This window comes from Paenibacillus sp. J22P51, assembly GCF_059692215.1.
The window spans coordinates 288,357-346,027 of the sequence record NZ_JCAUAZ010000002.1 but is presented as its reverse complement, the minus strand read 5'-3'; the positions used below and the strand labels follow the sequence as shown (position 1 = coordinate 346,027).

Annotated in this window: 41 protein-coding genes and 2 pseudogenes (2 of these 43 cut by a window edge); all 43 read right to left on the bottom strand. The window is 46.7% G+C overall.

Annotated elements, in window-relative coordinates:
* Positions 1-1,906, bottom strand: partial view of an alpha-glucuronidase family glycosyl hydrolase gene (locus tag AC58QC_RS06265; RefSeq protein WP_497414334.1) — the 5' portion only. It extends 521 nt beyond the left edge of the window; 1,906 of the gene's 2,427 nt are visible here — the first part of the coding sequence; its start codon is at positions 1,904-1,906; its stop codon lies off the left edge, out of view.
* A gap of 33 nt (positions 1,907-1,939) precedes the next feature.
* Positions 1,940-2,752 carry an HpcH/HpaI aldolase family protein gene (locus AC58QC_RS06260; RefSeq protein ID WP_497414333.1) on the bottom strand — a complete coding sequence of 271 codons (813 nt, stop codon included), beginning with the start codon at positions 2,750-2,752 and terminating at the stop codon, positions 1,940-1,942.
* 11 nt (positions 2,753-2,763) lie between these two features.
* Positions 2,764-3,216 (bottom strand): NanQ anomerase/TabA/YiaL family protein, encoded by a 453-nt coding sequence (locus tag AC58QC_RS06255; RefSeq protein WP_497414332.1) that lies wholly within the window; start codon positions 3,214-3,216, stop codon positions 2,764-2,766.
* Positions 3,217-3,235: 19 nt separating this feature from the next.
* A complete protein-coding gene (locus AC58QC_RS06250; protein WP_497414331.1) occupies positions 3,236-4,849 on the bottom strand; it encodes an extracellular solute-binding protein in 1,614 nt (537 codons plus the stop codon).
* 40 nt (positions 4,850-4,889) lie between these two features.
* Positions 4,890-5,774 (bottom strand): carbohydrate ABC transporter permease, encoded by an 885-nt coding sequence (locus tag AC58QC_RS06245; RefSeq protein WP_497414330.1) that lies wholly within the window; start codon positions 5,772-5,774, stop codon positions 4,890-4,892.
* A 17-nt stretch (positions 5,775-5,791) separates the two neighbouring features.
* Positions 5,792-6,769: an ABC transporter permease gene (locus tag AC58QC_RS06240; protein WP_497414329.1), complete on the bottom strand. Its 978-nt coding sequence runs from the start codon at positions 6,767-6,769 to the stop codon at positions 5,792-5,794.
* Between the two features lie 64 nt (positions 6,770-6,833).
* Positions 6,834-8,843: a helix-turn-helix domain-containing protein gene (locus AC58QC_RS06235; protein ID WP_497414328.1), complete on the bottom strand. Its 2,010-nt coding sequence runs from the start codon at positions 8,841-8,843 to the stop codon at positions 6,834-6,836.
* Positions 8,844-9,331: 488 nt separating this feature from the next.
* Positions 9,332-9,559 (bottom strand): annotated as a pseudogene (locus AC58QC_RS06230) (macrolide ABC transporter ATP-binding protein); the annotation flags it as partial.
* Positions 9,560-9,586: 27 nt separating this feature from the next.
* Positions 9,587-10,600, bottom strand: a complete 1,014-nt coding sequence (locus tag AC58QC_RS06225) for an alpha/beta hydrolase (protein ID WP_497414327.1) — start codon at positions 10,598-10,600, stop codon at positions 9,587-9,589.
* Between the two features lie 14 nt (positions 10,601-10,614).
* Positions 10,615-11,334 (bottom strand): metallophosphoesterase family protein, encoded by a 720-nt coding sequence (locus AC58QC_RS06220; protein ID WP_497414326.1) that lies wholly within the window; start codon positions 11,332-11,334, stop codon positions 10,615-10,617.
* 12 nt (positions 11,335-11,346) lie between these two features.
* The gene (locus AC58QC_RS06215; RefSeq protein WP_497414325.1) at positions 11,347-12,180 is read right to left on the bottom strand and encodes a metallophosphoesterase family protein; all 834 of its coding nucleotides are present in this window, start codon (positions 12,178-12,180) and stop codon (positions 11,347-11,349) included.
* A 40-nt stretch (positions 12,181-12,220) separates the two neighbouring features.
* Entirely contained in the window at positions 12,221-13,150 is a 930-nt protein-coding gene (locus tag AC58QC_RS06210; RefSeq protein ID WP_497414324.1) for a metallophosphoesterase, read from the bottom strand.
* A gap of 19 nt (positions 13,151-13,169) precedes the next feature.
* A complete protein-coding gene (locus AC58QC_RS06205) occupies positions 13,170-13,340 on the bottom strand; it encodes an HAD hydrolase-like protein (RefSeq protein ID WP_497414323.1) in 171 nt (56 codons plus the stop codon).
* A gap of 279 nt (positions 13,341-13,619) precedes the next feature.
* Positions 13,620-14,290 (bottom strand): annotated as a pseudogene (locus AC58QC_RS06200) (ABC transporter ATP-binding protein).
* 78 nt (positions 14,291-14,368) lie between these two features.
* Positions 14,369-14,899, bottom strand: a complete 531-nt coding sequence (gene sigK, locus AC58QC_RS06195; protein ID WP_497414677.1) for an RNA polymerase sporulation sigma factor SigK — start codon at positions 14,897-14,899, stop codon at positions 14,369-14,371.
* 129 nt (positions 14,900-15,028) lie between these two features.
* Positions 15,029-17,590 (bottom strand): glycoside hydrolase family 2 protein, encoded by a 2,562-nt coding sequence (locus AC58QC_RS06190; RefSeq protein ID WP_497414322.1) that lies wholly within the window; start codon positions 17,588-17,590, stop codon positions 15,029-15,031.
* Positions 17,591-17,619: 29 nt separating this feature from the next.
* Complete coding sequence (gene gtfA, locus AC58QC_RS06185) at positions 17,620-19,089, bottom strand: sucrose phosphorylase (protein ID WP_497414321.1); 1,470 nt, start codon at positions 19,087-19,089, stop codon at positions 17,620-17,622.
* A gap of 39 nt (positions 19,090-19,128) precedes the next feature.
* Positions 19,129-20,646 (bottom strand): FGGY-family carbohydrate kinase, encoded by a 1,518-nt coding sequence (locus AC58QC_RS06180; protein ID WP_497414320.1) that lies wholly within the window; start codon positions 20,644-20,646, stop codon positions 19,129-19,131.
* A 25-nt stretch (positions 20,647-20,671) separates the two neighbouring features.
* Positions 20,672-23,722, bottom strand: coding sequence for an FAD-dependent oxidoreductase (locus AC58QC_RS06175; protein WP_497414319.1), 3,051 nt, complete (start codon positions 23,720-23,722; stop codon positions 20,672-20,674).
* Positions 23,723-23,753: 31 nt separating this feature from the next.
* A complete protein-coding gene (locus tag AC58QC_RS06170) occupies positions 23,754-25,892 on the bottom strand; it encodes a Sip1-related alpha-galactosidase (RefSeq protein WP_497414318.1) in 2,139 nt (712 codons plus the stop codon).
* Between the two features lie 14 nt (positions 25,893-25,906).
* On the bottom strand, positions 25,907-26,878 hold the full coding sequence (locus AC58QC_RS06165; protein ID WP_497414317.1) for an ROK family protein: 972 nt from the start codon (positions 26,876-26,878) through the stop codon (positions 25,907-25,909).
* Entirely contained in the window at positions 26,875-27,507 is a 633-nt protein-coding gene (locus AC58QC_RS06160) for a D-sedoheptulose-7-phosphate isomerase (RefSeq protein WP_497414316.1), read from the bottom strand. Before AC58QC_RS06160 ends, AC58QC_RS06165 begins: the two co-directional genes overlap by 4 nt.
* Before the next feature lie 24 nt (positions 27,508-27,531).
* On the bottom strand, positions 27,532-28,818 hold the full coding sequence (locus tag AC58QC_RS06155) for a four-carbon acid sugar kinase family protein (protein WP_497414315.1): 1,287 nt from the start codon (positions 28,816-28,818) through the stop codon (positions 27,532-27,534).
* Positions 28,815-29,474 carry a class II aldolase/adducin family protein gene (locus AC58QC_RS06150; protein WP_497414314.1) on the bottom strand — a complete coding sequence of 220 codons (660 nt, stop codon included), beginning with the start codon at positions 29,472-29,474 and terminating at the stop codon, positions 28,815-28,817. The genes AC58QC_RS06155 and AC58QC_RS06150 overlap by 4 nt, the downstream gene beginning before the upstream one ends.
* Complete coding sequence (locus AC58QC_RS06145) at positions 29,475-31,907, bottom strand: alpha-mannosidase (RefSeq protein WP_497414313.1); 2,433 nt, start codon at positions 31,905-31,907, stop codon at positions 29,475-29,477.
* Between the two features lie 16 nt (positions 31,908-31,923).
* Positions 31,924-32,844, bottom strand: coding sequence for a class II fructose-bisphosphate aldolase (locus tag AC58QC_RS06140; protein WP_497414312.1), 921 nt, complete (start codon positions 32,842-32,844; stop codon positions 31,924-31,926).
* Positions 32,845-32,884: 40 nt separating this feature from the next.
* Positions 32,885-33,547 (bottom strand): aspartate/glutamate racemase family protein, encoded by a 663-nt coding sequence (locus AC58QC_RS06135; protein WP_497414311.1) that lies wholly within the window; start codon positions 33,545-33,547, stop codon positions 32,885-32,887.
* Positions 33,537-34,916 (bottom strand): sedoheptulokinase, encoded by a 1,380-nt coding sequence (locus tag AC58QC_RS06130; RefSeq protein WP_497414310.1) that lies wholly within the window; start codon positions 34,914-34,916, stop codon positions 33,537-33,539. The genes AC58QC_RS06135 and AC58QC_RS06130 overlap by 11 nt, the downstream gene beginning before the upstream one ends.
* Positions 34,917-34,929: 13 nt before the next feature.
* Complete coding sequence (locus AC58QC_RS06125) at positions 34,930-36,963, bottom strand: hypothetical protein (RefSeq protein WP_497414309.1); 2,034 nt, start codon at positions 36,961-36,963, stop codon at positions 34,930-34,932.
* The gene (locus tag AC58QC_RS06120; protein ID WP_497414308.1) at positions 36,963-38,231 is read right to left on the bottom strand and encodes an amidohydrolase family protein; all 1,269 of its coding nucleotides are present in this window, start codon (positions 38,229-38,231) and stop codon (positions 36,963-36,965) included. The genes AC58QC_RS06125 and AC58QC_RS06120 overlap by 1 nt, the downstream gene beginning before the upstream one ends.
* Positions 38,232-38,298: 67 nt before the next feature.
* Entirely contained in the window at positions 38,299-39,606 is a 1,308-nt protein-coding gene (locus AC58QC_RS06115) for an ABC transporter substrate-binding protein (protein ID WP_497414307.1), read from the bottom strand.
* A gap of 259 nt (positions 39,607-39,865) precedes the next feature.
* Positions 39,866-40,717 (bottom strand): carbohydrate ABC transporter permease, encoded by an 852-nt coding sequence (locus AC58QC_RS06110; protein ID WP_497414306.1) that lies wholly within the window; start codon positions 40,715-40,717, stop codon positions 39,866-39,868.
* Between the two features lie 14 nt (positions 40,718-40,731).
* The gene (locus AC58QC_RS06105; protein WP_497414305.1) at positions 40,732-41,604 is read right to left on the bottom strand and encodes a carbohydrate ABC transporter permease; all 873 of its coding nucleotides are present in this window, start codon (positions 41,602-41,604) and stop codon (positions 40,732-40,734) included.
* A gap of 16 nt (positions 41,605-41,620) precedes the next feature.
* Entirely contained in the window at positions 41,621-42,619 is a 999-nt protein-coding gene (locus AC58QC_RS06100; RefSeq protein WP_497414304.1) for a LacI family DNA-binding transcriptional regulator, read from the bottom strand.
* A 347-nt stretch (positions 42,620-42,966) separates the two neighbouring features.
* A complete protein-coding gene (locus AC58QC_RS06095; RefSeq protein WP_497414303.1) occupies positions 42,967-43,773 on the bottom strand; it encodes a DeoR/GlpR family DNA-binding transcription regulator in 807 nt (268 codons plus the stop codon).
* 260 nt (positions 43,774-44,033) lie between these two features.
* Complete coding sequence (locus tag AC58QC_RS06090; protein ID WP_497414302.1) at positions 44,034-46,469, bottom strand: alpha-mannosidase; 2,436 nt, start codon at positions 46,467-46,469, stop codon at positions 44,034-44,036.
* 50 nt (positions 46,470-46,519) lie between these two features.
* A complete protein-coding gene (locus AC58QC_RS06085; RefSeq protein WP_497414301.1) occupies positions 46,520-47,245 on the bottom strand; it encodes an MBL fold metallo-hydrolase in 726 nt (241 codons plus the stop codon).
* Between the two features lie 14 nt (positions 47,246-47,259).
* Positions 47,260-50,757 (bottom strand): glycoside hydrolase family 38 N-terminal domain-containing protein, encoded by a 3,498-nt coding sequence (locus AC58QC_RS06080; RefSeq protein ID WP_497414300.1) that lies wholly within the window; start codon positions 50,755-50,757, stop codon positions 47,260-47,262.
* 39 nt (positions 50,758-50,796) lie between these two features.
* Complete coding sequence (locus tag AC58QC_RS06075) at positions 50,797-51,714, bottom strand: class II fructose-bisphosphate aldolase (RefSeq protein WP_497414299.1); 918 nt, start codon at positions 51,712-51,714, stop codon at positions 50,797-50,799.
* The gene (locus AC58QC_RS06070; protein WP_497414298.1) at positions 51,711-54,434 is read right to left on the bottom strand and encodes an alpha-mannosidase; all 2,724 of its coding nucleotides are present in this window, start codon (positions 54,432-54,434) and stop codon (positions 51,711-51,713) included. Before AC58QC_RS06070 ends, AC58QC_RS06075 begins: the two co-directional genes overlap by 4 nt.
* Before the next feature lie 11 nt (positions 54,435-54,445).
* Entirely contained in the window at positions 54,446-55,327 is an 882-nt protein-coding gene (locus AC58QC_RS06065; RefSeq protein WP_497414297.1) for a carbohydrate ABC transporter permease, read from the bottom strand.
* A complete protein-coding gene (locus tag AC58QC_RS06060) occupies positions 55,324-56,277 on the bottom strand; it encodes a carbohydrate ABC transporter permease (RefSeq protein ID WP_497414296.1) in 954 nt (317 codons plus the stop codon). The genes AC58QC_RS06065 and AC58QC_RS06060 overlap by 4 nt, the downstream gene beginning before the upstream one ends.
* A 68-nt stretch (positions 56,278-56,345) precedes the next feature.
* Positions 56,346-57,671, bottom strand: partial view of an ABC transporter substrate-binding protein gene (locus AC58QC_RS06055; protein WP_497414295.1) — the 3' portion only. It continues 27 nt past the right edge of the window; 1,326 of the gene's 1,353 nt are visible here — the last part of the coding sequence; its start codon lies beyond the right edge, outside the window; the stop codon is at positions 56,346-56,348.

Sequence of the window (57,671 nt, the reverse complement as noted above, 5' to 3'; positions counted from 1 at the left end):
TGGTACGGTGGATCAGTTGATGAACTGCTTCCAGACGCTCCGCTTCACTATCTAATTTCAAAATAGTGGAAAACTGCGATGTCAGCCACATCGCATCGTTCAGCGGGAAATCGATGGCGTCCATAAACGCCCCCCGGCCTAAAGCGATCGCATGATGCTTTATCACCGAGAGCTGTGCACCGATATTCTTGAACAGCTCGTCGGCCAATTCCCAGCAGCGTGAACGGTATTGTGCAGCCACCGGTGCATCGGTCGCCTTTCGCAAGACGGCCTTCGCAAGTTCTATCGTTGCCACAGTTCCCATAGTCGAGGCAGCTTTCAGCCAATCCATGGCTTCTTTCTCCAGCTCCGTTTCATAAATCAACCGCCTTCTAATATACGCGTCGTAGTAGGCGCGAAGCAGCCCCATTTGGAAACGGTAATTGTTAGCTACCTCTGGAGGTGCAGACTGCTCCATCTGCTGCCATTGACGCAGAGTATCATCGACCGTTTCGTTAGCAATCAGAGGGCCTTCCCAGTTCCGTTCCAAAGCCAACAGCCCTTGAGCAACGCCCTCCGTATAATCGTCTCCGATAAATAGCCGGGCAAAATCGCGCAGCGTTTCAATTACCGGGGTCCGCGAGTCCCAGTCCTGGTCGCTCCAGATAAATTTATTGACGTCGTCATTGATGCCCTCGGAATACGATATATTACCGACAGCATAGGACTCCAGCAGGTTGTGAATATGCTTTTGGGCAAGCGGTCTCGGGTTAATACTTTCACGGCCTAGCGTCAAGGCATAGGCAAGGTCCCATTCCTGCGCAGGATACTGGCAATGGAAATTATGCGTAATGTCTTCATAACGGCGGATCGGATACTGGTCGGGTACGATTCGGCGTAGATCCGGCAGGGTAATATCTACGTGCGGACCGAACACAATTCCGCCAAGCCACTCAGGTTCCAACAGAACATTAGCGAGAAATCCTTCCAGCCATCGCTTCGATTCGTGAGACATCACCTGCGGGGAAAGCCATAGCTTAGCCTGTGGGTGATATTTCCGCAGCAGTCCAGCGACTTGCTCTGACCAATCAAACAATAGGTCGGGCTCGAGATCCCCGGGATCGCTCCCCGGAATGAACACCGCATCAATATGCGGTACTTTGCTGAAAATCTCTTCTCGCTCCGCAAGCTCGGCTTGAACCGTTTCTGGATTAGCATAATTGTCCGCCATATTCGGGTACCAAACCCAGGTGTCCAGACCGTACGAATGAATGATTTCTGATAAACGGATCATCATCTCCGTCGGATCGACTTTCATCAGCGGACCGGTCGGGTCATCGTCCGTGCGCGGAGGCATAATTTCGATGCTGTTGGCACCGAATAAAGCAAGTTCGCGAATGTACTGCTCGAACTGCTCAACCGACCACGCGTCGTATGCGTTCGTCTTAGGCCTGTAGCCCAGCTGGTGTCCTCTGCATAATTGCTGAGGCGTACTCGAGATCGATAGATTGGCATCTACCAAGATCGATTGACGCTTCAGTTTTGCTTTTCTAAGAAATTTGCCGATGCCGTACAATAATCCCCGCTCATCCTCGCCAACGATCAGTACAACCGGCTTATCCTCTTGCTGCCCCAGCAAACGGTAGCCCTCTTTGCCGGGAGCTTCCAATTGCTGCAGAGCAGCAGCAAACTCCTGGATGTGTTCGTTAAGCGACTGACGGGTTCCCGCGACAATGACCGGGTTGCTTCCTTCCGGCCGCTTATTTGTAACCGACAGCGTAATGCCCGTCCGTTTCTCCACTTCTTCAACCAAAACAGTAATCGCTTTCGCTTCAACTGCACTTGACCCATTGGGAATCAGCACCATAGCGTCCGATAAGTTCCAGACAGCGGTATTCTGAATAACAGATTGTTGATTGCGGCTCATTTGGTCCCTCCTGTTTCGTTTTCACATGAATGACTAAATATGAATTCTGTTTTGGGCACTGTGTGCCGCATCGCCTAGCGCCTGTTTAATTTCATGAAGCTCGCGCGTCATATTGTCCACAAATGCTGTCATATCGGAGGCCTGGATAAACATGTTCATGCCCAGTTTCCCCCACTCGATCTCCTGATCCACACCGAAAAAGTAATGGATTCCAGCTGTGACGCCTGCGGCTCTCGCTTTGCGGATGATCGTCTCGATAGCCTGCACGAATAGCGGGTGCCGATACTGCTCGGGAACACCTAAGCTGCAGGACAGATCGTGCGGCCCGATCAGCACGCCGTCCAGTCCCGGTACGGCTAATATATCGTCCAATGCATCTAACGCGGGCTTGCTTTCGATGTTCACAATCAATATATTTTCCCGGTTAAATTCCTGTAAATATTCAGCGAGCTCCGGCTCCGGTGTCTCACTGCCTTCCATAATTCGCTGCAGCTTCTGCCCCTTAAGCGGCCTCAGTTTAACAGCACCTCTCAGCGCTTGAACCTGCTCCACGGTTTCCACATAAGGCGCGACGATACCAGCTGCGCCGGCATCCATGGCAATGCTTGCCTGATGCGGATCGGGGTAAGGGATGCGAACGATCGGAGCGATCTGGAGTGCTGCGTACGTCCGGCACATCCATGAAAGCTGATCACGGTCCATGGACATGTGCTCCGTATCCAAAAAAACGAAATCCAGACCGAGTTTCTTTACTTCCGCTGGCCAGCGGGGAGACGTTGAAATAATCAACGTCCCGTAAATGCGGCCTCCTTCATTCATCTGAGTTAAAAGTTCCCGACTGTTCATAGTTCACCTCGTCAAATTTTTACTTTGAATACCGCTTTTTTCACCGTCTGAGAGCCTTCGGCTGGAGAGAGGCAAGGCATGTGGGCATCGTCGGGATAAAAAATCGTGAAACAGCCCGCCTTTACATCCACAAAATCCCCATCTCCGACCAACACCTTATAGTCCTTTTCATCCAGGTGATCTTCCGTTACCGTTAAGTGGCCAGCATACGCCACTCCCATTCGTTCTGTCCCCTGAAGCATAACCTGGATGTCGATATGGCTTCGATGCGCTTCCCAGAAGCCCTGATCGTTCGCTCTTGTCTCATAGCTTTGAAGAAGTAGAAACAACTCAGAGCCCTGAATTTCGTATTTGCCAGGCTCCATCTCGAGTACGTTATTGCTGCTCAAATAATCGAAGGCAGCAGCAAATTTCTCATTTAAACCGGTGTATAGTGCAGCATTTCGAATATGATCGTAGATCATGGACACAAGCCTCCAAACATTATTTTTTCAACCGGGCATTCGCCTCGTTATAAATTTTTTCTATTTCCAGTGCACCTTTGCTGACTAACTGCTTGGCAAAGTCTTCATATTCGTTCAATGAGCGCGTACCCATAATAAATTTATCCATTTCCTGCTCAACCGACGTATCCACTTGCGTTCTCAACTGTTTTAATTTATCCGTTTCTTCCTTTGTAAATGGCGGATCCAATAATGGATTTTGGAAATAGCCTTTGCTATCCTGATCCATCAGCTTGCTCCATTTTTCCAACTCAGGAGGGGAAATAGCAACAAGAGGTTTTTCGTCGACATACGTAGCGAAGGCCAGTAATCCAGTACCCACTGCGGACTGCATGGCATGGAACGGATCCGCTTTGGATAAATGGGCTTTCAGGACACTGTCCTGCACGACAGGATTCCCGTTCTCCAGCTTGTATTGCTCTCCTTCAATGCCGTAGTTGGTTACCTTCACGCCATCATCGCTGTACATCCAATCCATAAACTTGATGACTTCCTTCGGATCCTTCACCTTGGAGCTCACCGCATACAGGTGCCACCAGTCTTTTGCGTACTCGTAATTGCGGGTTTGACCTTTCGAGTTTTTCATAATGCGAAGCTGCTCGAATTTTGCCTGCGGATCTTTGGCCTGAAGCGTCTTGGTAAACCCAAGCGCGAACGTATTGTTGTCGTAATAAAAGAGCGATTTGCCGGTACTCAGCTTCTCCTGCCATGTCTGCTGGGTATTGATGGCATAATCCGGATCTAGCAACTTCTCCTTATATAGCTTGTTGAAATAAGTGAGCACCGGCTTGAAGTCCTCCGAATGCGCCGGGCCATACACATATTGGCCGCCGTTGATATCCGGGTCGAAGTAAATCGTATAACCGGAGCCCAGCGCATAAGCCATATACGGAAGGAAATTCTTAATACCGTTACGGAAAGTTAGCGGATACGAATCCGGATAGGCTTCCTTGAATTTCTTCAAAACCTGGTACAGCTCGTCAAATGTAGTCGGTGCCTGCAAATTTAGTTTTTTCATAATATCGTCCCGTACCAGCGGGAGCTGCCCGTAACGAACCTTCCATTGCCCCATTACCGGGAACCCGTACAGCTTTCCATCTACCATCAATTTCTTGATTTCTGGGTTTTGGTCCATCACCTTCTTGAAATTGGGAGCACTGTCCAGATAGTCGGTTACGGCAAGGAACATTCCAGCCTTCTGCATCGGAACGGCGTCCGGCAAGTTAGCTTTAGCGATTCTTACAATGTCCGGGATATTGTTGGTGGCCAGCATCGTTTTCAATTTCTCCGAATAGTTCGTGTCGGGCGTACCTTGCAGTTCAATCTTGACATTGGTCTTTTTGTTAATTTCCTGAATAGCTGGCGAATCTAGGACAAGGGGCTGACTTGCGGCGTCCGGCAGCGCAACCTTCAACGTCATCGGTTTGTCCAGGAGTTTGCCGCCTGTGCTCTTCGAATCTGCAGTCGACTGGCTTGTAGCATCCGGTTGTTTCGTCTCAGCTGCGGGCTGTGAAGTACTGCAGCCGAGCAATGCTGCGGAGGTCAATGCCAAGGTGGAAATCAAAGAAATAACCTGTTTCTTTTTATTTGCCATTTCATTCGCTCCATTCATTAGTTTAATTAATTTGCTGCCTTTAACCCTTTAAAGCCCCCACCATAACTCCCTTGACAAAATACTTCTGAATGAACGGATAAATGGCCAAAATCGGCGTAATTGTGATGATGATGACAGCGTACTTAATCGTTTCCGCAGTGACCATTCCCCCAACCTCTGAGCCGCTGGCCGCCATACTCTGGTTCCCCATCTGCCCGGCGACAACGATTTTACGCATGATGATTTGTATGGGAAACAGCTTCTGATCATCCAAATAAATCATAGAAGGGAAAAAACTGTTCCAATGCCAAACCGCATAAAACATCGTCATAGTTGCCAAGACTGGAACAGAAAGCGGAAGTACAATGCGTAAAAATATAGTCAAATCGTTCGCGCCATCCATGAGAGCGGATTCATTAATTTCCTTGGGAATTCCCGAAAAAAAGGTCCGCATCATAATCATATACCATACGTTAATGGCCGGAGGCAGCAGAATGGCCCAGATCGAGTTCAGCAGTCCCAAATTATGGACTACCAAATAATTTGGGATAATCCCACCGTGAAAAAACATAGTCAACACGATAAGCACGGTAAACAATGTTTTTCCGGGAACATTACTCCGGGATAACGGATAGGCGCATAAAGCCGTCATTGCAAGATTGATAGCTGTACCTAATGTGGTATACAAGAAGGTATTGGCATACGAGCGGACGATCGTCGGGTCATCCAAAATGGTTTTATAGGCTTCCCAGTTGAAGCCGGACGGAAAAAACTTCACCTCCCCCCTAGCCACACTAAACCCGTCGCTTACCGAGATGATCGCCATGTAATAAATGGGATACAACGTCACCAGCATGAGTATGAGCATAAAGAACATATTGAATCCGTCAAATACCAAGGGTGCGATCCCTTTGTTTCTCCTCATAGGGGTCACTCTCATTTCTACCATAGGCTGGTTTCGCTTACTTTTCTCGATATATAATTCGCTGTAACTACAAAACACAATACAATGATGGACTGAAAAAATTCGACTGCCGTCGCGAAGCTGAAATCGCTTCCAAGAAGACCTCTGCGATAAACAAATGTAGAGATGACATCCGCCGTCTCATACGTCGGTCCGGTATAAAGCAGCAATATTTTTTCATAACCGATGCTCATTATGTTGCCTAGATTAAGCAGAAACATGATCGTAATGACCGGCGCTATTCCCGGAATCGTCACATGGAATACTTGCTTCCAGCGGTTGGCTCCATCCATCGTAGCAGCCTCGTATAACTGAGGGTCTATAGCAGTCAGCGCCGCCAAGTAGATGATGGCTCCCCAACCGAGTCCCTGCCAAATTTCCGAGCTGACATAGATCGTTCTAAACCACTCAGGCCTGAGCAGGAATTGAATCTTCTCAAATCCGAGTCCCCCCAGAATACGGTTGATCAACCCGTCGTTGGTCAGAAAGTTGACGAGCATTCCGCAAATTACGACGGTGGAAAGAAAGTGTGGCAAATAACTAACCGTTTGTACAATTTTTTTGAATTTCTGTAGTTTGAGTTCATTTAATAGAAGTGCTAAAACAATTGGAGCCGGAAAAAAGAAAATAATTAAATATAAATTCATCAAAAGGGTATTGCGCACTAGCTTCCAGAAATAAGGGTCCGACAAAAACTCCTGGAAGTATTTTGTTCCCACCCAATCGCTTTTCCAGACGCCTTGAAACACGTTGTAATCCTTAAAGGCGATCAAGAGTCCGAATAGAGGACCATATTTAAAAAGCGCAAAGTACAGCATGGGCAGGATCATCATTAGATAAAGATATTTGTTTTGACGGATCAGCCTGATACGAATACCTCCTTTCGTTTTGAGTTGATCTAGTTGTATCACGATTTCAGTCGAATCAAAACATCCAATCCTCGCCACTTGTTTCATTTAGCCATCTAACACACCATGTACCACTACGCCAACACACTGTATCAGTTTTCCGCATGGCTCCTTACGTTCTTCTTGCTTTTCTGAACTCATTGGGAGTAATACCTTCATACTTCTTGAACAAACGGATGAAGGTCGTCCTGCTGTAGATTCCGACCCGCTCCGAAATTTCACTGATGTTCATATTCGTGCTCCCGAGTATCTCTTTCGCCTTATTGATGCGCGTAATGCTGATGTAATCCGTAAGGTTCGTGTCCGTCTTATCCTTAAACACCTTGGAAATGTATTTCGAAGAAACCCCCATATGTTCGGCAATTTTCTCAAGATAGAGATCTTGATGATAATGGCTTTGGATATACTGAACGATCGTACTAACCAGCTGTTCGGATTTATTCGAAGTACTGCTCTTTACTTTGGCGGGGTCAGGAAGCTCGGCGATTAGAAAATCCGGCTTTCGATCAGCGGCTTCCAGCACAGCTGCCGAATCGGCATATGATTTAGGAATGCCTTCAAGACCAAAGTAACCATTGCCAAGGCCGATATGAATGCTGCAATACCTGGAATCATGCTGGAATGCTCCGATAATGCCGCGCAGCGCTCTCCTGAAATCATTCATTCCTTCCGTCTCATCCGCATTGACCAGACACACATAAACGTTTTGTTTCGATTCGAACACATAAACCGGCAAATACTTCCCAACTAGACTTTCAATTATTTTTTTCATCTTGTTCATGATCATCAGCCGCTCGACGTCTTGAATTTCATTATAAAATTCGGTCTTATAGGAGAAGTTGATCGTACAGCAAATGAAGTAATCCTTCTTGAAAGACAGATCGTCCCGTACGATTTTGTCGAGCTCCTGATCGCTGACAGGCTTGCTCCCCGTCATGACATGCAGCAGCATATGATCGATATATTCTAAGGACATGCTGTCGAGCTTTTTTTTGAAGGAATTGTTTTTTTCAATGATTTGATGTATCCCCATTCCGATCCGATCCAGTTCTGTTTCCCGCTTGCCGTTTGGCGACATCCATGAAGTCGACGGCTCATTCCCCTCGTTAAGTACAATATCTTGAATTTTTTTAATTGGATTATAGAGGTTAAAGGCGAAAACAAAGGACAGAATGCATCCGGCAATGATTAGAAGCAAGCAAACCGACACAAACATCGTGAATAGATTCGTAGTCTGTGCCGTAAATTCGGCGATGGGAGTGAGCGAATAATATTTCCACCCATATACGCCCGATACAATATGCGAGACAAAATACGGTTTTCCCTTAATTGTCACTTCCCCGCTGTTTAGCTGCTCCTTCGTGATTACGGGGCTCGACTCTTCGTTGCTGCTTCCGATACTGTTCCAAACGAGATGATCATTGCTGTCCAAAAGCAGAAAACGTGTCGTGGAAAACATGGCATTTTCTCGAATCGCCGTGGAAATCCTCTCCACAGAAATCGTCAAAACCAGATTAGCCTGATGGCCGTTCACCATATTTGAATACACAAAAGGAATCGCGTTTTTTTCAAACGATTGATTAAAGACTACCTTGGACGGATTGAGCAGCTCCAAATAGGTGTCCCTATTGTTTCGGCTTCTCCAAAATGTGGTGTCATACAAATCAAACCGATAAATGCCGTTGAAAAAATAATTGAAATCCTCCACGCCGTCCTTCGTATATACTTTTTGGTCATCCACATAAACAAACAAGTTATCGATTAAGTCTCCGATATCGCCGGAGATCCGTGAGATCGTGTAAGAGATATTAGGCAGCTTTACTTTGTCGGATGTGCTGTACATATCGAACGGAAGCAAGAGCGACATGATGTTTTTATCGTAAAAAAAGCTTACGCTCGACCGCTGGGCCGTCTGCAAATAAATATCGATAAAGTCCGCGGACGATTGTAAATTCGCCTCTATTTTATGCTTGAAATCGTCCTTCGCCTTATTGCTGAAATTGATAAATACAAATGAGCCAATGACCAGAATCGGTAATAGAAGGGACAAGAAATAGAGCAAAATCCTCAGAAACAATTTATTTCTTAGAGGAAAGTACGTGCTGAAATTGATCATGTTCATCCCTGGAGAAGCCCCTCTCTATTAAAGCGGTTATATTACTGCTTTTTTCCACTACAATGTTGAAGCTTCCCTCTCTCCTTAAAAGTGCAAAAAAGACAGGCCCATATACTATAAATGTACGTGGCTGTCTTTTCGCATCATCCACCTACCAGGTGAGAGTTCTACATATTTCTTATGAAATTACCATTCGCCGAACACTTCGACCTAGCAATTCCTGCGCAATCTCAGTATAAGCATCTCGTGAAAGAAATGAACATCACCAAATTGCTGTATCATGAACCATTTTAGCCCTACTGGGAATGTTCCATTTCTCCGCCTATGTTTCATATTTCTCCCAAAATAAATAACCTTATTGAAAAACTTGCATCCAATTCCGCCAATCTTCCATTGTCTAATAAATTATTGTTGCAGCTCTTCCTACATAAAAAAAATTAATAGCCCTACGATTTATCTCGTAAGGCCGATCTTTGTTACTAATATTGTGCGTCTCAATTAACTAACCTACCATCCCGAAACCGCACAACCCTCATTGCCTGCTCCGCAACCTGCCGATCATGCGTAATCACAAAAACCGTCCTTCCCTGCTCATTCAACTGCCTAAATATATCCATAATCTCCACACCTGACTTCGAGTCCAATGCTCCCGTTGGTTCATCCGTCAAAATAATCTGAGGATCGCCAGCCAAAGTGCGTGCTATAGCAACACGCTGTTGCTGCTGGGAAAAAGTTGGGGAAATCGCAGGTTATAACAAACCATTCAACCAATCATAGGCCACTTGCCCGGAGATTTCATGACCCCCGTCGAACAGATCCAGCTCAAGCCGATCTCTAACCTCCAGCAGGGAATAAACCGTACTGAGCGATTCGTAAGCTTTTAGAGTACCGTGTTCAGGAAAAATGCGGTCGTCTTTACCGGCTTCGATAAGTAAAGGACGCGGCGCGATCAGGCTGAGTACGTCTGGCATCTCCGCCGCTAAGGACAGTCCCGGCACATAATTGTCGATACAATGACGGACCGAGAAAAGACTGGCCTGAAACGTGTTCGCGAACCCGCTGACGACAACCGCTGAAATCCGCTCGTCAACGGCGGCCGTATACGAGCAGACTAATCCGCCGCCTGAAATGCCCATACAGCCGATCCTCTTCGCATCGACATCGTCACGAGTCAGCAGATAGTCCACACAACGCATGGTTTCAAACACACGGTAAGATGCCATCGTTTTCCCGACCGCCAGTAAAAAGCTGGAAATCTGGTTGCACGAGTTCGGGTCATTTTTGTCCTCCGTCAACCTCCGGTCTCCAAATCCGAACAGTTCTGGCGCTGCAACGAGAAACCCTTTTTTCACCAGCTCGACGGCAAAATTGTTCTGGTAGCCAGCTTCCCCCGTTTTGTCGGACCCGTCGGGGTTCAGCCCAACGATATCCCTGCTGCCATAACCGTGACCGTGCAAGGCAATGACAGCCCGCCGCTTCCGATCGGCATGCTTGGGGATAAGCAAATACACTGGCATAAAGAGCCGCTCGAACGTCTGGATTTGGATCCGTTGTCTCGTGTATTCTCCGCAATCCACCGATTCCAATAGTTCAGGGGACAGCGCTGGAGACTGCTCCGGGAAACCGCCTAAAAGTGTGACAAAATGATCCCTAAATTCGTTACGCCACTGCTGCCAATCGGCCCTCGACTGTCCTTTAAAGCTGTGGGAAGGTTGAATGCCATCGTATACTTGCTTCAAAAAATTGTCCGGATTCCACATCATTTTCACCTCTCCAGCTAATCTTCCCCGAAAAAGACAAGCGCTACGTCAAGCTCGCCTCGATGCTTCAGCTTTGTGGACAAGGTGGCCTGCAGCAGCGGTGTGCGATCGTATTGTAAGCTCTTCATTTCGATGCGACCGTCCGTAATCGTCATATAATGTGCTTCCTTACATGGATCGTCAGGTCTTCGATACGAAACACTTCCCGGATTCATCCAGAGCTCGTGATTGTCCAGGTAATGGATGGCTCTCCGATGCGTATGACCAAAAATCATTCGCTTCTGCTGCATGTTCCTGATCGGCTCCTCGGTCTGTTTTTCCCAGAAGCTGTGATACTGATGGAGACTGGGGATGGTCTCGTAATTGTTGTACATATGATGCATGCTGTACCCGATGGAATCCATCGTGAAAGCCAAGGAATAAGGCAGCTTTTCCAAAAATTCGATTTCCGTCTCGCTGAGCTTCTGCGCGTTGTCATGCGCCCAGGTTCGCTCCTCATCCGGGACATTCCACAATTGATCTTGATTTCGATATAAGGCAGCTACACGCTCATCATGATTCCCTTTTACACATAAAGCTCTGTGCTCCCTGACCCACTCCAGCACTTCCTTGGGATAAGGTCCATAATCGACTAAATCACCTGCACAATAAATGACCTCGCTGTCATTCTCTTGTTTCCAAATGGCTTCTAAAGCATAAATATTAGCGTGAATATCGGAAATAATCAGTGCCTTCAATGACGGGCCTCCTCACACCAATTGCACGATTCGAACACAGCCTTCATAACCTGGCTTTGTTACATATTGCTTTAGTTCTCCAGATACGCATTCTTCGTGGTCGAAGTGCACATGCCCGCTGAAAATGCCATGCAGCGATTTGGCCGCATTGGACTTAATCAAATCATAAAACGCTTGAGTAGAAGCATCCGTGTCACGCACTTGCCATTTCACCTTATTTGGTTCGCTCCAGCCTGGCGCCGCCATCAGAATAGGTGCTTGCCATTTCGCAATGCTTTTTCCCACCAATTCGGGAACGTAGACTGGAATATGCATGAACAGAAGGCAAGGAACCGGTGAGGCCAGCAGTTCTTTGAGTGTGCTTAGCTGCTCGGCATCGATCTGGTAATTACTGTTGTCAACCGCAATGAATCGCATGCCTGCAATGTCTTTCACCTGCACAGCGGGATGACCATGCGAGAACGGCATAAAGCTGGGGTAGAACTGTGAGCGTGTCTGTTCATTCCACGGCCAATGCGGAAAATGCCAGTCATGATTTCCCATCGTATACAAATAGGGAGCCCTCAGGTTCTTTAGGCCGTCGGCCAGTGCCTCTAGATTGGCTGCACTTGGAAAGTGAATAATATCGCCTGTGAAGACGACGGCATCCACATTGCGCTGATTAGCGAGCTGCACAATGTGATCCAGATAAATTTTACGTGAAACAGGATAGGGTGAATCCTTCGGAAGATACTGATCGAACAAATTGTGGTACTCATCCACATATTGCAATGCTTCTGGATCACGCTCATCCGCCTCAGTCAAATGGAGATCCGTCACATGAAGCACGGTAATCGCCTGGTTCAACCCATTGACGCCTACGACAGTTTCAGTTAGATGCAGAATGTTATTCATCGATTTTGAAGGACAATTCACAGCCAGATTCGGTTTCATACCGGTTTGTTACGGGATTGAATACTTGCAGATTCATCGTTTTTTCATGCCCATTATAATTCACCACTCGGATGCGGCCCTCCCCTCCATTTTCCTTGCTCTGCCAGTTTTGAAAGCATTGGATCACCGTGTTCCCATGTATCCCTTGATCGGTCCGGTGACTTAGATTTCCATCCACATGATGACCGGAGAAAACCGCCGTAACGTTCTTATGATGGCGCAATACCTTCTGCCACATATCTTCCCCGTCGTTGGCATCCGGTATCGCTGCGTATATTTTAGGATTATGGTTGTCGCCGGGCTTTGTTCGCTCTCCATGCATATACATGTAAGAATGGGTAATAATGATGGCCTTCCGCTCCTCATGCTGTCTTAACAGTTGTCCTGCCCATTCCATCACACAATCTCTCGGACCAAACTCCAATATGAGGATGATGAATGGGACGCCTTCTGCATCGAACAAAGCGTACGTGTTCTCGGCCTTCCCTTCCTCGAACACACCGCCGAACCACGGTTTATGCTGAAACCGGTGAACGCCGACATACTTATTGAACATGCTCAAGCTTCTGCTGGGATCGACAGGAAGGCTAGCCAGCGAGGAAATACGCATATCGTAATCATGATTTCCCGGCGCGATGAGCAGCGGAATATCGGCATCATAAATCAATTGCAATGCTTGAACTGCATTCTCATACTCATATTCATATTCATATTCAGCGCCTCGATCGACTAGATCTCCCAAATGCAAGACAAACTTGATGTTCCGCTCGTTCGCATGGTCAACGATGCACCTTGTCATGGTGGTAAAAACCTCCGGATACGACTTCGCTAATGATTGGGTATCTGGAATAATGATAAAGCTAAATTCTTCTTTCGCTGCCATGCAGCAATGCACCTCCTTTTCAATAATGCGCAAACAATTCATCCATCGAATCAACGATGATATCCGGTTTGGGGGCATTAAGGTCACTCTCGGACAAAGAATGGTTCATCCCTGCCCCGCGAATCCAGATGGTCCTCATCTTGGCTCGACGACCACCTTCAATATCCGTGTACAGGTTATCTCCCACCATGATGCATTGTTGTCATTCGACCTCGTAATGCAGCATCGTTACCCTTGCAACTGATCATCACGGAATGCTTAATGAAAATTCAACGACAGAATTTAGTTTCATCGTTCATGACTCGGAAATGACATATCCCTCATTAACCATTCAGTATGAAAAAGGAACAAATCGCGAAGTTATCTTGACTTCCGAACGCTAACAAATTTTATTATCATCAACCATGAAGAACCTTACCATTTATCGTAAGGTTCTTCATGGTTACTATTCATATCAACAATATCTACCTCAATGAACCAACCTACCATCCCGAAACCTGACAATCCTCTTAGCCTGCTCCGCAACCTGCCGATCATGCGTAATCACAAAATTGTCCTACCCTGCTCATTCAAACGCCTAAAAATATCCATAATCTCCGCGCCTGTCTTCGAATCCAGCGCCCCCGTCGGCTCATCCGCCAAAATAATCGGCGGATCGCCTGCCAACGTACGTGCAATCGCAACACGTTGCTGCTGTCCGCCAGATAGCTCGGAAGGAAAGTGTTTCCTGCGATCCAGCAAATCAACCGCTTCCAACGCCTGCAACACCAACGGTTCTCGCTGTTTTCTCGACAAGCCACGATAGATCAACGGTAACTCCACATTCTCATAGGCACTTAATCTCGGCAGCAGGTTAAAGCTCTGAAAAACAAACCCGATCTTCCGATTCCTAATCTCGGCCAGTTGTGAATCTTTCAGCGAGTGAATCTGCTTCCCATCAAGCGTGTAGACCCCTTCATCCGAAAGATCTAAACACCCGATAATGTTCATTAACGTAGACTTCCCTGATCCTGAAGGCCCCATAATTGCGATAAATTCACCTTGCGCAATATCCAGCGAAATGTCATCCAAGGCCCGAATCGTTTCTCCGCCCATATAGTAAAATTTACTCACATGTTCCATTTGGATTAAGGCTGTCATTGTCTTCGCCCCCCATTATTTGAAGCCAAATAAATGAAGAATACGATGTTCCAACCTGATACACTATGTGATCTTTACTTACCTCTTAGCCTTATAAAACTCATGATACAGCTTCATGAGTGCCCTTTTTTCTATCCGTGAAACGTAGCTCCTTGAAATCCCCAATTCCTTCGCAATCTCCCGCTGCGTCCGTTCTTCTCCCCCAAGCTCCAACCCAAACCGACCAACAACAACTTCCTTCTCCCGGTCATCCAAAATCTCTAAGTTCCGATAGATTTTGCTCTTCTCGATCTTCAACTGCACCGCATCAACCACATCGTCCGCTTCGCTACCGAGGATGTCGATGAGCGTAATCTCGTTCCCCTCTTTGTCCGTTCCAATGGGATCATGCAGAGACACATCTTTACGTGTTTTCATCAAAGAACGAAGATGCATCAGGATCTCATTTTCGATACAACGTGCCGCAAAAGTCGCCAGCTTTGTCCCTTTGTTAGGGGAGAATGATTCGATGGCTTTGATCAGACCGATCGTCCCTATCGATATCAAATCTTCCAAATCTTCTCCTGTATTGTCGAATATTTTGAGGTTGTGAACACGAAGCAACGTAATTTTTCAAATTCCCTGTTGAGATCCGGCTCTCACTAACCTCGATTCCAAACTATTTCAGAGGTGTTTGGCCAAAAAAAACCGGCACAGGATAACCTAACCCTGTCCGGTTTTTGAGAATATGCATATGACTTATTCCACTGACCGCTTTTCCGCATTAAGGCCTCGGATGGACAGCACGCTGTCATTCCCGGCACCTTTCCAGATAGCCGTAACTGTGCGGCTCTCCCCAGGCAGCAGATGGAATCCGCTATGGCTAATATAGACTGAGCCATTGGCATCCAGGGATCGTTCATCATCAATTCGTACAAGCAAGGCTGCACACTCTCCCCGGTTTGTAACGATGATGCTCCAATTTGGACCATTGCATTCCGATTGAATATCCAGCACCGTGCGCGGGAGTTCCAGCATTGGCTGAAGATTTTCCGTCATGGTGAACAGATAACGGTTGGAGGCAATTACGATACCCGACATCATCTTGAGCTGAAGTGTAAGAAAAAATAGATTTCCGGTAATCTCAGGTAATTGACTGCTGATATCTCCGAAACTTTCCGCTTGATTAGCTCCCACATTTATCGTGCGGCTGCCGCTTGCAAAACTGTTGCCGTTAGGTCCTTCCATCGACCAATGAAGCTCCGCCTCTGTGTAATTCTGGGTATCGCCGTTTGTCACCCACAATTCCGCCTCAAAATTCAATTCGTCAGCCCAAGCCTGCTTCGCGAATTTTGCTGTTATGGAAACTGTGTTGTACGCTTGGGCCGAGGCATAATACAAATGCTTCGGGCGACCGAAGTAATCAACGGCCGATGTGCATGCTGCCATGGGATAAGGTTCGTTGAACATCCACGGCAAAACGCCACTGTTGCGGAATTTCCGAGCACGATTCCTCTCTATGGCGTAACGCACACCCTCCGCCTGCAAGAATTGGGTCGCTTCAATGGCCGTTTCAAGATCGGGAAGCTCACCGAAGATTTCACGCCATTGCTTCTCCTGCACCCACCAGGAGCCTAGGTGATACCACACTGGGTTTTGCAGTGTAACTGGCCAGCGGTTTTCTGGCTTCAGCGTCGCCTCCAGCGCTTTCAGGTTAGTGAGGCCGTCCGCGCCGAATTCGCTGTGTAATAAATTGGCTCCTGCATTGAACAGCGTATATTGTGCAGTCAAGCCCTCATGGTGCCACGGACCATGTACATCGTGCAGGTCGTCCGGCCGGTTCCGACTCATATTGATACCGTTGAACGGCAGCGGACCGGAAGGTGAGCAAGGCAGCCATAAGCGGTCTGGATCGAGTCGCTTGACGGTCGCTTTGAGCGCTGCAAGTACGGGTTCCTCTCCGTTCAAGGGCAGTTTATCCAACGACTCCAGTTCATTCCCCCCACACCACAGCACTAGTGACGGATGGTTTCGCTTAAGGGGTATGAAGCTTTCCGCTTCCTGTACGACTCGGCTGATGAACGACTCGTCCTCTTGCGGCTTGCTGTTAAAAGCGGAGCTTGTCAGGTTAAACTCCTGCCAAACCATGATCCCATACCGATTGCATAGGTTATAGAACGCATCAGTCTCAATCAGGCCCACGCCATTGACCCGAATTAGATTCACGTTCGCTTCCTTGGCGAGCGTGAGCAAATGCTCGAGCTTTTCCAAGCGCTCTACACCGTAAAGGACATCCAACGGCACCCAATTGTAGCCTTTGACATATACCTTACGTCCGTTCAAGGTAAAGGTGTACGGCAGTGCGGTCGGATGAGATGTTTCGTTAGGCGAGAACTCCACCTGCCGGATGCCGAATGTCATCTCTTTGCAATATAGCGCGTTGTTCGAGCCGGCTTCCTTTACAGCAACGGACAGCTGGTATATTGGCTGAGCACCTTCCCCATTCGGCCACCAAAGCGCTGGATTTTCAATGGGCAGCTTGACCTCGAGCCTCGTTACTCCTTCCGTTAACGTCTGAGCGGAGCAAGTTAAGATGGCGACCCCACTACCGTTAAGTTCGATCGTCAGATCGACATCGGCCGAGATATGTTCTTTGGAAGAAAGCTCGATAAATACCGAAACCTCCGCACGACTATAATCCGCGTTCAGTTGCGGCTGGATGTAAACATCCTCGACCCTTACTGGTCCGGTAAATTCAATGTAGACCTCCTGCCAAATCCCTAGATGAACCATACGGGGCGTAAAATCCCACCAATAATTCATTCTCGTTTTCGTATGCCCGACTTTAGACGTTCGCCCCATCTGGGATTCGGAAGGAGGAGCTGGGTCAAGGACCACGGTCAACACGTTATCCGACCCGTATCGAAGAAGCGAAGCTATTTCGAAAACCGCTGGTGCAAACATGGCTTCATGGACGCCGAGCAGCGTGCCGTTTAGGAAGATATGCGCCCTGTAATCAATGCCCTCGAGGCAAAGGCGTGCACAACTTTCCTCGTTGCCTGCGTCAACAAAAAACGTCTTGCGGTATACCCAAGAGCGTTGCGGAATCCACTCCAGCAAAAGGCTGTTTTGTTCAAAATAAGGATCGGGCACTGTCCCATTGTCCCAAAGGTCTTCGTGAATGCTCCCTGGAACCGTTGCAGAATGCCACGGCCGCGGATCTGTCGGCTCGTCACTTTCTACTTGTTTGGTTCGCCATGCCTCGTCAATGAAATCCAATATTTTCCAATCATTGCCATTTAAATCGAGCTTGCTATTCATATCTGATCCACCTTTACTGTTGGCGTTATTTATACGATATATCGATTCATTTCACCGTTTGATTCCAAATAATCGATGACAGTCCGCTTCGTTTTCAAATCGATCAACAACGTACAGGAGTGGCTATCCGTGTGCCAGGAAAGATGAACTTCATCTTTAGCCGATTCTAGCACGTTAAAATCTCCATGAAAGGCGGGATATTCATTTCTGAATCTGATCAGCTTTAACAATCGTTGAACAACGTTCTTTTGTAAAGAAGCTTCAATTTCTTGCATGGTGTAGTTGTGACGGTTCATGGCACGATTTTCCCCCGTTGCTTTGACCGCCTCATAATCATTTTCTCCTGCCAATAATCCAACATAATAGACTTGCGGGATACCTGGAGCAAAAAATTGAATCGCCCTAGAGGCGATATAAGCGTCATCATCTCGACCCAGTACCGAATAGTAGGTGCCGCCGATTTGGTGAACATCAAATCCGCCCTCGCCTTTGTGCTCATCGGAAACGATCAGGCTAAGTGTTGAGCCTCTTTCTACGCATAGATCGACTACGTTTCTTGCAGATTTCGTATCGACGAAATCAGCCAAATCAGGCAATACAGGAATTCCATCATGGCAATCCAACATCGTAAATTGTTTGCTCGGACGTACCTTCAAATATTCGCAGAGCTTCTCGCTAGAGTTGTTCAGCATCGTCTCCAGAATCGTATACGGCAAAATAAAATCATAGATCCAGTAACCGCGTTCAGCCAGTTTATTTTGGATGGTGTAATGGGCATGCACTTCTGGCAGCAGCTCGATGCCTTGGGAATCGGCCATGTCCTTAATCCAATCAAGGAAATCGTAGATTTCAGGCTCTACGAAGAAACAGCTGGTTCCTAGCTTCTTGATAACAAAGCCGACCGCATCCAGTCTCACCGTCTTCACATTATTCTGGGAGAAGTTGGCGAAGAAATCCGTTAGAAGCTGTTTAACCTTCTCCGATTTAATATCGAGGTCAATCTGCTCGGAAGGATCTTCCCTGCCGAATGTTGTCCATACCGTTTCCTCGGTACCCGTTTCTTCAATTTGAAAAGTAGAATAAGGTCTCGGTCTTCGCAAGAAAATCTTATCGACATCTTCTGTGACAGGCTTTCCGTCCTCCCAGACCTTATCTAACGTAATAAACAGATCTGCATATTCGGAATTGCGTCCATGCTTCAAAAAATCCTGAAAATACTTTGATTTCCTGGAAATATGGTTAACCATTAAGTCGACAAGCACGTCATAATGTTGACCTATCGCCTTTATATCCTCCCAAGTACCAAACGAAGGCTCAATTTCCAAATATGTTAACGGTGCAAAGCCCCTATCCCCCGACGAAGGAAACGGAGGCAATATATGAATGCCGCCTTTAAAAATATCTGAGAAATAAGTGTGCAACACCTGATGAAGGGACTTTAAATCTCCGCCAAGGGAGTCTGGGTACGTAATCAGCTGAACTTGATTCTTCTGTGGCATCGTAGTCCTCCTAAAGTTGAGATATGGTTGATTGATTGTTTAGCGTTTATTCCTGGCGTGTTGGCTTATCCACATGTCGTATTCTAGCAGCATTGGACGGAGGTGAGAGAAGCCATTCTCGAAAATAGACGCATATTCATCGTGATTAACGGGATCGGGCACATAGCTCTGAGTCCTTCCTGTTGGAACAGCACGCATCGCCTCTTCAAAGGAAGGATACACGCCCGCAACGACCCCAGCCGTTAACGCTGCTCCGAGCAGCGTCGCTTCCGGCAAATCGGGATGATGCAGTTCGATACCGGAAACATCTGCTTTGATTTGCAGCCAGTGTTTGTTTTTGGCCCCGCCACCAACAACAACCAATTTGTTGATTGATTCTCCGCTAATTCTCTCTGCCTCCCGTCGAAGCCATTCCATCTGAAAGGCATTTCCTTCCAGAATGGCTTTGAACATGTCACCGCGATGATGGCGCGCAGTAAGTCCAATCCAAGCTGCTTGTGCCATGGCATTCGCATCTGGTGCACCGCATCCAGATAAATAAGGGTAGAAGAGGATCCCTGTTGGGTTTGCTGGAACCCGATCGAGCAAGCTCAGAATATCCGAATAGGATAAATCTCCTGTATCGAGGAGGTCTCTCAACCATTCAACTGAGCCTCCTGACGCAGAGTGACCTCCCATCCAAAACATCTGACCCGACAGTGGGTGTCGTCCAAATGCAAGTCCCGATTGGAAATCGTTCTTTCCGAGCGCTCTAGCTCCAAAGCTGCCTACTAACGTTTCGGCGGTCCCCATGGAATTATACACATTGCGTTGTTCGGGTTGACCTATCGTCAGCGAAGCACATACATGATCATGCCCTGCGAGACAAACCGTCGTCTCCGACCCTAAACCGAACCGATGACCAACATCTGGAAGAACAGTGCCAACAGCGGTACCCGTTGCAACTATCGGAGGGAAATGACTTTCTTTTAATCCGAAATGCCGAATCAACGGCAAGTTCCACTCCTGCTTATCCATCCGATAGACGAATGTTCGAGCAGCAAGCGTTTCTTCTTCCGCAAATTTTCCAGTCAGCAAGTAGGCGACATAGGAGGAAACGGACAGCCAGACGCTGCCGTTCAATGCTTCCGGCTCTGTTTCTTGCAGCCAAAGCAGCTTAGACAATCCTTGTTTGAACGATGGCTGCAGTCCACTTTGACAAAACTGCTCATATGCGTCGATCTCCTGCTTAATTCGTTTCTCCTGAGGGAGTGAGCACGATTCAAACCACGGAATAATCTTCGTTCGGGCCTTACCTGTTTGACGATCTACTAACAGCCCGCTTTCAGCCATACTCGTGATGCCAACGGAGCGAATGGAAGCAACTCCTGCCGTGGATGCAACCTCTTGGATCAGCAATACAACGGTACTCCACAATTCCTGCGGGTCATAATACACATAACCTTGTTGATGCTGCTGCTTCTGGTTCACTCGAATGGCTGTAGTGAGCAGAGAGCCCTTCTCATCCGCAATGCCTGCTTTGATATTCGTCGTTCCGATATCTAGAGCTAAAAACACGATAGCCAACTCCTCCTAGTCACGTTCATCCCTTCTCCTCCTTATAGGCACGTAAAATGGATTCGCTGTTCGTCTCGATATCCAGTTGAGTCTGCAACGGATACGTATGGCGATAGGGCTGCTCGTTATCCAGCCAACGTCGTAAGCTTTCTGGATCTTTATCGAGCGATTGCCCGCTAATCGCCCGTAGCTGCTGAAGTGCTTGCTTCGCCAGAAGCGATCGGCCATCACTTACGTATTGGATCAACACTTCATATCCAAGCCTGCTTCCACACCGGGCAAGAGCCCTGCCAATGACCAGTTCCAGCATCGCTCTTCTTTCCAAAAAATAGTCGGATTGAGGAGCGCTTGTGCTCATCTGAGCTTGCAAATATGGAATCCGGTGCAATTGTTCCAATAGAGGAATGGCATCGCGATCACCCAGTCTTTCCGCACCTTGACTTACCGCATCTACATAGTAGTAGAGACCTAACCAGGTATCTCTAAAGTCTTCTTCACTAGGCTGCATCAGCCGAACGACCCGCTCCCATACGGCAATTGCTCGTGAATCCTGCGTTTGTGCAAGGGAATATAACAAGTAAACGACATCTGGCATCGCGCCGTGATCTGGCGGCAGTTGGACATACATCATATCCGCCGTCCGACGCGGAAGCTCAGTATCCTGCAGCTCTTCCATGATCCTTGCGACCAGTACCGGAACAGCCGCATTACTTCCAAGCATAGCTAATGCTTGCGCCAGTCGGAGCTCCCGCATCCCTGTTGCGTGCTCCATCGCCTCTATCAGGTAAGGAACGATTCTTTGTCCAAGCGAGCATATTTCTACGAAAGGGATGCGCTCTCTGTAGATTTCATTCATACGCATATTGGCATATTCATAGAGCGGTTGGTCCGATTCTATTTGTTCTACCAAAAGCTTAAGCTCCTCATTTGTGTATTTAATAGGCGTAAGTTGTCTTGTTCTAACCGCTTCAGGCAAAATTCCTTCACGAATTAAGCGATCTTGCAGCTCATTAATCTCAATACCCCGTGGTGGAACACCTGTTCGAACAGCGAATGCCGCGGCAAGCGCTGCTACGCCTCCTAAGTTTTCCAAATCAGACTGCATCCGAATAGCAGGAAGTGCATCATGCGTAGCAGAAATAGCTTTCCCCGCGACTAATAAGCCTTCAATCCCTTTTGGCAGCAGCAAGCGATACGGGATTTCAATTTCTAAATTAGGTGGTATAAGTCCAATGTTTATCCAATCTGCTCCGCTGACCCCTTTTACATCATGATTGCTAAAATGAATATTAATCACATCGGGCCAACTGCGTTGCAGAAGCTGATCGGATAACTGCATCACGGCTTCGCCTACAATATGCCGGCTTTCCCGTGTGGCTACATAAATACCATGGTCATGCAATTGCGGGTCGCCTCTCCTGCGTCCAGCCATGATCGCACGCGTGTAATCCACAATATCCGAGACATCTACCATACTTGTAAAATTGTTCTGAATCTTGTCGGGTTTACTATATTGCGCGAGGGAGTACCACATCACGGTATGGTCTTTCGCAGAGCCGTACACAAATTCTGCACCTGCAAAAGCAGCCACATCGCCATCGCCTGTCGCATCAATCACGACATCGGCGTAGATCGCAACAGGTCCCCAACGAGTAGCGACCAGAACACCGCATACGCGGTTCTTATCCATTAACGCTGCATACGTGAAGGCATTGAACAGCAGATCGACATGATGACTTATTGCTTCCTGCTGCAGCGCGAACATTTTGGCTTCAATGTTCCATTTATGGCCCTTGTAGCCGATGCCTTGCTGCGCAGTTATTACAGCATCATGTATGCGAGCAGCGAAGCCTTCCCTTCGACCAAACCAATAGCTGTCTACCCCGCCAAAGGTCCCTGTTCCACCCAGCCCGGGATTCATATCGACGAGCATCGTGCTTACGCCTTCGCCTCCCGCTGTGATCGATGCGCAAGCACCGCTTGAACCACCGCCGACAACGAGGACATCGACTTTTTTCAATGTGGGGACATCCGTTTTAACACTTTTGCTTGCGTTAAGTAGTCCAACGTGATGCTCGAAAGAACTCTCTTCAGGCCCATCAAGTAAAAGGGCAGCTAGCTGCATACCCGCTATAGTTGCTTGAGTCGGATCTAGACTTTGAATCTGCTCGACGAAATGAGACTGCGAGTTCGCCTCCGCTCCTCGATGAAGAGGCACAGGTCCGTAAAGCTCAAAGGATGACGAGCACAAAGTAGCTTTACGGAAAGCTGGAACGTGCTGTACCAGATAGGCAGTCAATTCCATACCCCGCACACGAGCTTCCAGTTCGCGTTCACCAGCTGCTTTGAGCTGGTTCTCACTCGCCAAAACCATCCAATATTCCACGTAATAATGCTGCCCATCCCGATAGCCATGTACCAAGTTCACTATGTCATCAAGCAGTCCCAGACTACTTGGAACCTTGAGTTCATCCGCTTGTTCATCTTCCTCTGGCCAAGTTACGCCAGTAAACTCTAGCGTTCTTGCAAACGCTGCCGTTTTTCCATAAGCAAAAGAATCAACAGGATGACCAGTCAGTTGTGAGACTACATTCGTTTCCGTCATATCGATTAAACGCTTACAGAGAATCACTTGGCTGCCCGTTTTATTCGCAATCACGAGCCCTTCCAGCTCGTTACTTTGATGATTTGTAACAGTAGCAACTGGAAGTGAAGCATAAAGGAGTGCAATATCGTGCGCGATCAGCTTATCTTCCAGTGCAAGCTTCAACCGGTCAGGATGCAGCGGCAGATACGTCTTGTCAGCTGCAAACGTTTCTTCACCAGCTTGCGCTATGACAAATTGAATAAGCTCAGGACGATTCAAGCTACCACTCGCAGAAAGATCAAGCCACGGACGAAGAGGGGCGGTTAGTTCCCGCCCCAAATACGTACGTGGCTCGATGATCATGACCCGTTGTCCGGCTTTCGCCAATTCCACCGCGCAGGCGATGCCAGCAAAAGACCCGCCAACGATGACAACATCTTTATCTTCCAGAACAGGAGTATCTGCTTCCCAATGGGTCATCTTTTCCATGTCATCTCACCTCATTTATACTCGGCTTTGTTTATTCCGAAACTGTAAGAACAACCTGAAGCTTTTCTTCCAGATTAGGAATATCAACTTCATACAAATGTTTACTTACCAATGCGGCAGGAACTGTCTTGCCATTTACATTCACGGCTACTTCGCTGCCAGAGGACATGAAACGGAATTTCCCGCCTTCTTTCAGTTGAAGGGACACGGTAGAACCTTCTGACTTCACATGGCTGACTGCATCCACAGCGACATATTTATCAGTCAAACCAATTGGTGTTGCAGCACCCGCAACTGGAATCAATAAGTAAAGCGCACATTGTGCTGGCTGAAGCACGAAGTTATGCTGTTCATTCTTACGCATGAGCTTCATCTCGCCTGAGAAATGCTCGTAAAGTACGAACTGCTCGCCTTTTAATCCCGGTACGTCCGAAGGACTTACTGTACCTGTGATCTCGTCTTTGAACTTACCGATGTGGAAAGCAGCTACAACACCTGATTCTCGTGCCGTGTTCCATAGTTTTAAAGGCACTTTGTCCTTCGTCGGATTTAGGAATAAGCAGTCTGCCGTAGGGCTAGGCGTTTGCTCACAGCGAATAATACTTCCGTTCTCATATATAAGCGGCCATATTTTAGAAGGATCGGTGTTGCCAGGCGCATCGCTGAAATAAACAGGTCCACCGCTGACCGAGCGAAGTACCGCATTTTGAATATCATCATGATTCTTCGTCCAGTACATATCCCAATCGCCATAATAGAACGCGCCGTGATAGTAGGAGTTATAGGCATTTTGCAAAGCATGCTCTGCAAATCCAAATTCATCTTGAGGAACGAAATCATCGCTGTTGCGAGAAACTGAAGATTTCGGACGGTGCCACATATTTTCAGCCGCCATCCCCATACAGTTAATGATCGTGTTGTTAAAATGTAAGGATGCCGATGCTTCCAATGCCTGATGAGCCGCAGCCGCCGCTTCACCGATCGACCATTCATGCTTCGTGAAATTCAAGACAGCGCTTTGGCTGTCCACTTTGACAAAATCGACGCCTTGACGCTCCAAGAAAGCATGCCACGCATGCCAAAAGCCAAAGCCGCGTCCCGCGTCCGGATAAGGAATTAAGCTCCCTTTCGCATTGCTATAGAGATAGTCGCTATATTGCTTCGCGATTGGCGAATCTGGATGAATACCACCCCAATAACCAGCAATCGTATGCCAAACGCCAACCCAACGAATGCCGTGCTGATCTTTCAGCTTGCGAACCGTTTCGCCAAGCCCTTGCGGGAACTTTTCCCCATCCGCTTGGAAATTGGATAGCTTCTTATCAATCGTTTGTGACCAACCATCATCGATCATCACCCATTGCACAGGCAGTCCAGCTGCCTGAAGCTCTTCCGCTTTGATCAGCAAACCTTCCTCATTGACTTGATGATAGAACGCATCCCAACTGCACCAGCCAAGGGAATCCAGAATTTCAGGATACGCTTTCTGCGCACGAGGCAGTGTCGGGTAATCAAGGGCATGTAGTGCTGTGTCAACTTGATTTTCCATTAACTGATAAGGATCTGTACCTGTGCCTAGGACAAAAGAAAGTGCCTGACATTTGGTTCTTCCACCTTGATGAGATGAAACTCGGATTTGCAATCCTGAAGCAGCGCCACATACATCTGTACGGAATTCAGGGCCGCAAACGGGCAGCAAATGAAAATAGGAAGCTTCCTTTCCCTTACGCCACAGCAATGATTGTGTACGTTCAGGCAACGTTGACCAGTCGTGGTCAAAATGAGGTCGAGTCCACCAGTCTTTATGCTGATAGTTGGCCATTAAACCGTCTACTTGTTCCATATCCTGTGCGTGGATGATAATGCCATTCTGTGCGGCAAAACAGAGCTGTTTCCCGAAATCATTGGCATTGATCAACTCACCCTGCACCCTGGCCAGCACAACGGCATCATAAGCGCGAAACCGCAGCTGGACAACAGCCGTCTCACTCTCGTTACGAAAGATTTGATTCGTTTCTGTAAACGCACCGCGCTCATCCAATCCTGCTGTTACTTCACTCGAACTACATAGAAGCGGCAATGCTGGACCATTGTCAGGTGTCACTGTTACACCGATACAGCCAAGAACCGACTGTAAGACGTTTGAACTTATCTCATTTTCTTGTAACATAAGGGCCTCCTTCTCTAATTCTGTTGTTGTTCATATTCATGAAGTGCAACCGATAAACTGGCGGCATCTCCGACATTATCTTTTAATCCAGAAGGAACAATTCGGCAAACACCAAGTGCAATCGGTAAAGCTTCACGATGCAGCTCGGCCATAACCAGAGGGGCTAACATGGCCTCTTGGCGCTCATAGATACTGCCAATGACAATCGTATCGGGATTCAGGATATCCACCAGAATCGCCAGTCCGCGACCTAGCTGCACACTAACGGTTCGAATCACTGACATAGCTAGTTCATCTCCGGCATGGGCAGCTTCAAACACATCTTTCGCCGTCAACTCTTGTTGATCGGCCTGTAAAAGTGTCGACTCCCCGACTCGTACATCGCCTTCTACTAACTTTTGAGCTAGTCGGGCAATGCCGCCGCCACTGCAAAAGCCTTCGAATGAGCCATATTTCCCATAGCCGAGAGGTCCATCTTCCGCTAAGCGGATATGCCCGACTTCACCGGCCATATCGTTAGCCCCGCCATAGATCCGACCATTTAAGATAAGACCAGCGCCCATGCCCGTTCCAAAGGTCAAGAAAACCATATTCTCCGAACCTCGTCCGGCTCCCCATTTCCATTCCGCCAATGCACAAGCGTTAGCATCATTTTGCAAGCCGACAGGAACGCTGAAACGATCTCGAAAAGGCGTCAACACATCAATACGATCCCAACCAGGCAAGTTGGGAGGAGACAAGACCAAACCATCCTTACTGCTCAGAGGTCCTCCGCAGCTAATACCGATGGCCTGTAAAGTACCCGCATTGTTGCGCTTCAGCAATTGTTCCAACGCATCGCCAAGCTGCACTAGCGCCTCTTCGGGCGTTGCAGGCGTGGGAAAGCTTATTTTATCGATGATGTTAACCGTCTCGGAAGCCGATCTTCCAAGCACTGCTGCACATTTCGTGCCTCCGATATCAATTCCGCCTAGTAGGAGACTCATACGAAGAATGCCTCCTCCAGCATCATACAAAGCACATGATAAATGGGAAGATGGCGTTCCTGAATGTCAGGAGTCGAGCTGTACGGTACGCGAATGATCACATCGCAAAGTTCTTTCAGCCGACCGCCGCCGTCACCTGTTAAACCAATCGTCGTTACGCCCATTGATTTGGCTACTTGTACAGCGTGAACAATGTTGGCCGAGTTCCCAGAGGTACTGAAAACAACGAGGGTATCCTCTTGTCGACCGTACCCATATACTTGCTGCGCGAATACCATATTTGCTGCTACATCATTATTAAATGCCGTTGCAAATGCTGTATGGCTCACTAGCGAAATCGCTGGGAGCGCCCCCTGCAAATGATCCGCTAGGTAAGTTCCCTGCTCTTCGCCGTGAACCATCATTAGATCTCTTTGCTTCATAGGGAGTTTGCGAGGCGACATAAACCCTTTCATTAATTCACCTACCACGTGCTCACAATCCGCTGCACTTCCTCCGTTGCCGGCCAGCAGCATTTTGCCTCCCTTTTCAAACGAAAGCTTCATCGCCTCAAATGCGCCTTGAATGGATGCACGACATGGCTCTAAATCTGGGTATTTCACGAAAAGCTGCTCAAACGTTGAACTCATGCGCCAATCTCCTCCCTGCTAATCTTAAGTCTGTTTCAAATGTTCAATCGCTTCTATGAAAAAGGATTCCGTGCCGAAGCTGCCTGACTTCAGTACCAAAAACCTTTGCGGCATCTGAAGGGTTAAACAAGATGGCAAACCTGGCTGAATTTCTTGCCAAATACAAAGTCCGTCAATATCCAGCTTGTCGCAAACAGCTGCGGACGTTTCTCCACCAGCGATTAACAGTCGTTGTTGCCCTGTCTCATCGACGACAGACCTTATCACGTCAGACAGTGCATTCGAAACGAGCACCGATACCTCGGTATTGTCGAAGCCGAGCTCGGCTCCCTTCACTTTCGTCGCAGCTACCTTCATCGGGCTGTTCGAGGCATGAATGAGCACATCTTGACCTTCCTTTAGCAGACGCGAAGCGTCTTCAACAATTTGGGCGCAATGGGCCTGCTTCTCCGAAGGATCAAACAAGAGCATGGAATCGAGCTCCAGCGCTTGCAGCCCTTGCTTTTTGGCATAGGCAATTTGAGCCGCGCTTTGCGGCATTAAGCTGCCCGCCGCACACAGCACAGCTGATCTTCCAAGCTCAGGGAGTTGATTCCTAGCAACCGATTCATCGGCTGCTGGCTTTTCTAACAAAGCTAATTCCTCCGCTAAAGCTGAGCTGCCGCAAAGAATAGCTTCATGTTGAACAGCTTGCGCAATGATTTGAAGCGAGTGCTGATCACGCACATCTACGATCACATAATGAAATCCTTCGTTCTTCATTCTTGCGATTTCATCTTGTAATACAGATGAACCTTGATCAATCCGATCGATGGGGATGAGTCCTACACGGCGAACCGTTTGTGCTTGTAAAATACGAACCAAATTGGAGTGGTGCATGGGATGAACTGGATCATTACGAAATTCAGATTCTTCCAATTTTTTACCATGTACATAATGAATGCCGTCTAGCGTTGTTCGCCCATTTTTCGGGAAACCAAGTACAATGATGCCAAAAGATGCCTCTAGGGCATCTAACATGGCATCGAATTCGGCGCCGATATTGCCTCGGAACACGGAGCACGTTTTATTCATAAAACGTGTTACCCCCGCTTCCTGCAGCTTCTTCGTCATATGAAACACTTTCTTGTAAGCAATTTCTGGCGTGTCCAATCGGGAGTGTGTGTCAAGGACGAGCACTTCCGGCTCGTTCCCTTTGCTCTGATACGTCCACGCTTCCATCGGGTAGACATGCGTTGTAATGCCTGCCTTTGCATACATAATCCCGATGTCATTCGCACCTGTAATATCGTCTGCGATAATACCGATCACTCCGAAAACCTCCTTCTTGGCCGATAACCGGACTCATTCAAGAAGCTCTGAACAACATCTTCTGGCAGCTTGCGCAAGGAAATGCCTGAGCTCTTCGCCACGACATACATATGGCAAGCCATTTCAAGCGTATGCATAGCCATCCTTGCTTCCTTCACGTTCTTGTCGTAAACAAGCACACCGTGGTTTTCGAGGAAGAGAACGTTAGCTTTGCAAGCTTTCTCACGCACAGCTTCACCAAGCTCGCGGGAACCTGGATGAAAATAAGGAACGCGCTCAATTCGCTCCAAGTAATACATCGTTTCCACAAACCATTCGGACGGCAGACTCTCTGACGAGCAGGCTAGCATCGTGCTGTAAAAGGGGGAAGCATGAAGGACAGCGCCTACGTCTGGGCGAGACTCATAAATCGCCTGATGCATGGGAACTTCTTTCGACGGTTTCTTTCCTGCCGAAGAAGAGGAAGTTCCCTTCAAGATCGAGCACTCGACGAAATCATCTTCGCCGAGCTCACCTAAATCCGTTCCGCTTGCGGTAATTAGATAATGGCCATCTGTGGTTCGCGCACTGATGTTGCCGGCGTTTCCCCAAGCCAAGCCGTTATTCAGCATGTATCGCCCAGCTTCCTGCAACTGCTGCCAAACCGATGCGTCCATTTATTCCACGTCCCATTCCAACAGATTGGTTTCTTTAATCGGCAATTCTGGATTGTGCGGCACTCGGAAAGTTTTGATTTCGCACGGTTTGAAATCCGCCTTAATCACACGCTTCCATCTTGGTAAGTTAATTTCAGCAGATGTTGCTGTTTTGTTCGTCTCATACACACGAATAATGAGATCCTGATTATCTTCTGCTTTCTTGATGGCACTCACAATAATATTATCTTTATTGACGTTCACATAAGAATCCGTTTGCGCTAGCTCGCCCTCATGGAACGATTCGATCACGGCAATCGGCTTACAGTTCAGTTCTGCTGCACGCTTCACTGTGCCTGCTTGCTCCCAAGTTCCTTCATGCGGCAGCAAGGAGTAGGAGAAACGTTGGATACCTTGATCGATAAAGGAATACTCGCCGTTTGGATCCGGTTCGAAAGGTACGTGATGCGCGTAAATCGGACTTCTTAGTACCGTCATCGCCATTTCCTGGTTGTGTATGCTGTAACTGTATTTCGCATCGTTCATCAAGCTAAGGCCGTACATGATATTGCCTTTGCGAGTAACGCCGGAATAATCAATCCACGTTAACCCAGGCTCTTCTTCACCATTATGTTCACGCTCAATCGTCCCATACGGAATTTCGTAGGTTTGCTTGCTGAAGATAACATTCACAGGGAACACCAGCTTCAACATTTTGAACGATTCGCGCCAGTCTACCATCACCTGAACATCGATTTGATCGCGATCTGGGTACATCGCGAAATCTTGAACAAGTTTGGAGCTGCCATATTCGCTCACTACACGAATAACCGATTTCACGGGACCGTGCTCAACACGGAATACTTTTTTTGCTTTGAAGGCACCTGCTTTTTGGTTAAAATGCAGGACATCGTGGCTCCATGTATCCGATTTATCATCGAGTACGATCGGTTTCGCTCCTTCACCTTTCAATACTTCATGATCGGCAACTTTATCAAATAAGCTTTTAATAAAGCCAGTTTCTTTATCAAACTCCAAGCGAAAACGCTTGTTCTCCATGACGACATCACTAGCTTGAATCGGTTCTCCAACTGGTTTATGTGAAGCCGATTCAGCTACTAATTTATACACGCGATAGCCCATGGATGGCAGATCAGCCATAAAGCTTAGACGGAAGCGGCCGTTGGCAGATGCTTGAGATTGCACCGTTTGGAACGGGACCGGGTTCCCCTTGTCATCCAATAAAACAGTCGTTGGTTTGATACCGCCCACTTCCAGCTCGACATTCACACGGCTTTCCCATGCATGCGGGTTAAAGACAACGATAGGTTTCATGGAAACATCCTGTTCGATGTTGATGTTCCAAGATAACGATTGAACCGCATAATTCAATGAACGGTCGGCAATCGCCATGGCTTCTCCGTACAAATACATCGCATCCTCATACGCAGGCTCAAGACTAGTACCCGCGAGAATGTCATGGAATTGGTTGAAGAGTACATTTTTCCATGCTTGATTGAACTCAGCCGGATAGGGTTGACCTGTAATCCATGAAGCAAGTGCGGAGTACTTTTCTGCTGCCATAAGGCGATTCTCAGCTTTACGGTTCCAATGTTTAATCCCTGAGTGAGCCGCGTAACAACCGCTTGCATGGTGCTGTAAGTCATCATGTACCACCGGCAGGTTTAAATTTCTGCTCTCCATCTCCTTGAAATACGCATCAGGTGTCGCAAATTCAAGTTTCGGCAGTGCAGGGTCCGCATTCATGCGGCGAATGCTCTCGATATTTTCCTTCGTCGGGCCTCCGCCATGATTACCAACACCATAGAACAACATAAGTTCGTTCAACGGCTCTTTGAACTCGCCTAGACAACGGCGAACATGGTTTTCCAAATCCTTGCCCCAAGATAAATATTCATACATAATGCGGAAGGTCATGACTTGCGAGCCATCATCGGATTCCCACATGAACAAACGGCTAGGCAGCCCCTTTTCATTCGGCATCGGACGCATCATCACGTAATAGTCCATACCGCTCTTCTTCAGAATTTGCGGAAGCATGCCGTTATGACCAAAGCTGTCTACGTTATAACCAACTTTAGCCGTTACACCGAATTTCTCCTTGAAATAATGCTGGCCATACAAGCCTTGACGGACAAAAGATTCCCCATTCGGAATGTTGCAGTCCGGTTGGATCCACCAACCGCCCACAATGTTCCAGCGACCTTCTTGTACGCGCTTTTTAATTTCAGCGAACATTGCAGGCTCATTATTTTCGATCCACTCGTACATTGCAGCAGAGCTAGACGTGAAAATAAAATCTTCGGATTCCGTCATACGATCTAATGCGGAACGGAAAGTAGCTTTCGCTTCTTGGAAACCTTCCTGCCATTGCCATAACCAAACCGGATCTAGATGTGCGTTTCCGATCATATAGAGCTTGTTTTCTTTCATCACGAGAACCCCCTAGTTATTTGTTAAAAACGTCCGCTTTGCCTGCGCTGCTTAAAAATTCATTCATTTTTTCCATAACCGTTTGCGTTACCGCATCACGACCCATTTGTAGCAATTCTGGTGACAAGTTCTTACATTCTTCATTCGTCATGCGTTCTTCACGACCAAGTGCCTTGAGCAAGGAAAGCTCCAAATCTGTTGCAATATTCACTTTGCTAACCCCGCCTCCGGGTAAATGGTAGGCATTACGCATCATCTCAGGAGGCACTCCAGAACCTCCGTGCAGGACTAAGTGTACAGATGTTAATTTACGAATCTTCATTAAGCGATCATAGTCAATTTTGGGCTGCTTCACGACATAGACACCGTGTGCCGTACCGCAAGAAACGGCTAGCGCATCAATACCCGTAATCGCCACAAACTCAGCTGCCTCAATCGGGTCTGTGAATAGTTCTTCATCTTTATCTGTCTCTACGAAATCCGTCGTACCAATCATCCCCAGTTCGGCTTCTACGGATACACCTTTGGGACGAGCATAATCCACAACTTCTTTACTAATCGCGGCATTTTCTTCAAATGGCTTCTCAGAAGCATCGATCATAACGGATGTAAATCCTGCTGCAATCGCTTCTTTAATAGTTTCCAATTCCTTCGTGTGATCCAAGTGAAGGACGACTGGAACGGTAATTTTCATTTCTTCTACTTGACGGTAGAACTCTTCGCCGAATTCAGCCGCCGTAATGCCATAGCGAACTAATTCTTTATGTGAAATTTGCACGATTAACGGCGAGTTGGCTCTCTGTCCTGCTTGTAATACAGCTGCAATCATCGGAGTATAGCGCGGTGAAAAAGAACCAATCGCAAAATGGTTCGCTTCAGCTACCTCTAGTGCTTGCTTCAATGTTATGACTGGTGAATTTGTGGATGTTGGTGTCATGATGAAATCTCCTTTTTACTCCTATTTTTATCTCTATATATTAAAGCTGCTCAATCACTTGTTTGACACGCAGCATGCCTAGCCTTGGACTGCTAAGAAAACGCGTTTGCTCCTCTGGAGTAAACTGCGAAATGACTCTAGCCATGGAAGCTTGAGCAAGAACGACCAGATCTGTTTTAGTTGCAAGCTCGCGAAGAACCTCAGCCAATTCCACATCATGTCCCTCTTTATCCCCAGCTATTAGCTTCTGATATGCTGATTTAGCTACAACAGCTTCAATACGCACCGTTTTGCCACCTAGCGCGGCTTTACCGGAAATCAATCTTTTCGTCGGTTGAAGTGTCGTTTCCAGCGTTGCTGCCACACCGATGGTTTCCGCAGAACTCACTGCAAACTCTGCCATCGCGTCGTCAATCCGAATGATGGGAACGCTCAACTGAGGTCGTACGCGGGCAACGAGCTCTCCAATGGAGGAGCATGCACTTAAAATGCAAGATGCGCCTGCTTTCTCTGCAATGAGTGCGTATTGACGAAAGCGATCTTCGATCTCATCAATTTGCCCACCGTTTGCCGCGAGCTGCGGCAGAATGGAATCATCCACCCAGTTCATCACATCAACGCCTGGCAGAAGCTCATTTGCTAACGCTTTTAGACTATCTACAGTAACGGGGGTTGTATGAATAATGGCAAGTTTATGCTTCATAACTATCGCTCCTTTGCATCCTTTGTAGGGCTTCCTCATAATTTCTAAAATCACCAGTTACAACTGTGGCATGAATGGCTGCACCGAAAGCAGCTTCTTCTTTCACCTTCCCAAAGGTTAAGGGCAGCTGCCATTTAGACATCGCGATTCGCTGCATCGCAACATTTTTACGCAGCCCGTTGCCTGATGCGACCAGCCTAACTAGCTTCTCAACAATTTGGGTCGGAAACTGCTGCGTACAACCGACTAATTCATCTAAAATGCCATGAAGGAAACCAGCTGTTAACTGTTTGGCATTGAAATTATCTACTCGAATACCTCCAATGAAACCCGTTGCTTGCGGATGCTCCCTAGTTCCGTAAAACTGGGTTCCAACTCGAAGCGGTGGAACGGGATCTGACGTCGCTTCTTCCGCCAAGCGATTCATCGCCTCGTAGAGTCGGCCTTCATCCACCTCAGCAAATGCGCCAAGCACAGAACGGAAAAATTGTTCAAGCACTTCATACGATTTACCACCGCTAAGCGAAGCCCCGACAAGCAGATACCCACCGTCTACGAACGGACGCGTTTCCAGCATGGGACATTGGATAAAATCTGGAGAATATACAGATACTTGTGAGCCAGTTCCCACATTGACAAGTAGATGTCCTACAAAAGAGGGAACCGCCCCCAGAAAGCTTGCTTGATTATCGCCGATCGCACAGACGACCTTCTTCCCGTCAGCCGTTTCCCCAACAAATTGGCGGTCGGTTGCAAGCTCTGGCAAATAGCTGGCATCCATCCCTGCCGCGCTTAGCTTTTCCTTAGCAAATTGCCCGGTCATTAGCGAATATAGTCCAATACTTGCGGCATTCGTGCGATCCATGAACGGGGTGGCTTCCCCGCAGAGCTTGATCGCCACATAATCACCAATCGTGCATAGCTTCACAGCACGCATTGGAATTTCATCTTGATGCGTCATATAAAAGTGCGTTAGTAGGCCAAATCCCGTATTTATCGGATAACCTGTCCAGTCGGTTAACGATTCTGCATACGTTTGCCCCGCAGCAAAATGCAAATCTCCGCGACCATCCTGCCATGTAATGAGTGGGCTAACAGCTTGACCTTCTCTGTCTACATACAGCACACCGTGCATTTGACAAGAAATACCAATGGCATGAACGTTTCTCCACTCATCCTGACACTCTGCAATCAGCTCATTGACCAGTTCTACAACCCGATCTGCATTCTGGGTACGTTCCCAAAATTCCTTTGCAGGAATGTCTGAATCATTTGCTCTAGATGCGATACGGATAACGGATCCATCTTCGATACTCGTCACGAGGATACAAAGGGATGTTGTGCCAATATCAATGCCCGCCGCATACATCGGGGGTACCCCCTTATCGATCGAATAAATTCAACTCATTTTCATAAGAAAGAGAGGCTTGTGCTGCATATAAAATGAGTCCAATGCACCAGGAATGGGATAGTGTCAACATCATTCCTTTAGGTTGAAAGCAATTCGTATTATAGAATCTTTCGGTTACCATCCCTTTGTAAGCATTGAAATCCCCATCTTCCCTTGCAATAAATTGCAAAAAGCAAGATATATGATCTCGGGTACGATCTAGATAATAGCGGTCGCCTGTATATGTCCACAAACGCAACATCTCAGGTACAGCAAACAATCCGTAATTGTGTAAGTGTTGGTTCGATGTTGAGGCTTGATCTGCACCGCGTGAGCAGTAATTGTATTGGGCAAGAAAGGAATGCTTAGGAAATTGTAAATTATACGTCCAGCGGAATGTCATCATCCAGTCCGCTGCGCTTGATGCAAGCTCTAACCAAAGTGGCTGACGATTAAACTCATATAACAACACATAGGAGACGACCGCATTATAAGCATCTTCTGAAGTTGGTGTTAAATGAACGTCTTCTGGCGCACCGTAGATATACTCATCACGGATGAACCGTTCATAATAGCTGCCGCCACGAACCGCAGCAGCGGAGAATGCTTCTTCAGTGAAGTATGCCGCTCCCTCAAGTAAGGCTGCAATCCATAGCATGCCGCCTGCGCCGTCCCACTCTTGCACTTCGCCCGTTTCACAGTCGTAATAAGAGCCGAAGTTCCCATCAGACCGTTGATGCTCCACCGCATATCGCAGGTTGGACAGCACAGCATGCTCCCAATCCGGATGCGCAATGCCCGCTTCTCGCTCGAAAGCTAACGCCCTGACAAGGAATAACGTGGCTTCCGATACCGTTCTTGCTTGAAGCCATGTCCTCTTGGGATTCCAGCCTGCCGTCCAGCCTCTGCCAAGCTCCCATGAAGCCCAGAAGGTTCCGTTTGGAGCAAGACCTGTTGCAATCTTATTCAGAACCGCAATCCCTGCATCCGTATAGGAGGAATTGTCTTTTTTCCTACCGTATGTCAGCAGTGCATAGGCATAAGGCACACCGCTTACCCAGCTGACATGCATGTGAGGACGATCGCCCATCCCTTTCACATTGTTATTAAACTCTCGGTCGAATGCCGCGGTTTCCCTTAATATGTCGTTCTCTTTGTCATAGTGCCATTCGTGTAGGCCATGTGCCGTTAATTCGGCTGCCTGTTCTAAGCCCATCCACGGATTGAGACCGTGCTCCTGGCGATGTATCGCATACATTTGACGAACAAATGGATTATAGCTGTGTGGATCTGGTGAACCTGCATACACATAGAGATGGAGCTGCACTTTCTCATTCGGCTGAAATGTATGCATAACCAAATCAGCTGGTGCTGGCACAGCGTTACCAATAAACGTGACGGGTTCCTCTTTGTAAGGAAAGTTAAGCCAAATCTCCGTACCTGTGGCATTGCCGCGGAAGCCCAAGCCGCTTATCCCGAGCGGTGACATTTCTTCTGTACAAAGTGCGCCACACATGCCGTCATTCCATGCGAATACAGCTGGAAGAGCTGCACGGTCCGCACGGAATGACCAATAGTCGGACACCATTTGCTGCGGGTCGCCGCCTTGGAAATCATAACGCGGGTAAGGACGCAGGTTCTTCTCGAAACGATTCTCTTTATAAAATGCACCCGGAATCATCCAGTCTGGTTTACCTGCTCCTTCTAACTGACAGCCAAACTGCAGGTTATGGGCAGATGCTTCCCTACCTTTATACTGAATGTCTACAAACACTTCGTAATAGGCGCAAATATCCTGATGTTGTTTCCATGTTGAGCTCACTTGGAAGTTTGCGGATTGCCCCGACACTTCAAGTCCATCCGAATTCGATGACGCTACATCCACAGGGACGATTTCCTTGTCTCCCTGTCGGTTGATTACCGTTAGCAATTGGGTAAATGACAGACAGGCTTCTTGCTTGGATTCCGCATGTTGAATCTGAACTGCTTTCATGGACCCGTTATCCGATAAACGCCACTGCATCATCACTTTACCCCCATGTCCTTCAACTTATAGATGTCAATTAAATTTAAGCGGAAAATCCGATCAGCAAATGTCATCGCTTCGATTTCATCGAGTGCGCCTTCTGCTACCTTTTCCGTCAAAACATCCGCAACGACCTTCCTCGCTAGCTTCTGGTGAGCATACGTGCCTTCGATATAGTTATAATCGCCGCCAAAGCCTTGTATTTTCGTCATGGGTACCATTTCAATGAATTGATGCAGGATTTGTTTAGCCGCCGTCGGCGAAATGATATACAACCAGGTCAAATCTGCATAAACGTTTTGAAAATTTTTCACGATGCTTAAGTAGGGTAAATAATAAGGATAGCCGCTGTGAAGCAAAACGAATTTCGTTTCTGAGTATTCCAGCAGCAATGGAATGAGCAGCTCTACATTGGAATTCGTGATCGTGTTGCCGTTGCATGAAACACTGACTTCATGATGTCCTGTATGAATTTGAATCGGGAGTCCGTAGGCGGTTGAACGCTGGATAATATAATGAATCAAATAGTCCTGTAGCGCCACTGTTTCAGCTTGAGAGAGCGACTCTTCCAGGCTGCAGCCCATTAATCGATTAAAAGCGAGCTCCGCTTCGTGAAAAGTCGGTTTTCCTGAAGCAAGGGAACGCCAGTACGCATGCCCGAACTTCGTTGCGACCATGCCTTCCTGAACATATCTATGCAATAAGGCATCCACTGCATCTAAATATTGGCGCAATTGATAGACCGTGACGCCAGACATCCGTTCTACAGCGGTAATATCCTTTAATGTTCGTAATTTAAATGCGAAATCCATAAACATAATGGGACGAAAGCGATCGTAGTCCAATTTGGTTGTTTGGATGAGTGTAAAGGCAAGATCAATACCTGATTTTTCGGCCATAACTTGCTCATACCAATTCGGGTTGTGCGTGGCTTGCAATACCTTTTCATTCGCCTCTAGCAGGCTTTTCACGTTCCAATCCGTAACGCCATATAAATCTTCCAACGCGGTCCGGAACATCCGAGCATACGTTGTATTTTTCGTTTTATGCCAATAGTCCATAAACATCGAAGCCTTTTGCTCCACATCTAAGGAACTCTGTCTTCCCAGAACACCTTGTTTCATGCCCGCACTATAAAAATCTGAGTCCAAGTAATGCAAGAGGGAGAACAGATCGTGATTTTCTCTCTTACGAATTTGCGGTGTTGCTAGATGTTCATGACCGTCAATGATGCGGATTCTGTTAACATAATCATGAAGGGTGCTCATTACCGGGTCTCTCTCCTTCTAAATGCGCGGCTGCTTCTTTCGAAGCAGCCGCCCTCTATATTTGTCATTATTGAAGCTCTGGGAACGCTGCTTTCACTTCTTTTTGGAAAGCGGCTACAACATCCGCATAACTTTTGTTATCTGTAATCCCTTGACCAGCTACTTTTCTCCACGTACTGAGGATGGAGTCGCTGTATTTATCAGACTTAATAACAGGCATCGCCTTCATCATCGCGTAGTAAGGTTGAAGCACTTTCTGATCGCCAGTTAGCGTACCTGTGTATTTATCTACATTGGCATCATATACACTTTGCAGCGCCGGCAAGTTTCCTCTTGCTAGCAAATCTGCATTTTGCCATTCTGCACTTGCAGAGAACTTGATAAATTCATTCGCGATGTCTTTATTCGCCGTCTTATTGTAAATCGCACGGAATGTTCCACCGTTATAAAAGCCTTCTGGCGTTTTGGCAACGCCGAATTTGCCTACCGCTTTGTTATCTTTGTTACCGATCATAAAGGACGCCCAAGCTGGCATAGCAACGAGTACAACACTGCCGTCATTCAGGGCATTTCCCCATCCTGCTGACATGAATGGCAGTTTAGCATCTACATTATTCGCGCGGATATCTTTCTGCGTGTTATATACTTTTTCCCATTTCGCATCGATGTTTAATTTGCCATTCACATAGAAAGGCTGCGTATTGTAGCTGGCGATATCGAACAAATCACCTGTATTCGCGATCAAATGAACTTTGCCATCGCTATCTTTTGCAACTTTTTTACCAAGCTCAATGATTTTATCGTAGCTGCTCACCATGTCACTGATTTTCGCTGAATCGTCGGTTCCAAGGAACTTTTTCGCATTTTCTTTCAAATACCAGAAGCCGCCTGGCGAGGATTGGTCAGAGATCGCTTTAATTTTGCCATCCGATGATTTACCAAGCTCTGCTACATATGGAATATAATTTTTTACGAGTTCATTTGCACCAATTGGCGCTAAATCCATTAAGAAAGGCGATTCAATGAATTTACCTACATAGCTTCTTTCAAGGTCAAGCACGTCAGGTACATCCTTGCCGGATTGTAGGGCAGACAACAATTTGATTTGATATTGATCGCCCGGGAATACCTTTACATCCACTTTGACATTTGGATACTTCTTCTCAAATGCTGTTGCAATGCCCTTTGTTCCATCAAAGAAAGTCCAAAGAGAAAGCGTACCAGAGAGCTTAGCTGGGTCTACTGCTGGCGCAGCTGTTGCAGCTGGACTCGTAGTTGCCGAATTATTCGAATTCGATTTCGCGCCGCATGCTGTCAAAACCCCTGTAGTCAATACTGCAGTCATTAAAATAGATGCCCATTTTTGTGCTTTCAAGAGAAATCGCCCCTTTGATGTAATAGAATTAGTAGTTCTACTGGCTTTGAACTTGTAAGGATTTTTTTCCTATGAGAAAACCTTTATCGAGGCCATTCAATGATGAGCGACCGCGTTTAGAGGAAGGTTTTATCGCCAAATAGAAAGATGTTTTCGGGTTCCGAAAACTTATACTTTCTATTGTGGAAAAATAGTAACGAATAGGTTCAGATAATCTCAACGTTTTTTGGTAAGCATCACTCCTCTCAATGTCCGTTTCCTAGCCTTTTACAGCCCCGGCTGCAACACCGTTAATAATCCGTTTAGACATAAAAGAGAAGAAGACCAAAATAGGAACGACCGAAATAACAATCCCCACGTATTGTGCGCCAAAGTCGGAGGAGAACTGCGATTTGACACTCGCGATCATCACCGGAAGGGTTTGCATATCACCATCGAATAAAATAATCATCGGAACTAAGAAGTCATTCCATTTTCCAATAAAAGCAAAAATCGCTAAAGTGGCCAGTGCTGGACTCATTAAAGGTAAAATAATGCGATGGAAAATTTGCATTTCCCCATATCCATCAATTCTTCCAGACTCAATAATTTCAGAAGGCACGGAGGTATCAGCGAACTGCTTGACTAGGAAAATGCCGAAAGCATTGTACATCGATGTCAGCAACAGCGGATAATACGTATTCAGCATATGAAAGACATCCATTAACTTATAGAACCCGATAATCCCCAGCTGTCCAGGAATCATCATCGTTGCAAGCACCATCATGAATAGTACGCCTTTATAACGGAAATTGTATTTGGAAAAGCCATACCCAGCTAATGCTGCAAAATATACATTTATCAGGGTCGACGTTACCGTGATGAAAACCGTGTTACCTAATCCCCGCCAAATGTTGACAGTTTCAATTAGCCGATGATAATTCACCAAGAACTGATTCCCAGGAACGATCAACAACTTCCGAGCGATGTCCGAATTCGTATGTGTGGACGTAATCAGCATGCTATAGAAAGGAAGCAAACAAGTCAGGGCTATCGCAATTAAACCCACGTAGATGATGATTTTCAATAGTAACAGATGGAGTTCAAACGGTTTCTCTTCACTTCTGACCACTGGATTGTTACCTCCTACTCATTTAACTTTGAAGCTTTCGCTGTAATTGCCGTCAAGATCATGACAACCACGAAAATCCCATATGCGACTGTCGCTCCGTAGCTGTAATTGAAATTTTTGAACGCTGTCTCATATAAATACATGACCATTGTTCGTGTCGTATTATCCGGACCGCTACCCAGCATTAATGGTGCATCAAATAACTGCAACCCGCCGATTACGGACGTAATGAACGTAAATAACAAGACTGGACGCAGTAGGGGCAGCGTAATAAACAAAGTGCTTTTCCATTTGCTCGCGCCATCAATCTTAGCCGCTTCATATACTTCTTCCGATATAGACTGTAAACCAGCGATAAATACGATTAAATTGAATCCGAAATATTGCCAGCAAATGACACCAGATACTATTGTACGTGACCACCAAGGACTGCTAAACCAATTCACAGGCTCGCTGACAATACCCAAATCCATCAGCACTTTATTCACCGAACCTGTTTGCCAATCGAACATTAAACTGAACATGACACCCAGCGTAATCGGCGTAATAATATGCGGAAAATAATACACAGCTCGAAAAAAATGTTTACCGCGAATCCATTTCTCATTCAATACAATCGCGAGCACGAGTGCTATGATGAGCTGTGGGACAATCGACATGATCCAAATGATCATGGTGTTCCCTATCGTTTGATAGAAGTACGTATCATGCAAAAGCCGCGTGTAATTCGCGAATCCGATATAAATCGGATCTGAAAATCCATCCCATTTCGTAAAACTTAAATAGAACGTATATAAAATCGGGATCAATCCGAAGATGCCAAATCCAATAAAAAATGGTGCAATAAATAGATAGCCGTAATTCGACTTATTGATTTTAGAAATCATCGCTCACAACCCTTTTCTAAAGTGTGGTACAAGATTGACGTATCATCAGTGTCGGTTTGTACAAATGTGATGTTCGTTCAACGTCTTCTCCTTCGATTTGGGCAAACAACCCCTCTGCTGCCTTCATCCCTACCTCTTGCAGCGGCTGGCGAACGGTTGTCAGTTTGGGCGACACCCAGCTTGACAACGTAATATCGTCAAACCCGACGATGGACATCTGATCTGGAACTTGACGACCTGATTCCTGAATCGCACGAAGTGCACCAATCGCCGTTTCGTCACTGGAAGCAATGACTGCTGTGAATCCTTCATGTAGCAGCAACTCCTTCATGGCTTCATAGCCGCCTTGATTGCTCCAATCAGAGTTCACAATCCACTCCGGCCTGCATTCCATGTGTAAAGCGCTCATCGTTTGTTGCAAGCCCTTCAACCGATATTTGATCGGCCCCATATGAGCAGGACCCGAAATATAAGCAACGCGGCGGTGTCCTAATCCATGTAAATAGGCCACCAATTCCGAAACCCCGGCTGCATTGTCGATATCCACCGAGAATAATCCATCCAATTCTCCATGATCTCCAATTAATGCCAGCGGATACGGTACCTCGATCATGCGTTCCAACTCCTGCTGATCTCTTTTTTGGAAGCTTAGCAGGATAATCCCGTCAACGTGACCTTCATATAGCAGATGGAGAAAGGAAGCTTCGTGCTTAGAATTCGATGTGCCGCTATAAAAAATGCAATTGTATCCTTTTCGATTCGCAACAGCTTCGATCCCTCGTATAATACCCGAGTAAAATATGTTTGAGATGTTGTCGACAACGATGCCAATCGTATTCGTTCGACTCATCACTAATCTTCTAGCATTTTCATTGCGATGATAATTAAGTGATTGTATGGCTCTCTCTAACGCCTCTTGCGTGTCTTTCTTTACCTTCTGACCATTTAAATAGCGTGAAACCGTGCTCTTAGATGTATTTGCTACTCTAGCGACATCATGTATTGTAGGCCCCATCTTCTGCCTCCTTAATTAATCTTATGTATCGTCTATTCCCAATAATGGGAACGTTCCCAATTTTACGTACTTACAATTGCTTCGTAAGCTATAAGGGTCATTCCCTTATTATTGGGAACGTTCCCAATTTTCATTCAAAAAAAAGGACTTGCGGTTTATCGTATTAAATTGAATTTTGGGACCGTTCCCAAAATGATTTCTGTAAGTTCTTATTTCTATATGTTATCGCTTACAGCCGAGATTGTCAACGCACAATTTTCCTTATTCCTAAATCGATGAAAAAAAAGAAAATTGAATCCTTCGGAATGCACTTTTGCTCCCGAAAAAGATCAATTTTCCTTAATTTCTTATTCGTCTTCATCTTGAAGGAGATGCTTAACCGGGCACACCATCACTTCAACACCTAATTGACTAATCTCGTCAAGCAAACTCTGCTCAACCAAGTCACTGGTTACTAGGATATCAACATCTTGAAAGCTCGAAAATGAAATCAATCCCTGCCGCTCAAATTTACTGTGATCTGCTACGATAACAATTTTCTGCCCCGCTGCGATCATAGCCCGCTTTACTTCGGCTTCATAGAGATCAGAACTTGTAAATCCTTTGCGTTTGGAAATCCCAGAGGCGCCCAAAAAAGAAAAATCAGCATTATATTTTTGCAGCTCAAGTTCGGCCTGAGGCCCCACAAGGCTCATTGATTTCTTTATTAGCTTTCCACCGATCACAAAAACAGAAGCGTCTTCATTTTGACTACTTTCCTCTGCCACATTCAACCCGTTCGTAACAACCATTAAATTCGGTACATTACGTAGGTATCGAGCCACACACCAAGTGGTTGAGCCGGAGTCCAGAATGACAATTTGTTCGCCTTCCACCAGAGAGGCGGCCATTTTCCCTATGGCATCCTTCTCCTCGTAAAATTGAAATCTCCGTTGTTCGACAGGAGGAATGAGTTGAGCATTATTTTGCAGTTCATCCACCAGAATAGCGCCACCATAATTTTTTTGAATGATTCCTTCTTGCTCCAATAGATTCAAATCGCGTCGAATCGTTTCTTCGGAGACACTGAATTCTTTCACCAAATCAGCTACCTTGACACTACGCTCCTGGAAGAGCAATTCTTTTATTTTGGTCCTACGATGTATGGCAATCATGCCAATCCCCCTCTAATCCTCGAATACCTTTTCACCTATTAGTTTCCGAATCAGAAAGGGATTTCTGATTGGGGGTTTCACAATGGAGAAAAAAACCTCTGATTGTATTAGAATTATTCACCTATTATGCAAATTCTAATATCGCTTTTCTTTGAAAGGTTGTCAATAGACAACCTTTCAACACCTCTAAATAATACGATTATCAGGCTGTTATATTAAAATAAGTGCAGAATCGGACTGTTCCAAGAGGCTCCAAAGCCTTACCACTCGATTAGATCCGTCTCTGTTATCGGAAGGCTCGGATCAACAGGAACTCGGAAAGTCTTAATTTCACATGGTCCAAAGCGAGCAGAAATCTCTCGATCCATACGTGGTAAACGAATGATAGCATCCGTCGTTTCTCTTGTTGTCTCATAGGCACGAATAATTAAATCGTTGCCTTCTTCGGCCTTTTTCACTACGCTGACAATGATATTATCCTTATCTACGTTCAAATAAGAATCCATTTGCGGAAGCTCGCCTTCATGATAAGACTCGATGATCGTTGTCGGACGTTGATTCAACTCCAGCGCATGCTTGATAGTAGCTGCCTGTTCCCAACTTCCTTGATGCGGCAGCAATCTGTACGTAAACGACTGAATCCCTTGATCAATGAATGAATAGTGACCATGAGATTCAGGTACAACAGGATCATGGTGGGCATAAATCGGGCTGCGAAGCACCGTCATCGCCAACTCTTTATTCATAATACTGTAGCTGTATTTGGCATCATTGATTAACGATACACCGTAAGATGTTCCGCTATGATCGCCTCCATCCCTTAAAATACCGCCATAATCAACCCAGCTTTGACCCGGCTCTTCTTCGCCATTGTGTTCTCTTTCCTTAAAACCATAAGGAATTTCGTACGTTTGTTTGGTAAATATCAAATTAATCGGGAATACCAATTTCAACATTTTAAACTGCTCGCGCCAGTCTACCGTCACTTTGACATCGATATAGTCCAATTCTTTGAAAAGCGTAAAATCTTGTACGATTTTCGAGGTGCCATATTCGCTAGTGACTCGGATGACGGACTTAATCGGCCCATGTTCCACGCGTTGGACGCTTGTTGCGATGAAATCGCCAATTTTATTATTAAAATGAAATACATTATGACTCCAGGTGTCTGACTTATCTTCAATAACAACAGGTCTCGCTGCAGGTCCACGGAATACTTCATATTGTACTTTCTTATCAAATAAGCTGGAAATGAAGCCTGTCTTCGGATCAAACTCCAAGCGAAGTCGGTCGTTTTCTAAAGCATAGTCATTCGCCTTAATTGGTTGTACAGCTAGCTTAGGTTCCAGGGACGCTGTTTTTACCTTATACACGCGGTAACCCAACGAAGGCAACTCTGCGATGAAACTTAGCCGGAATCGTCCGCCAGCCGTTGCTTGCGATTGTACCAGTTGGAATGGCACTTGTTTGCCTGTTTCATCCAACACGATGGTCGTATCCTTAATACCGCCAACTTCAAGCTCCACATTCACCCGGCTGTCCCAAGAATGAGGATTGAATACAACAATCGGCTTCATTCCCTCTTCCTGTTCAATGCCGATATTCCAAGAGAGTGATTGAATTGCATAATTCAATCCACGTTCTGCAATGGTCATGGCCTCACCATGCATGTTCCGCGCATCCTCATAAGCCGATTCCAGACTCGTTCCAGCGAGGATATCATGGAATTGATTGAAGAGGACATTTTTCCAAGCGCGGTGATAGTCTGCTGGATAGGGTTGCCCCGTGATGATGTCAGCTAATGATGACCATTTCTCCGCTGCAAGGAGTGTATTCTCTGCTTGGCGGTTCCAATGCTTAATGCCCGAATGTACCGCATAACAACCGCTAGCATGATGCTGAAGATCATCGTGAACGACCGGGATGGGTAGATCCAATGTTTCCATGTCAGCGAAAAATTCATTCGGAGCCGCCATTTCCATCGTCGGAAATTCTGGCAGTTCGTTCATCCGCTTGATGCTGTTGATATTTTCCTTGGTCGGACCTCCACCATGATTACCAACCCCATAGAAGACCATCAAGTTGCCAAACGGATCTTTCAACTCTTCCATACAGCGGCGTACGTGCTTTTCCAAGTCTTTTCCCCATGTGCAGTATTCGAATGGAATCCGATACGTCATGACGCGGCTGCCATCATCGGATTCCCAATGGAACAATCGTCCTGGCAAGCCTTTTTCATTCGGCATGGGACGCATAAAAATATAATAAGGCATTCCGCTTTTGAGCAAAATTTGCGGCAGCATGCCGTGATGTCCGAAGCTGTCGACGTTATAACCAACCTTCGCGGTTACGCCCAATTTCTCTTTGAAATACCGCTGACCATATAAGCCTTGACGGACAAACGATTCCCCGCCAGGAATGTTACAGTCGGGTTGGATCCACCAACCTCCGACGATTTGCCATCTGCCTTCGCGGACGCGTTCCTTGATCTCTTCAAACATTTTGCGATCATTATTTTCAACCCACTCATAGTTCGCAGCAGAACTGGAAGTGAAAATAAAATCGTCATATTCCTTCATGCGATCCAGTGCAGAACGAAAAGTTGCTTTCGTTTCTTGAAAGCCTTCCTGCCACTGCCAAAGCCATACCGGGTCCAGATGGGCATTACCAATCATGTAAAGTTTCTTATGTTTCATAGGTTCTCCCTACCTTTTATATACGTAGTTAATTCATTCGAACAAGCGAGTTAATACTGGAAGGATTCACACATCGGCTTAAACCAAGGGTTAAAATATACCCCTAACTGTTTGCGTGCTTCAGCTACTTTCTTCTTTGCATCATAGACCAGTGTCGGCGGCAAATGACCGAAGGTCATTAAGTCAAAATCATAGGTCAACAACTTATCCATGGAGTGCTCCCACGCGGCCATATCGGAACCTACCCTTGGATGATAGCCGCCCCACATCGTATCTCCGGCTATGAGTACTCTGTGTTTGCCATCTGTTAACAGCAGGGATACACTCCCTGGAGAATGACCAGGGGTATGAATCACTTCCAATGTGAACCTGCCTACTTGCAAGATTTCCCCATCGTTCAACGTTCTGTGGACCTGTACAGCGGGAAAGGGCTTTCCATATAGAAAGGCAGCCGTGCGATCGTAATCGCCTTGCTCCACTTGCTCGCGATCGTTTTCGTGAATCCACAGCTCCGCATGGCTTTCCTCGGCTAGCTGCGCAAATCCAGCCACATGATCCCAATGACCATGCGTGGCTATCACTTTCGTAATATCTTGCGGTTGCACTCCCAGCTCTATTAGGTTTCGCTTCAGTGCGGGGTAGCCTTCAGAACTACCACAATCAATCAGGATTGGCTCGCTTCCTGTAAGTAAATACGCGCTTGCATCCCACGGATGAGTCAGTTTATCGCCGGCAATGACGTAGAAATCTTCAGCAAGTTTGACTGCTTTTGACAATTTGGACTCCTCCTTTATGCCATTTCCATCCGTACCGTAGCTAACCCCCAGGGTTGAACGGGGATTCGAATGGAACCGTCTACCTCTAGCATTAATTCTCTTTGTTCATTTTCAAGCAGATCCGTGAGCCACGCTCTCGCAATCCGTTTGCCTGGAATGGATAGATTCGGCGCTTGCTCACAGCCTGCAATTTCCTGTAGCCTAACGATATATCCATCAGCTCGCCTTGCCTGCTTCCAAGCCGTAATGACCGCTTGATTGGTATCTAGCCGTGCCAGGGTCCCACCTGTCTCACAAGTGTAAGGTTCAGCCGTCTGACGGAAATCTTGAAAGCTCATCCGCTGTGCATACATCCCTTGCCTTGCTTGCCAACCAGCTCGGAAAGCTTGATCAGCGTGTTGCTGCCTAGCACTGGATAGGACATAGCGGAAACGAATTGTTCCGCCTTGCGACCCTTTATAGTTGGTATGCCAATAATTATTCAACACATAAGAGAATACCGTTCCCCCGCTCAGCTTCATCTCTTTGGGCCATTTCCCTTGCACGATATGACCTACGCAGAATAAGGGAATATCGGGAGAAGCGATGTGTACGGCGGCATGCTCCTTCTGCACGATGATGCCTGTTTGCAGTGGCAGCCATTCTTTACAGCCGCCTGGAAGCTGGTCCTTGTCCCAATCGATCCAGCCGAGCTGCGAATCCGAAAGGACCTGTGCATCTGGCAGCTTGCAAGGAAATGCGATATAGACCGCTTCCTTATTCAGTCGCTCTTCTTTGGTATAGCTGTAGCTGACTTCAATTTGCTTCGTTGCATGGTATAGGGTCCATGCCAACTCCAATTCGCCATAGGGCACAATGCCCCTCAGCTTGACGGACTGTCCAAAAGGGAACGATTCCGATTTCACATCGACCAGCTTGAAATCGGTTCGTACTTGCGGGTTACCATCTGGTAAATCAGCTTGGTTACTCATCAATCGAGTACCTTCCCCGCCTTCCGCATACAGCAGTTGTCCAAAGCCCCATGGACTGGCATCATCTGCAAGCTCTAGATCTAGTTCCTTATCCAACCAACTCGCGACACATCCACGATCCAAATCGATCATGATCCGGTATGTGTCATTTTCCATGCAATAAAGTCCCGCCAACGCAGCTGAACTGTCAGGTCTACCATGAAAAGCTGAATTTCCAGCATGATTAGAAGTCTCTTTCACTTGCAAAAGAAACCGCTGATAGCTGAGTCCTGGAAGCTCATCCACCCATAACTCAACAACTGCTTGCGAGGCAAGAACTTGAATAGCTCGCATAGGAATTTCCTTCAACGTAACGGGATGCAGGACGATCTCATCCGCTGCAATTTCTACTTGAATCTTCCCGCTGAAAGACCAGCTGTGTGGATTGTACACGACAACCTCACGACCATTATTATTCCAACTCAAACTGTGTCTAGTTGCTGAAGTATGAAGTAAATGGCTGGCCCATTGATACGCATTATCAGCCATGTGCTTTTTAACGGACCATTGATCCTGCTGAAGCAGTGCTTCTGGCTCCGGCCCGCTTAAGAAGGCGCCCCAGGTATGCTCATCATAAAGCAATATCTCCCGCCATGCTTCATCATACTGCTTTAACGGATATGCCCACCCTTCCGTGTGAATAACTGCGAGTGACTCCAGTCTTTCGGCGGCAGGAAGCATCGCTTGTGATTTCCTAGTCTGGATGGTAGGTACAATTGAAGATCCAGCACCATCCTCCCAATAAGCGCCACCGTCACCTTTTACCGTGTGCAGACTGTCGGCGAAGCCATTTTCCACATAGTCGAAAAATTCCGTAATGTCACTCGCGATCAATTTCGGATAAGCATATTCACGATTCCATTGTTTGACAAAGTCAACGGGTTGCGGATCCAGATCTGTATTGTCTGCTTCCTGTCCATATAGTAGAACGGCATCAGGCGCGTAATCTTCACGTTCATATTCTTGCAGCCACATATCAAGGCCGCGTTCAGCGGAGGTTACCAATGGCGGACTTCCACATACTTTACGCAATTCACAATACATTTTGGCCAACCAACAGAGCACTCGGCCACCTTGCGGTCCTTCCCAATAAAAAGGGGACAGCTTATGCAGCCCGCCATTCAATCGAAATGGCCCACGATCCTGATTGTTCGCATGAATCAGATAAGGAATGCCGCTGCCTGCCATAATCGCAGGTAATGAGCTCGTTAAGGACGCTACATCCACAACGGCGTTCACCTTCGGTCTCATCCCTGCTGGATGAAGCAAATCATGAACAAATTCATGATTGCGAATCAAATCTTCCAGCCCCGCCAATTGCGTTAACAAGTCGACATAGTTGCCAGCCAGGCTGATTTTCCCTTCTTGCAATGCTTGGAAGAACTGTATCTTTCTTCGATCATCTCGGGTCGCGAAGTACGTCTCCAACGCCCAGCCAGAATCGATATGATAAGTGAAGGCTGGTTCAGATGATCCAGCTTCCTGCTCAATAATATCCAACGCGGTGTCCACATTGCGGCATAACCGCTCAGCGACCTCCCACTGGCGGTGCGTATAGCCAATATCTGTATGCGCGTGAGGGGAAATATACACGTTCCACTTTCTTTTACGGGAAAAGCTGCCCTCTTGACTTACAAACTGCCCATCGATGGTACCCTCCAACATGTAAGCGACGGGACCTTCCCCATCAAAGCAATCAAACGTGAAATGAAGGTGCCCTAGCGCAGTTGCTGGAAGTGTAAAATGATGTTCTTCCTCCCGATTCGATCCGCTGATTCGCAACCGAAGACTACCTTCCGTAACGCTTGCGGCCAGTTCCACATAGAAGTGGCATGCATTGACGAGCTCACCCGAGGGCAAAGACCGATACATCACAGAGGATTGAATAACCATCTGATTCAATACCGATTCAATACGGCTGCTGCATGGAGAAAAAGCAAGCTTCTGATAGAGTAATCCCGCCCCATTCGCCATTCGGTCTAATCGCTTCATGGCTTCAACCCGTTCGATGACCAGAATTTCACCACCGTCATGGCAGATAAGTTCGATTTTATTCTTTCCCTGCCTCAACAGGTTGCCAGGAACGATGATGTCGATGCGGCCATCGGAATAGATCGTCGTATGAAGTCCCGACTGCAGCGCAATTTCTCCAGATTGGGACGGTGTAGGACGAACAAAGGCAAGACCTGAGACGCCATTGACGATGATTTCCAGATGGGAAGCTCTTGGTGCGATGACTAAATAGTCAATGGTTAATACATAATTCAGTGCGAGCTCATCTTCTAAGCTAAACTGGATCGTATAGGGATGCAGCCTATAGCCCCCATCGGGGTCTGCCTCACTGGGATGGAACATCGGCCATTTCGTACCCTGCGTTGAACTGCATTTGGCCTCGGCATCCCATACGATGTCGCCAAGACGATTGGGATCTTTAAAATTATCAAAAAGATCACCTGCACCGCTTTGTGTCGAACCGATGCTCCATATCACTTTCTTTGTCATTAAAGCTCCCGCTCCTTAGTTGTATAAAACTTTTCTGCCTTAAACAAAATGCTCATCTTGATCCTTACTTCCCAAGAAATGACTCATTTTATCAATGACTGTGTCTTCTACAGCTGCTCGCCCTTTTTCCAAAAGTGAAGATTCCAACGCTTTGCATTCTGCATTAGTCAACCTTTCTTCACGTCCCAAAGCGCCCAAGAAAGCAAGCTCAAGATCAGTTGCGATATTCACTTTACTTACACCGCCGCCTGGAAGGCGAATCGCTCCAGCCATCATGTCAGCCGGCACACCGGATCCACCATGCAAGACGAGATGTACAGGTGTAAGTGAACGAATCGCTTGCAATCGTTCGACATCGATCTTAGGCTGTCTCACCATGTAGACGCCATGAGCGGTTCCACAGGAAACGGCCAGGGCATCAATTTGGGTTTCATTAACGAAGCGATGCGCTTCCTGTGGGTCCGTATACAACTCTTCATCTTTATCCGTTTCTACAAAATCCGTTGTACCAATCATGCCAAGCTCCGCTTCAACCGATACACCTTTCGCGCGTGCATAGTCCGCAACTTCCTTGGAGATGGCAATATTTTCTTCCAAATTTTTCTCAGAAGCATCAATCATGACCGAAGTGAAACCAGCATCGATCGCTTCAGCAATCGTCGCCAATTCCTTCGTATGATCGAGATGCAAGACCAACGGCACGGTGATATTTTCCGCAATCACTTTTTCATAAAACTCATCCGCGAATTCCTTCGGTGTAATGCCGTATCGAACCAATTCTTTATGAGAGATTTGTACAATAGCTGGTGATTTCATCTTCTCTGCAGCCCGTAACACGGCTGTTATCATCGGTGTATATCTGGGTGAAAACGAGCCAATAGCGAAGCCAAATTTCTCAGCTACCTCCAAGGCTTGTTTGAGCGTTAGGACGTTCTTTGGTCTAATTCCTGCTGTCATATCAATCTCTCCTTCATCGTGAAATAAATTTCAAGTGTAATAATTTCTGCACCTTTGGCTTGCACGGTGAACGTACCGTCGGCATCTATGATTAGGTTTCCTCGATCCATCGGCTGTTCATTTAATTTTACGTAACGAACCTGCTGAGGCTTGATCTTCAGATGCACGCTGGCAGTGGTAGCTGCCTTCGACGTATTCCAGAAGCGCACAATGAGCGCATCGTTTTTTTCGGATTTTTTACAAGCGCTAAGCATGAGTGTATGATCGCCTTTGAGCTCCAGCCAACCGCCAGTTTGCTCTAAAACGCCATCATGCTTATCTGTGACAGAGCCGTAGCTTGCAGTTAAATATTCATGTACCTTGGTACTGATCTTAGCTTCCAGCCAATCTTCCCGATGGACAAAAATGGCATACTCCGCTTCATTCATCCCCAAACTTTGAGCGTCAGGTACAGGTGTTTCGGGTCCTGCTCCGCCGTGTCTAATCAGGGTATCCTCGCGAGATAACCAGCCCACAGCCCTCAGAAGGGTAATCGCCAATGTCCCTTGCTCATCGTCCAGCATTTCATACTCAGTCAGCCCTTTATTGGCGACTGTCAGTCCTTTATCGCTACCTTTTACACTGACAAAGCCTTGCTGTGGCTTCTGCGGCACGTACGTTTCTGGCCATCCATTACCCGCGTCCAATACAGCTGCTTCTCTTTCCACCACATCGAAATGGCTTTCCGCATGCGAGAACTTGAACTTCTCTCCTAGCGAGAATAGTACCCTCAAGCGATGGTCTTCCGCCTGATTGTTCCAAACCGTTCGTACATCCACTCTTTCGGAACCCGCAGTTAAGGACACATAATTCGTTATGAGGTAATCTGTGTACGATGCTGTTCTGCTTAACCGATCATCGCTAAGCCTTCTAGGTAAGGACCAACTGATGTCCACTTGAAGGGTGACTTTTGCGTATCCGGTTTCCGATGCCGAAACATGCACCTTAACGTGATGTTCCGTCGTACGCAACACTTGATCGATTAATGGAGCCCCGTAGTTGTACGTGTCCCCCGCGTCTCCACCACTTTCAAATGCGCCTAAACCATCATAAATGCGGTCGTTTCGTTTGTCCGTGATTCGCAATGTACCGTTCTGTGCATGAACCTCCACACGCAGAAATTCGTTCTCTATCGTGTTGTTACTAATTTGCAAGTCAGATTTGGCTTCACTGCCCTTGATCTTGGCAGCTGGCTGCAGCGTATTGACATATACCTGTTTAGGATCGCAAGCTGTCTCTCTTTTTCGTAGTGCATACGTCTTATATCCAAGGCCTGGAATGTCTTTTGCAGCAAAACAGATTTCCGTATAGAAATGTTTATCTGTCATCGGCTTCATGCCGCTGACAGCCTTCACTTGAAACGGAACCTCAAGTCCATCGGAGTCCACAAGCACATGCGTTTTAGGGTGAACGGCAAACTTGCGTTCGATCCAAACTGTAGCGGCATCACTCCGCGCCCAACAGAGTGAGTTATGAATAACAATCGCGAAGGCATCCTCCGGCAACTCACTTGTATCAATAAGTTTGTTGATGTGCTGAACGCTCTTCTCCGTCAAAATGTCAGCGATCTGCTTGGATTGAGCGAAGCGAGGGAGCATCTCCCGATGGACCTCATCGATACTGCACCCGCAGATGCTATCATGGGGGTGATTCTGAACAAGAAGCTCCCAAGCTGTCCATAGGAGTGCCGCTTCATACTTACGCCCATGCAACCAGGCTAACGCTGAGAATGGCTCTGCGTAGCGTTCCATGGCCAGCTGTCCAATGAAATTATGCCGTTTTAGGTACATCCGGGCAGACAGAACACCAGGTAATACATGAGGCAGCTCTGCGCCAAAATGCCGAAGCTCCCCTTTGATGACGTCCAAAGAAGGATTTTGTGCACGGACAGCCTCCATGAAGTCCTTGGTTGTTCCCCAGTGCAGCTCCGCCACTTCCTGCAAATCCTTTTGAACCTGCTTCATTAATCGGGGCAATCGTGCATCGATAAGTCTATGATCACCGCCATATGGCATTAACAAGCAATCTGTAGTAGCCCTTGTTGTCCAGCGTTCAATCGATTTTCGGACTCTGCCATACGTTTCTTCATATGTCTTCTTCGGATTATCGAAGTGGAGAAAATCCACCATATAATAGCCATCTGGGAACCAATATGTGAACACTTGCGTGCCATCTGGCGCTTCCCAAAGAAACTCTTGTTTAAAATCGGGAGATGGTCCACCCAGCCCTCGCCAAACCATCGCATTATCGATGCCAAAGCCTTGCAGGATCTGCGGCATTTGCGAGATATGACCAAAGGTATCCGGGATATAGCCAACATCCAAATTCGTAAAACCAAGCTTTTCGGACATCCGATTCCCCAACATCAGATTGCGTACATGTGCCTCAGCGCTGACAAGAAACTCATCGGGCAAAATGTACCACGGACCGCATTGGATACGGTTTTCATGAATGAATTGCAGCAAACGCGCTTGATTTTCTGGCCGAATCTCCAAATAGTCCTTCAATACAATCGTTTGACCATCCAGTAAGAAGCAGCAAAACTCGGGATCTTTATCAAGTATATCCAGCAGTTCATCGATAAGCTCCACTAAACGGATGCGGAAATCCTGCATCGTCGCCCACCATTCCCGATCCCAATGGGTGTGATGGTACACAAAAACGCGATATTTACGATCCAAGCTATTTCCTCCTACCCTTTCGTACCAGCACTGATGTTCATACCTTCAATAAAATATCGTTGGAAAATAAAGAAGATTGCGATAACCGGAATCATCACCATAACGGAACCTGCCATCAATAAATGCCATTGGCTTGTGCCTGAGCTGACCTTGAAGGCTTGTAAACCAATCTGTAAGGTGTACTTCGCTTCATCGTTTACATATAAAAGCGGTCCAAGGAAATCATTCCACGCCCCAGTGAATGTCCCAATTGCAACTGTCGCAAGTGCAGGCTTGGCCAGAGGAAGCATAATTGAACGCCAAATGTATAGATGGCTTGCGCCGTCGATTTTGGCAGCTTCAACGAGATCATTTGGAATCCCCAAATAAAATTGACGGATTAGGAAAATATGAAATGCACTTCCAAAGAAACCTGGGATAACGAGTGGTAAATATGTACCTACCCAGTGTAATTTGGAAAACAAAATGTATTGAGGAATCAGTGTTACGAATCCAGGAATGATCATCGTTCCCAGAATAATGGAAAAGAGAAACCCTTTCCCTGGAAACCGAATTTTAGCAAACCCGTAAGCGATGAAAGAGTTTGAAATGACGTGAGCAAATACGGCCACGGTTGCAATGATCAACGAATTCGCAGAATATCTGGCAAAATGACCCGCGTTCCACGCCTCTTTGTAATTGGACCAAACGAATTTCTGAGGAAACCAGGTTGGCGGATACGAAACAACTTCCGAAAGTGATTTCAACGAGGTTTGAATCATCCACCAAAATGGCATAAGAAAAGACAAGCTGCCTGCAATTAGAATCAGGGTGACGACCCACTTAGAGATTCTTTCCTTCGTACGGCGGCTTTGATGATACGATTTCTTAGTAACTGTTGCAGCAACCGTCATCGCGAATCTCCTCCTTCATAGTGAACCCAATATTTGGACAGCACCATATTAATCACGGTAACAATAATGGCGATTACGAAGAGGAACCAGGCCATAGCCATGGCGTACCCCATATCGAATATTTTGAAAGCTTTCAGGAACATATGCAGATTGTAAAATAAAAGCGAGTTCGATGGAGAACCAGGCGCACCAGGATCATCGGCCATCACGTAGCCTTCCTGGAAAATTTGAAAGCCGCCAATTAGACTAGTTATAACATCAAAGAAAATTACGGGTGTAATCATCGGCACGGTAATATGCCATAGCTTGCGGATTTTAGAAGCACCATCAATCTCAGCGGCTTCATACAGATGATCGGAAACCCCTTGCAGCGCTGCTAGAAACAGCAGCATCCCACCGCCGACAGCCCACATTTTCATCATCACAATCGCATTTTTCGTCCATGCAGGATCCGACAGCCAAGCAGGTCCTTCGATGCCAATCCAGCCAAGAACCGTATTAATGAGACCTGATTCGGGATTAAGCAGCATCATCCATAACATATAAACAGCTACACCGGACAAAACGGTTGGCAGATAGTAAATCGTCCGAAACCATCGCATACCGGGAATTTTCACATTTAAAAAAACGGCAAGAATGACAGAGCCCATCGTGGTTAAAGGAACGGCAAGTGCAACATAATACAGAGTATTGCGGAGCGATTTCCAGAATAACGGATCTTCGGTAAACATGCGTTTATAGTTATCGAACCCGATATAATCCATGCGCGAAGTGATGTCATAGTTCGTAAAGCTGGCGTATAAAGAGAACAATAGCGGACCAGCAGTGAAAATGAGAAAGCCGATGAACCATGGAGCAACGAAGCTGTATCCTTGCAGTGCTTCTTTTTTATCTAATGACCACTTTTTTATTTTTTTCGGTTGGGTACTTTCCATCAATTGAGGATTCACTTGTTTCCCTCCTTATATTAAAAGGGTGGAGCAGTAATACACTACGCCTCCACCCTTATCTCTAACGCTTATTTTGTATTCGATTTAACCAAATCTTCGACCGCTTTCTGAGCTTTATCTAAAGCCTCTTTCGGTGTTTGTTTACCTAAAATCGCATCATCAATTTGTGGATTTACCAAGTTGAGGAAATCAGGAGCCGTAACTGGAACAGTTCCCAGCACCGTTGATTTCAAGTTATCTACCGTAAACTTATAGATCGGATCCTTGATCAACTCTGGATCATTGGATGCTTTAATATTGGATACATTATCGAAGTTGAATTGTGCCCAATATTTCTGTGCATCAACATCTGTCATGAATTTCAAGAACTCCCAGCTTTCATCTGGATGCTTAGCGCCAAACGGAATTTCAATCGTAAAGCCTCCGCCGTTACTCCAGTTGCCGCTGCCTGCTTTGTATTCAGGCATTGCTGCGACACCAAAGTCTTCTTTCTTCGGTGCAAAGTCACGAATTTGCGTCCAGAACGTTCCTGCATCAATTTTCATCGCTAACTTGCCAGCAATGAGTGGATCGTTCGTTTTACTGCCGAAGCCAGCTTTGAAGGCATCTACTTCTTTTTTGCCTAACCGGGTATCCCAGCTGTTAAACCATTCTAAGGCAGCAATTCGGTTAGGTGAATTGATATAAATCCCTTTGTCATCCAGCCAAGGTCTTCCGCCATCGGCGTTGTTCAAGAACATATCTTGCCCACCTGCAATGCGAGGATGGAAGCCTAAGCGCTCAATTTTACCATTGTTAATTTTATCGATTTTCTTGGAGTACTCTTCCAATTCCGCCCATGTTTTTGGCGGTTTTTCCGGATCGAGACCCGCTTCTTTAAAGATTGCTTTGTTATAGAACAATACGCGAGTATCTGTGACAAATGGAAGCGCGTACACTTCATTTTTGTATTGCATCGCATTTAATAAGTGCGGGAAGAATCGATCCTTAATGTTATCTTTCGCCAGATATGGCGTAAGGTTCATTACTTGCTTTTTGCTTGCGCGTTGAGCAACTTGGCTAATATCGTGAATGATGACATCTGGCGGATTCCCTGCAGCAATGGCTGCTAGTTCTTTCGTCCAACCATCTCCATAAGGTAAGAAAGTATGTTTCACGACAATGCGGTCCTGAGAGGCATTAAAATCACTAATAATTTTTTCAATAATAGGACGGCGTGTTGTGGAACCCCAATGAGTCCAAAAATCCAGCGTTACTTTACCTTTCGGTTTCTCTACTGCAGTACTTGCAGCCGGGCTGGTAGCCGTTCCAGCAGATGCACTCGGACTTGCCGTATTGTTACTGCTGCAAGCAGTCAATACTAAGCCTGTAGTGAGCGCCGTGCTGAGTACAAC

What these genes read in the sequence shown, in the direction of transcription:
- AC58QC_RS06260 (WP_497414333.1), bottom strand. Translation starts at nt 2,752, where the DNA reads ATGAACAGTCGGGAACTTTTAACTCAGATGAATGAAGGAGGCCGCATT.
- AC58QC_RS06255 (WP_497414332.1), bottom strand. Translation starts at nt 3,216, where the DNA reads ATGATCTACGATCATATTCGAAATGCTGCACTATACACCGGTTTAAAT.
- AC58QC_RS06250 (WP_497414331.1), bottom strand. Translation starts at nt 4,849, where the DNA reads ATGGCAAATAAAAAGAAACAGGTTATTTCTTTGATTTCCACCTTGGCA.
- AC58QC_RS06245 (WP_497414330.1), bottom strand. Translation starts at nt 5,774, where the DNA reads ATGAGGAGAAACAAAGGGATCGCACCCTTGGTATTTGACGGATTCAAT.
- AC58QC_RS06240 (WP_497414329.1), bottom strand. Translation starts at nt 6,769, where the DNA reads ATGAAACAAGTGGCGAGGATTGGATGTTTTGATTCGACTGAAATCGTG.
- AC58QC_RS06235 (WP_497414328.1), bottom strand. Translation starts at nt 8,843, where the DNA reads ATGAACATGATCAATTTCAGCACGTACTTTCCTCTAAGAAATAAATTG.
- AC58QC_RS06225 (WP_497414327.1), bottom strand. Translation starts at nt 10,600, where the DNA reads ATGATGTGGAATCCGGACAATTTTTTGAAGCAAGTATACGATGGCATT.
- AC58QC_RS06210 (WP_497414324.1), bottom strand. Translation starts at nt 13,150, where the DNA reads ATGGCAGCGAAAGAAGAATTTAGCTTTATCATTATTCCAGATACCCAA.
- AC58QC_RS06205 (WP_497414323.1), bottom strand. Translation starts at nt 13,340, where the DNA reads ATGGTGGGAGATAACCTGTACACGGATATTGAAGGTGGTCGTCGAGCC.
- AC58QC_RS06190 (WP_497414322.1), bottom strand. Translation starts at nt 17,590, where the DNA reads ATGAATAGCAAGCTCGATTTAAATGGCAATGATTGGAAAATATTGGAT.
- gtfA (WP_497414321.1), bottom strand. Translation starts at nt 19,089, where the DNA reads ATGCCACAGAAGAATCAAGTTCAGCTGATTACGTACCCAGACTCCCTT.
- AC58QC_RS06175 (WP_497414319.1), bottom strand. Translation starts at nt 23,722, where the DNA reads ATGGAAAAGATGACCCATTGGGAAGCAGATACTCCTGTTCTGGAAGAT.
- AC58QC_RS06170 (WP_497414318.1), bottom strand. Translation starts at nt 25,892, where the DNA reads ATGTTACAAGAAAATGAGATAAGTTCAAACGTCTTACAGTCGGTTCTT.
- AC58QC_RS06165 (WP_497414317.1), bottom strand. Translation starts at nt 26,878, where the DNA reads ATGAGTCTCCTACTAGGCGGAATTGATATCGGAGGCACGAAATGTGCA.
- AC58QC_RS06160 (WP_497414316.1), bottom strand. Translation starts at nt 27,507, where the DNA reads ATGAGTTCAACGTTTGAGCAGCTTTTCGTGAAATACCCAGATTTAGAG.
- AC58QC_RS06150 (WP_497414314.1), bottom strand. Translation starts at nt 29,474, where the DNA reads ATGGACGCATCGGTTTGGCAGCAGTTGCAGGAAGCTGGGCGATACATG.
- AC58QC_RS06145 (WP_497414313.1), bottom strand. Translation starts at nt 31,907, where the DNA reads ATGAAAGAAAACAAGCTCTATATGATCGGAAACGCACATCTAGATCCG.
- AC58QC_RS06140 (WP_497414312.1), bottom strand. Translation starts at nt 32,844, where the DNA reads ATGACACCAACATCCACAAATTCACCAGTCATAACATTGAAGCAAGCA.
- AC58QC_RS06135 (WP_497414311.1), bottom strand. Translation starts at nt 33,547, where the DNA reads ATGAAGCATAAACTTGCCATTATTCATACAACCCCCGTTACTGTAGAT.
- AC58QC_RS06130 (WP_497414310.1), bottom strand. Translation starts at nt 34,916, where the DNA reads ATGTATGCGGCGGGCATTGATATTGGCACAACATCCCTTTGTATCCTC.
- AC58QC_RS06125 (WP_497414309.1), bottom strand. Translation starts at nt 36,963, where the DNA reads ATGATGCAGTGGCGTTTATCGGATAACGGGTCCATGAAAGCAGTTCAG.
- AC58QC_RS06120 (WP_497414308.1), bottom strand. Translation starts at nt 38,231, where the DNA reads ATGAGCACCCTTCATGATTATGTTAACAGAATCCGCATCATTGACGGT.
- AC58QC_RS06105 (WP_497414305.1), bottom strand. Translation starts at nt 41,604, where the DNA reads ATGATTTCTAAAATCAATAAGTCGAATTACGGCTATCTATTTATTGCA.
- AC58QC_RS06100 (WP_497414304.1), bottom strand. Translation starts at nt 42,619, where the DNA reads ATGGGGCCTACAATACATGATGTCGCTAGAGTAGCAAATACATCTAAG.
- AC58QC_RS06095 (WP_497414303.1), bottom strand. Translation starts at nt 43,773, where the DNA reads ATGATTGCCATACATCGTAGGACCAAAATAAAAGAATTGCTCTTCCAG.
- AC58QC_RS06090 (WP_497414302.1), bottom strand. Translation starts at nt 46,469, where the DNA reads ATGAAACATAAGAAACTTTACATGATTGGTAATGCCCATCTGGACCCG.
- AC58QC_RS06080 (WP_497414300.1), bottom strand. Translation starts at nt 50,757, where the DNA reads ATGACAAAGAAAGTGATATGGAGCATCGGTTCGACACAAAGCGGTGCA.
- AC58QC_RS06075 (WP_497414299.1), bottom strand. Translation starts at nt 51,714, where the DNA reads ATGACAGCAGGAATTAGACCAAAGAACGTCCTAACGCTCAAACAAGCC.
- AC58QC_RS06065 (WP_497414297.1), bottom strand. Translation starts at nt 55,327, where the DNA reads ATGACGGTTGCTGCAACAGTTACTAAGAAATCGTATCATCAAAGCCGC.